Here is a 40,687-nt window from a genome sequence, read left to right on the forward strand (position 1 = left end):
CCGGCCCTCACCCTAGCCCTCTCCCGGAGGGAGCGGGGACTGAATGGGGGCTATTGAAGAACACTGTTGACCTGAACCTGTTGCGCTGAATCCGTAGTCGACTCGATCGGTTCCCTCTCCCTCCGGGAGAGGGCTAGGGTGAGGGGGCTGATTTAAAACCATTTTCGGAACATCCCTATGACTGACATCCCGCATTTCCCGTTATCCGCGGTGGTCGGCGCCGACGATTTGAAGCTTGCGCTGTGCTTGACCGCCATTGACCCGAAAATCGGCGGTGTGCTGATTGAAGGTCCGCGTGGCATGGCCAAGTCCACACTGGCCCGAGGCCTCGCCGATTTGCTCGCCAGCGGCCAGTTCGTCACCTTGCCCTTGGGCGCAACCGAAGAGCGCTTGATTGGCACCCTTGATCTGGACGCCGCGCTTGGCCAAGGCAAAGCACAGTTCTCACCCGGCGTACTGGCCAAGGCAGACGGCGGCGTGCTGTATGTCGATGAAGTCAACCTGCTGGCAGACCATCTGGTTGACCTGTTGCTGGATGTCGCCGCCAGCGGCACAAATCTGGTCGAGCGCGATGGCATTTCACATCGCCACTCGGCGCGCTTTGTATTGATTGGCACCATGAACCCTGAAGAAGGCGAGCTGCGCCCACAGTTGCTTGATCGTTTTGGCCTTAACGTCGCCATGATCGGGCAGCCGCCACCGTCAGAACGGGCCGCTATTATTCGCCGTCGTTTGCAGTTTGATGCCGACCCGCACGCGTTTTGCGCGCAATGGGCGCCTGAGCAACTCGCATTGGCCGAACGCTGCCAGCTGGCACGTGAACGCTTGCAAGGCATCGAGCTGGATGATCAATCGTTGGCGCTGATTACCGAGCGTTGCTTCGCCGCAGGCGTCGACGGTATGCGTGCCGATCTGGTCTGGCTGCGGGCAGCCCGCGCTCATGCCGCATGGCGTGGCGCACAGGCGATCAGCGAAGACGATATCGAGGCGGTCGCCGAGTTCGCCTTGCGGCATCGACGCCGCGAACACAACGGACCTGCACCGACACCCGAACAGCCGCACTCACCACCACCGGCTACCGGCACCTCGCAAGCATCCGGGCAAGGCCAGTGGGGCGAGATGCCAGCGCAAGCGCAGCACATGGGCGTCAGACGTGAAGTGCCGAGCTGGCCAAAAAAGCCGTAGGCATTCGTCCCCCATCCCATTCGGAGGCGGATGCCAAACCCCTGGCAAGTCAACGTATTCAGGGCAAACTGGGCGCCAGTCGCAGTGCCGCCAGTGGTACGGTCGACTGGGTACTAACCTTGCTGCGCGGTCGCCCGCGTCAAGCGGACGATCTGGCCTTCAAAACTCGTAAAAGCGCTGCGCAGGAATTGTGGGTGGTGGTAGTCGATGCCTCCGCTTCAACCCGTCGTCATCAGGCATTGAGCGATGCCAAGGGCCTGCTGGCGCAGTTGTTCGAGGACGCTTATCGCCAACGGGTTCGCGTGGCCGTGTTGCAAGCCAGCGGCAACAGCCCGCAGTGGCTGGTCAGCGGCGCCAAAGCCTCGAAAATGCTGGATGACTGGCTGACAACACTGGGCGCTGGTGGCGGTACGCCGTTACTGCAAGCGCTGGAAGATGTCGCGGGGTGGCTCAAGCTGCGCCGCAAGCAGTTACCGCAAGAGCAACAGCGTTTTGTGCTGCTCACTGATGGTCGCTTGAAAGCGTGGTCGACACTGCCGGTGGTGGAGTGTCCGGGGCTGTTGATCGATATCGAGCGCGGGCCGATACGGCTGGGTAAATCGCGGCAGATGGCGACAGAACTGGCGATTGATTACGTACACATTGATGAAACGGCGTCCTTATAGAAGCGGCGCACGTCCGCTTCTATAAGGACTAAGGCAGATCACGCCGGCATGACCCAAGGTTGCAGGGTGTAGCCTTCATTGCTCAGCTCGTTACGGGCTTGAGTCAACAAGTCTTCGAGTTGGGCGGCATCGGCGCAGGCACTGCGCGGAATTTGTTTGCGTCCGATACGGTTGCTGATGCGGTCAATGACCGTCAGGCTCAATTCGCCGTGACCGTCCTGGGCTGCCCAGGCGACGCATTGGAAGGGTTCAAAGGCGTGGCCGGCAATCAAAAGTGCTTCGTTGAAACGGAGCGGGGCGTTCATAGGGTGTGCTCTCAAGTGTGCCCATCAAGTGATTAACCGTCGGCTGGGCGTACCGTTCGGTTGGTTACTTGTACTGATGACTCCAGACCGTACCCAGGTCACACACTTTCTGATTTTTTTTAATGCGTCGTACAGGAAGCTGACGTGCGTCAATTTTTCCAGGGCGACTAAAAATTCATAAGTCTGGCTTTAACACACCTTCCAATTCGCTATAACGCTTATAAGTAATCGATCCTAGAAAGCGTCAATATTTTGCTACTGTTACGATTATGATTAGCAAGATGCTGTTTTAAATAATCTTTTATTTTTTGGCGCCAAGGAAACGACATGCTCGCTACGCCCTCTTCGCGCCGACTGTTAGTCGTTGATCCTCTTAATGAATGTCACAAAATAATGCCAGAGTTGCAAGCCATGGGGTGGGAGATGGAATTTGCCACCCTGGCCACTGCCAGTGAGCATTCTTGTGACGTGGGTTTAATCAGGCTTGAACCGTTGCACCTGATACGTCCCGAAGCGGTAAAAGAGATGATCAGACTCAGTGGCATCGAATGGATTGCCGTGCTTAGCCCTGATGATCTGGCAGTCAGCAATGTGGGCAACTTCGTTTATGAATGGTTTTATGATTTCCACACCTTGCCTTTTGATGTGCAGAGGTTGGCGGTAACCCTTGGTAGAACCAGCGGCATGGTGCACCTGCGCAACTTGAGCGCGCCCCCGGTCAACATCCCCGATCATCAGTTGCTCGGCGAAAGCCACGCGATGCAGGACCTGCGCACGCTGTTGGGCAAGTACGCCAGTGCGGAGTCACCGGTATTGATTCAAGGCGAAACAGGCACCGGCAAAAAAAGGGTGGCCTTGACCCTGCACCATCAGTCCCGGCGCCATGATCAGCCCTTTGTCGCAATCAACTGCGCGGTAGTGCCCCAGGACCTGCTTGAGACTCAGCTGTTTGGCCATGACGCCGGGCCGTTCAGCGGTGTGGAGCGCAAGATCGGGCTGATCGAGGCCGCCAACAGTGGCACCTTGTTTCTGGACGAGATCGATGAATTGACCCCGGAGCTGCAAGCCAGCTTGAGGCGTTTTTTGCTTGAAAAACAGATATGGCGGGTGGGCAGCAATCAGCCGATCCCAATCGATGTGCGGGTATTGGCAGCGACCTCTGTTGACCTGGAAGCAGAGATCAACAGTGATCGTTTCCGCGCCGACTTGTACTACCGGCTCAATGTGCTCCAGGTCAGCGTCCCGCCGCTGCGTGATCGGCACGGCGATGTGGAGATTCTGGCCAACCATTTTTCGCGCTTTCACAGTCTGGAGGTGGGCCGCCGCCCGCGCACTTTCAGTAAGGACGCGTTAATGGCGATGGGCATTCACGACTGGCCGGGTAATGTCAGAGAATTGGCCAATCGTGTGCGTCAGGGGCTGGCGCAGGCCCAGGGACGGCAGATTGAAGCTGCCGACCTGGGGTTGGCCTGTACCAAGCAATCCACAGAATCAATCGGCACACTCGCCGAATACAAAGACCGGGCCGAGCGTCAGGCATTGTGCGATGTTTTGCATCGTTACAGCCGTAACTTGAGCATGGCGGCCAAAGTGCTGGGCGTTTCACGACCTACCTTTTATCGCTTGCTGCACAAGCATCAGATTCGCTGACAGGCGCTCATCCACCTCTGAGCAATTGCTCGACTGCCGCGCAGGCGCTGAGTTGACGAGCCTGCCAATCCCCGGTGATCACTGAGACAGGTTGTTGATGGTGACTCAACCATTGATAGCTGTCGTTGAAGAACCGCTGTCGTTCAGCCAGTGAGGGCTGACAGCGCTGACCATCCGCTGTCCATTCCACTCCCTCGGGCGAGAGCAGCAAGTGCAGATCGTAATGACGCTTGAGCAGTTCCGGTTCAAGCCAGTCCGGGCAGTCGCCAAACAGGGTCTGACTCCACAAAATATTGCTCAGCAGGTGGGTGTCCAGAATCAGCAGTTCGGGTTGTTGGGCGCGGGCGTCATCTTCCCATTGCAGTTGCCCGCGAGCGATCGCCGGAATATCCGCAAGGCAGGTATCGCGCGGGTTCTGTTCGATAAAGTAGCGCACGTATTCGCCGACCAGAAGGCCGCCAAAGCGCTGCTGCAAGAGCGCCGACAGCCAACTTTTACCGCTCGATTCCGGCCCCGCCAGTACGACCACCTTCATGTGCGTAGCGCCGGGTCGCGCTGCCAGTCACGCCAGCCAGCAATGGCGATGGCGGTGAACAAACCGTAGAGGGCGGCCGTCAGGTACAGGTCCTGATACGCATAAAAGCCCATGTACAGCACGTCGAGTACGCACCACATTGCCCAGCATTGCAGGCGCTTTTGAGCCATCCAGAGCTGGGCCACCAGACTGAACGCGGTGAGTGTGGCATCCGGCCAAGGGAAGTCAGAATCTGTCCAGTGAGCCATTGCAGACCCCAGTCCAAGGCTGATCACCGCGCCTACCGCCAGCCCGAACAGCACTTGCCAATGGCTAAGCCGCGTGACGACATGACCTTGGTGCTGCGCACCTGCCCGTGTCCATTGCCACCAGCCATAGATTTGCAGCACGGCAAAAAAGACCTGCAACAGCATGCTCGAATACAACTTGATGTCGAAAAAAATCCAGCTGTAGAGCAGCACCATCACCAGCCCGATGGGCCAGCACCAGGGGTTTTGTTTGACTGTTAACCACACGGCAACAACGCCGAGTACGGCGGCAAACAGTTCGAGCCCTGACATGAGTGTTCCTTAGCTGAAGGAGGAGGGCGCAGAGTGTACCTGCTGTCGTTGCTCAGGCGTCAAGGCTGTAAGGGCTAACGACGACTTTTTAACGCAGGTACAGCAACACATAATCGTTTTTGTCAAAGCGAGCACTCAACGTCGGTGCGCTGTCGCCTGCCGGGGTGCCTTGCAGTTGCTCATAGTCCTTGCGATCCATCACCACCCAAACCGGTTTGCCCAGGTTTTGCAGTTCCGCGGCGGTCTGTGTAAACACCGGCATGAGGTCGCGGTTCAGGTTAACCATAAACTTGATCGCCTTGGCATCCTTGCCCATGCCATGCAGCACCAGTGGCGCGGGCGACTGGTCAATCATGGCCATGGCGTTATCGGTAAAGCTGCGGGTGTCGTAGAGGTCGCGTTCAACGGATTCGAACACCAGAATAAAGCTGGCCCACAGCGCCATGACCGCACAGGCCGCCAATCCGGCAGGTCGCCACTGGGGTTTAAACAGCAGTGCAACCGCCACAGCCTGTAAAACACCCAGTAGGGCGAACACCACGGGCAGTGAAGGCAAGGGCTGATCGACGCTTTTTTGCGCCACCATGAGGCCCACCATCAACAGCGCAGGGACGATTAGAAAAACCCCTTGCATGAGGCCCCTGAGCCCGGCAAATACGCGCCCCTGTACACCGGCGAACGGATAAGCCGCAATGATTGCCGCCATGGGTAGCATGGGCAGTAGATAACGGGCTTTTTTTGCCTGAGGTATCGACAGGCCAACCATCACCACCAAGCCTGCACCGAGGCAGTAAGTCACCAGTTTCAAGGCGGGCCCGGACAGTGCGCGTCTGTTCATCACAATTGCAATCAAACCAAGCACCGCCAGTGGATAGGCCAGTGCGTAGTTGCCCAGGGAACTGGTGAAGTAGTAGAGCGGGCTGCTTGCGCCTTCAGTGCCGTCCAGCCGCCCGGTGACTTGCATGCGGATGACTTCATGGGCGAACACCTCGCCGCCACTGACCCAGGCCAGCAGCAACAGCGCGACGATACACAACACCAACAACAGCGATGCTTGCAGACCGAGACTGATCAGGCGGCGCCATTGGCCGCTGAGCAGGTAGTAACTGCATAGCATGCCCGTGGGAATCACCAGCCCGATCGGGCCACGGATGGCAAACCCCAGTAGCAGCAATACCAGTAAACCGGCATGCCGACGCGGGGCGCTGAAGTGGTCGTGGGCGTAGGCCAGGTAAAACGCGGCCAGACTGACCGCCGCGAGCATCTGGTCCAGCGACACGGAACGGGTTTCAGTGACGAAGGTCATGCTCAACAACAGCAACGCTACGCTGGTCAGCGCCCATGTCCGGGACTGTGGTGCCACCAGGCGATACATCAAGGTCACAATCACTGCCCCGGCCATCGCAGTGGGCAGCCATGCGGTCAGACTGCTGACCTCACCGAACGGCAAGGACAGCAGCCAGATGAACAGCGTCGAGGTTGCGTTGTAATCCGCGTAGGGCTGGCCATAAGTGGTGGGGAAGAACCCCGGACCGTGACGCAGCATTTCCTTGGCGAACAACACAAAACGCGAATCAAAGCCGATGGCCGCCTGATGCGGGTCGCCCAGGATAAACAGCAGCAGTGCCAGTATCCCCAACAGCAGGGACTGGCGATGCACGCTGCGCAGAGCGTCAGCTGAAGTGATGACCTGCATGGCGTGCTGCTCCGGCTTACAAAACGCTGGCGGCCAACGGTGTAGAGCCTTGTGATACAGGCAGGTTGCACGATTCGCCACGGCCCATCGGGAAGTACTGCAAGCCGGCACGGGCGACACGTTCGCCGTCGTACAGGTTGCGCCCGTCGAAAATCACCGGGGTCTTGAGCCGCAGTTTGATCAGGTCAAAGTCCGGCGCCTTGAACTGCTGCCACTCGGTGCAGACGATCAGGGCATCGGCACCGTTGAGCGTCGATTCCGGCGTGCCCATCAAACTGAGGCGCAACTCGTCGCCATACAGGCGCTGGGTTTCCTGCATGGCTTCGGGGTCGAAGGCGCGAACCTCTGCGCCCGCATCCCACAATGCCTGCATCAGGACACGGCTCGGAGCGTCGCGCATGTCGTCTGTATTGGGTTTGAACGCCAATCCCCACAGGGCGAAGGTTTTGCCCTTGAGGTCGCCTTTGAAGAACGCATTGATCCGGTCAAACAGTTTGTGTTTTTGTCGTTCGTTTATGGCTTCGACCGCTTGCAACAAGTCGCTCGAGCAGTTGACTTGCTGAGCACTGTGAATCAGTGCACGCATGTCTTTGGGGAAGCACGAGCCGCCGTAGCCGCAGCCCGGATAAATAAAGTGATAACCGATGCGGGTGTCAGCACCAATGCCCAGCCGCACCGCTTCAATATCAGCGCCCAAGTGCTCGGCCAGCTCGGCGATTTGATTGATGAAGCTGATCTTGGTCGCCAGCATGCAGTTGGCGGCGTACTTGGTCAGTTCCGCGCTGCGCAAGTCCATAAAGATGATGCGGTCATGGTTGCGGTTGAATGGCGCATACAGGTCGCGCATGACGTCGCGCACTTCTTCGCGGGCGCAGCCAATGATGATCCGATCAGGACGGCGACAGTCGGTGACGGCTGAACCTTCCTTGAGGAATTCGGGGTTGGACACCACATCAAACTGCAACGAGCGACCGCTCAGGCTCAAGGCTTTATTGATATGGCCGGTGAGGGCATCACCGGTGCCGACCGGTACGGTGGATTTCTCCACCAGAATCAGCGGTTCTTCACGGTGACGGGCAACCGCGTCACCCACCGAGTACACCGCGCTGAGGTCGGCTGAACCATCTTCGCTGGGCGGCGTGCCGACGGCGATAAACAGCACCTGACCATGTTCTACCGCGAGCTTTTCATCGCTGGTGAAACGCAGGCGTTTGCTTTCAAGGTTATCGCGCACCAAGGTGGAAAGCCCCGGCTCGAAAATGCTGACGTGGCCTTGCTGCAACAACTCGACCTTGTTTTGATCAATGTCCATGCAAATCACATCGTGGCCGACTTCAGCCAGAACGGTCGCCTGCACCAGGCCCACATAACCACTACCGAATACACTGATTTTCATGCGCTGTTCCTGGAGCTTGGGGTACGTCGAAAGTTGATCGTTAGCACCCCCAGAATGACCAAGGTCACGCCGAGGGTTTTTGCAAGGGTGAAGCTTTCGTGAAACGCAGGCAGGCTGGCGGCCAGCAGATAGACCAGCGCGTAGCTGATGCTCAACAACGAATACGCGCGGCCCAACGGCAGGTCGCGCAGGGCCAACAACCAGCACAGCATCGACAGGGCGTAGGCCGCGATAGCGCCCACCACCCCCGCCAGGGCGCTCAAGGAGACTTCGCCCTGATTGATTGCCGCCAGCCATTGAGCCGGTTCGGGCAAGCGCGTCATGCTCCAGCGCATGCCCAGTTGAGCGCCGCTGACCAGTGCGACGCTGCCTGCGGCATAGGCCAAACCTCTTGTCGAACTCATGCCTGTTGCCCCAGCAGAACCACCCCGGCAATCACCAGGCCCACACCACACCAATGGCGCAGGTCGATGGTTTCCTTGAACAGGTAGCGCGCCACGAGGGTGATCAGTACAAAGTTCAGGCTGAGCATCGGGTACGCGATGCCGACTTCAAGGCGTTGTAACACCAGCAGCCACACCAGCAAGCCCAACCCAAGGCACAGCAAGGCCAGCCACAGCCAGGGGGAGCGCAGTTTATGCGCCACACCCGACTCGACCCCGCGCCAGCTTTCGACGGCAAACTTTTGCGCGATCTGGCCAGCGCAGGTCAGCAGGCAAGCCACCAGCAGCAACACAAGTGTCATGGCGCACGCTGCGGGAAAATCAAAATCACCATGTTGCCTTCGTCAAAGCGCTGGCCATCTTTGGGCAGCAAGTCCATTTCATGGCTTTCATCGCTGTCCTTGACGCGCATCACCACGCCCACCGGGCCTTCGCGGCGGGCATTGGCCATCCACGACTCAATCTCGTCCAGGCCCAGACTCTTGCCCTTGGCATCGTCATAGGTCAGCCCGTATTTGACTTCACCCTGGGTGTTGTAGAGCGTCACATCCGGACGGCGCAGGCGCCATGACAGGGCCGAAGCGGCGCCCAGGTCGTTACTGAGAAGATGTTTGGCCCCGGACAGCGCTTGCACATGTTCAAGGATGAACTGGTCTGGCATTTTGTTGTGCACCACGCTGCTGGGCATGGCCGCCGGCAGCAGCAAGACCAGTGCGCCCATCGCCACCGCAGGCGCGGCCCACATTTTCAGCGGTTTGGCGAATGTCAGCAGGCCGGTGACGATCCACGTCAACAGCACAATGACCAACAGGCTCATGTGAAAGGTTTCGTCTTCGTAGAAAGGCTTTTTGATCTCGAAATAAACCAGAGCCAACAATGCGATACCGCTAAACAGCACATTGAGCAGCCCGTTAAGGCGCAAGGACAGCGGTTTGGCTGTTTCCACCCGTTGCATCAAGGCATGGCCCAGCAGCAGCGCCAAGGGCAACAGACACGGCATGATGTAGGTCGGTAATTTACCTTTGCTCAGGCTGAACAGGGCCAGCGGCAGCAGCATCCACAGCAGCAGGAAGACCACTCCGCGATGACCCTTGTTGCGCCACGCATCCTTGAAGGTCGCGGGCAACAGCGCCGCCCACGGCAAGCTGGAGACCACCATCAGCGGCAGATAGAACCACCACGGACGGCCATGCTGGGCATCTTCACCGGCAAAGCGGCGGATATGCTCGTGCCAGAAGAAAAAGCGCCAATAGTCAGGTTCCTGCGCGTGAACCGCCAGTACCCACGGCAACGAAACGATCGCCGCCACCAGCATGGCCAGCAGGCCGTACTTGACCAGCTCGACAAAGCGTTTTTGCCAGATCATGTAGGGCAGGGCAATCAACACCGGCAGTAGAAAGGCCAGAAAGCCTTTGGTCATAAAGCCCATGCCGCAGGCAAAGCCCAGCACCGCCCAACTGATCAGACGACCGCGGGTGGTGGTGCTGTCCACGGCAAACCACAAGGCGGCCAGGCTCAGGTTGACCCACCAGGTGAACTGCGGATCGAGGTTGGAATACCCGGCTTGCCCGGCGATCAGGCCAAAGGTCATGTACACCAGCGCGCAGGCAAAGCTTTTGCGCGGGTCGTTCCACAAGCGGCGCGCCACCAGGTACGCCAGCATGACGCTGAGGCCGGTCGCAATGGCCGAAGCAATGCGCACGCCAAACAGGTTTTCACCAAAGATGGCCTGCCCAATGGCGATCATCCAGTAACCGGCAATCGGCTTCTCGAAGTAGCGTATATCCATAAAGTGTGGGGTGACCCAGTTGCCGTCGATCAGGATTTGCTGGCCGATTTGCGCATAGCGCGTTTCGTCCGGAATCCATAAACCGTGGGTGCCCAGCGGCAGCAGGTAAAACGCAATAAAAGCCAAAACCAATAGAGGTATTGCCCAGCGCTGAGTCATGGTTGCTGCACTCCCAGCCAACCTTCACGGCCATCGAGAACACCACGGCTCAATTGCCCGGCGGGCAAGCTGTCGAGCGCTGTCGGCAGCAAGTCGCGCAAGGGGTGAAAATGAATATCGCGGGCACGGGCCTGCGCCAGTAATTGACGGAAGTCGTTGGCCATTAGAATCCCTTCTACTTCAGCGTGGATGGTGTACGCATTCAGCTTTTGCGGGCTGAAGCGATCAAGAATGTAGGCGTTGAAGTCGGCGGCGCTTATGTGCGGCCCGACGACTTCATCGAACGTGGGTAAATCGACAGGAATTTGCGGCGCGCCCAGCCGGCCATCGGCCAGCCTTGGCCGAAACAGGCTGTGCCCGCGGCAATCACTGTTGTAGCGAAAACCAAAGGTTTCCTTGGCCTGGACTACGCGTTCATCGGCGCGCCAGCCGGCGGCGGCCGAGCATTCGACCGCCTGCCCGGTGATGTCGCTCAGGGTGTCGACACCGCGCCGTATCTGCTCAATCAACTGTGCTTCGCTCCAGCGCCCGGCATTGGCTTGCCAGCCGTGGTGATCCCAGGCATGCAACCCCACTTCGTGGCCTGCGGCGAGGGTCTGGCGCATCAAGTGCCCCAAATCCTTGCCAATCGGTTTGCCGGGCCAGGCTGTTCCGGCCAGCAAAATATCCCAGCCGTACAGGCTGGCCGCTTTGGAGCGCATCATTTTCCAGAAGAATTGGGGCTTGATCAGCCGCCATAAATGGCGGCCCATATTGTCTGGCCCCACGCTAAAGAAAAACGTGGCTTTGATCTGCGCTTCGTCGAGCAGGTCGAGCAGCTGGGGAACCCCTTCACGGGTGCCTCGGTAGGTGTCGACATCAATGCGTAGTCCAGCCTGCATCAGCGTTTTTCCGCGAGTTCAACCATAGCTTCACGCAGGAAGAAATCCAGGGTTTTGGCGATGGTCTCGCTGAGCTCGATGGTCGGCGTCCAGTCGATCAGGCGACGGGCGTTTTCCACGCTTGGCTTGCGGTGGCTAACGTCTTGATAGCCGGTGCCGTAGAACGACTGGCTTTCAACATCACGGAAACCGGCAAACGGCGGGAAGTTGTCACGCAGCGGGTGCGCTTCGAACTGACGCAGCAGTTCTTCGCCCAGTTGACGGATGCTGGCCTCGTTGTCGGGGTTGCCGATGTTGATGATCTGGCCGTCGCACTTGCCGCCCTTATTGTCGATGATCCGCGCCAGGGCTTCGATGCCGTCAGCCACATCGGTGAAGCAGCGTTTTTGTTCGCCGCCGTCGACCAGGCGGATTGGCGTGCCTTCCACCAGGTGCAGAATCAACTGGGTGATAGCGCGCGAGCTGCCGACCCGTGCCGAATCCAGACGGTCAAGGCGTGGCCCCATCCAGTTGAACGGCCGGAACAGGGTGAACTTCAGGCCTTTTTGCCCATATGCCCAGATCACACGGTCCAGCAGTTGCTTGGACACGGAGTAGATCCAGCGCTGTTTGTTGATCGGGCCAACAATCAGGTTGGATGTGTCTTCGTCGAAATTCTTGTCCTGGCACATGCCATACACTTCAGACGTGGACGGGAAAATCACACGCTTGTTGTACTTGACGCAGTAGCGCACCAGCTTGAGGTTCTCTTCGAAATCCAGCTCGAACACGCGCAACGGATTGCGGGTGTACTCAATAGGCGTGGCAATGGCCACCAGCGGCAGCACCACGTCGCATTTTTTGATGTGGTACTCGATCCACTCGGTGTGGATGCTGATATCACCTTCCACAAAGTGGAAGTTGGGGTGGCTGCGCAGGCGGTCAATGGCGTCGGAGCCAATGTCCAGACCGTACACTTCATAGCGGTCGTCTTGCAGCAGGCGCTCGGACAAATGGTTACCGATAAAGCCGTTCACGCCCAAAATCAGCACGCGGGTACGACGCGGCGCCCGTCCTGATTCACTGCCACGCAAACGTGAACCTTCAACCAGACCCAGTTCGCGTGCCAATTGCGGGCCGCTGAGGTACAGACCGTTGTCGTTGCGCTGACCGGCTGTGACCACCAGAGAATCCTGACCGCAGGCAATACGCAGTGGGTCGCAGCTGATCACGTGACCAGGCGCATGCCCACCATTGCCCGCGACCACTTCGGCGGCCCAGACAATCAGTTTGTGCTCGCCGACGGCGCAGAACGCGCCGGGGTAGGGCTGGGTCACGGCGCGAATCAGATTGAACAGCTCCTCGGCCGGGCGGGCCCATTGCAGCAAACCGTCTGCGGGGGTGCGACGACCGAAATAGGTGGCCTTGGACTCGTCTTGCGGGGTTTCTTTGAGTTGCCCTTCAGGCAGCAGTGGCAGGGTTTCGGCCAGCAGCTTTGCGGCGGTTTCGCGCAGTTTTGCGTGCAGGGTCAACGCGGTGTCCGAGCGTTCGATGCTGATGCGCTGCTGGGCCAGAATGGCGCCTGCATCGGCGCGTTTGACCATGCGGTGCAGGGTGACGCCTGTTTCGGTCTCGCCATTGACCAGCACCCAGTTCGCGGGTGCGCGGCCACGGTAGCGTGGCAGTAACGAGCCGTGCAGGTTGAACGCGCCTTTGCTGACGCTGTTGAGCAGCTCTTCACCTAACAGGTTGCGGTAGTAGAACGAGAAGATGTAATCCGCGTTCAGCTTGCGAATACGTTCGATCCACAGTGGGTGGTTGGCGTCTTCCGGTGCGTGAACCGGAATGCCTTTGCGGGCACACAGCTGGGCGACAGAACCGTAGAAGTTGTTTTCCTTGGGATCGTCGGCATGGGTAAACACCGCAGCAATTTCATAACCTGCATTGAGCAAGGCTTCGATGCCTGTGCAGCCAATATCGTGATAGGCAAAAACAACGGTTTTCAAACTCATGATTGAACCTGTGCGGTATTAGTAAAAGACGGGGTGTGCGTGTGTGCGGCAGGGGGTTGCGGTTCGGCGCGCACAATTTTTTCGATAAAGAAGCGCGGGCGAGCCCGAACGTCGCTGTACATGCGGCCCAGGTATTCACCCAAAAGCCCCATGCCGATGAATTGTCCGCCGGTGAAGACAAACAGCACCGCGAACAGGACGAAGGTGCCGTCACCGGCCCATGTCGCACCAAAGATCAAGCGCAAGACGATCAGCAGGATGGCAAACAGACCGCCCAGCAGCGCCATGCTGAAACCGATAATGCTCAGCAGGCGCAACGGTGTAGTGGTCATGCAGGTGATCAGGTCGAACATCAGGTTGATCAGGCGCATGGGGCTGTATTTGGAGTCGCCGTGTTCGCGCTCGGCGTGCTCTACCAGCACTTCAGTGGTGTGGCGGGCAAAGCTGTTGGCGAGGATCGGAATAAAGGTGCTGCGTTCGCGGCAGGCGAGCATGGCGTCGACGATAGAGCGGCGATAGGCGCGCAGCATGCAGCCGTAATCGCTCATGGCAACGCCAGTGGAACGCTGAACGGCGAGGTTGATCAAGCGTGACGGCCAGCGACGCCAGGCAGAGTCCTGACGGTTGTTGCGCACCGTGCCGACGACGTCGTAACCCAGCGCTGCCTGAGCCACCAGTCGCGGAATTTCTTCGGGGGGGTTTTGCAAGTCGGCGTCGAGGGTAATCACCACGTCGCCTTTGGAATGCTCAAAGCCAGCCATGATGGCGGCATGTTGGCCATAGTTGCGATTGAGGATGACGGCGACCACGGGGCTGCCTTCACGGGCAGCCGCGTCTTCAAGAATTTGCGCCGATGCATCGCGGCTACCGTCATCGACCAGAACGATTTCGTACGCTTGCGTCAACTGTGCGCAGGCCGCTTCAGTGCGACGCAACAGCTCAGGCAAACTCTCTTCTTCGTTGTAGACCGGAATGACGATCGATACACACTGGATGGGGTAGGGTTTCAAAGTTTTCGTTCCAGTCAATTTCAATGGCACAAGATGACTCATGTGAAAGTCGGCTTACTCAGTACGGCACAAAGCCACACCCGCACTGAGTAAAGCCTATAACTTACAAAGGTAAAGTTATCTACCTACGTTATCTACATGATTTCCCTACAGACTCTTGAAGCTTTTCGCCGAAGGAGTGGCCATACGTTAAACGTAGAAATGTGAAATGCCTATGAAAGTTGGATCAACAGACTGTGTTTTCCAAACACTAGACAGGTGCTATTCAGGAAAGGTTTTACGCGGCCAAACGGTTAAGTTTTTAATGCGGTGCACATTTAATCTGAAGGTTATTTCATACAGCGAAAGCGGCAACAGAAACAATGAGCAGGGTCAGTAAACCGGGATCTTTACTTGATAAATCGACAGCACCAACCTGCGGATATGTGACGTGTTTCACATCGGTTAGTGCTGTACAGACTCGTGAATGCAGATTTCGTAGCAGCTGACGAGCTCTGCGAGGCTGCGTTCGGCGGCGAAGCCGACGCAAATCGGATGATGCGGTCTCACAGGCACACCACGTCAGCCGGATTGATAGGGATTACGACGATTGCATCGTCGAACGCAGCCTCGCAGAGCTCGTCAGCTGCTACGGGAGATTTACACAGCCAATATTCAGTTCAAACCCAGCTTGCCGCGCAACGTCGACAAGTCTTCAGCCAGGGTATTGACCGGGCCAATCAGCGCTTTGCGGTCGTTGTCGCTGACGTTGTCGTAGGTTTTAAAGCCGCCGTCCTGGGTGCGGTACTTGGCCAGAATCTTGTCGACAGTGGCGAAATTTTTATCAACCTTGGCGGCAAAGGCTTTATCACCTTGTTCAATGGGCGCACGGAACAGATCAAAAATCTTTTTGGCGCCGTCAACATTGCCCTGGAAGTCATACAGATCAGTATGGCTATAACGATCTTCTTCACCGCTCACCTTGGTTGCAGCCACTTCTTCCATCAGCGCCGCAGCACCGCCAACCACTTTATCGGGCGGGAACGTCAGGCCAGCGACCCGGGTTTGCAGGTCGTTGACGTCTTTGTTCAAGCCGTCGGCCAACGCCTCCAGTCCTTGGGTGGAGTTTTCGGCATACAGGCTGTACTCAATGCGATGAAAACCGGTGAAATCATCGGCCTTGACGCCTTTTTCGTGGTCGTCGACCCGTGAGTCGATGGCGGCGTCCAGGTCGCTGAACAGTTCGGCAATCGGCTCGATGGACTCGTAGTACACGCGGGTGGGGGCATACAGCTTTTTAGCGGTGGCTATATCGCCTCTTTTGATGGCGTCGGTGAATTGCTGGGTGTTGCTGGCCAGCTCATCCAGTTGTTCAGTGACGTAAATCTTGTAATCAGAGACGGGTCCCACCAAGTCCAGTGGCGCAGTCGCTGCCATGGCCGAGAGCGGGAGGTGAAGCATGCCAAGCGTGAGCATCAGTGCGAGCGGCGTCTTGTTCATGGGACTTTTCCGGTAGGTGTCAGGGGATTACGCAAGTGCAGTGAGTAAAGAGCGCCCAATGAAATCTTGGGCGTCGCGCACGCCCGGCAAGGTGAAGAAATAACCCCCGCCTACTGGCTTGAGGTATTCCTCCAGCGGTTCACCATTGAGCCGGGTTTGTACGGCGATAAAGCCATTGTCCAGATCACTCTGGTAACAGATGAACAGCAGGCCCATGTCCAGTTGGCCATTTTTATTAACGCCGTTGGAGTAGTTGAATGGGCGGCGCAGGATCAAGCTGCGGGCGGTTTCAGGGGTGCGCGGGTTAGCCAGACGGATATGGGCATCCAGCTTGGTGAGCTTGCCGTGAGGGTCTTTGCTGTAATCAGGCACGTCGGTTTCACGCTGACCATCCATAGGCGCTCCGCTGGCTTTGTTGCGGCCAAAGATGCTTTGTTGCTCTTGCAGCGGCGTGCGATCCCAGCGCTCAACAAAATTGCGGATGATGCGCACCGCCTGATAGCTGCCATTGACTGCCCACTGCGGCTCGTCACTGCCGGGTTGTACCCAGACAATGCTGTTCATCAGCGCATGGTTAGTGGAGTCAGGGTTGGCAGAGCCGTCGCGAAAGCCCAGAAAGTTACGCGCGCTTTGTGCCGGTTCGCCGGGATGGGTGGGCGCTTGGGGAGGCACTGTGCCTTCTTGCTTCCAGCGCACCAGCAGCAAGTCGGGCAAGTTTTTTATGATGTCGCGCAGGGCATGAATATTGGTGTCGGCGGTATTGGCGCAAAATTGCAGATTCAGATCGCCGTGGCACTGTGCCGGTTCCAATGCGTCGTTGGGAAAGCCCTGCATGCGGCTTAAGCGTTTGGGTTTGAGCGGGCCAAGGCCGAAGCGCTCATCGAACAGGGATTCGCCCACCGACACGGTCACGGTCAGGTTATCCGGGGTGACCACCGGGCCAAGAATGCCGGAATCGACGGGTGGCAGTTTGGGATCGACTTGCGCCACGGCGCCACCTTTCATCAAAAACGCGATGCGCTCATTGAGGGTGCGAAACAGCCGCTCAAGATCTTGTTTGTCGCTGGCCAGCACATCGAATGCGACCAGCATCCCCGCCGCCGGGCGTGGGGTAATAATGCCGTTTTGGTGCTGACCATGGAAATCATGATGGTCCTGTGTTCTATCGCTGCTGGGCGCCTCTGTGACTTGGGCGTTTTGCCCGTTGCTGGCGGCTATAGCCGGGCAGCTCAAGGCGCCACCAGCCAGTGCGGCACCTGCTACGCCCATGCCGAGCAGAACACGACGGCGCTGCAGATTGAAATCGTCAGGGTTGTGGTGTGAATCACTCATGTGTGTCTCGTCTGCAATGACAGGCCTGAGAGGCCGAGGGCGGGATCGATTCCATCGAGTGCATCGGCCAGAGCCTTGGCCTTGGTACTGATTGCCTGACGCTGGGGCGCGCTAACGCTGTCGTAGGTGCTAAAACCCTGGGGTGTTTGCAGGGTGTTGAGTTGTTCTTCCAGCGACGTGGTGGCGTGATCAATGGTGAGCAACAGGTCTGCATTGTTTTTGGCAAGTAGCGGGCGCAGCAGGTCGACGACCTTGCGAGTGGTCTGCAGGTTGGCGGCAAACCCGATCAAATCGACATGGCTATAACGCTCTTCTTCACCGCTGTTGGCGCGGGTGTCAGCCAGGTTGTGCAACGTGCGGCTGACAATGCTGACCAATTGTTCGGGCGGCAGTGATTGCGCCATTAACTGCTGCTTTAGCTGGACCACATTGGCTCGCAACTGCTGCGCAACAGGCGTCAGGCCTTCAAGGTTGCGTTGATCAAACAGGCCGTATTCGAGCCGATGAAAACCCGTGAAGCCCGGATCTTGCTCGCGCTGTTCAAAATAGTCGGCCCGCGCATTGATGGCGTTGTCCAGTTCGGCCATACGTTGCGCAGCAGGGGCCAGACGTTGGTAGGCCTCGCGGGCAGGTATATACAGCGCTTGAGCTTCAGTCAGATCACCGGCAGCGATGGCGTGCGCCAAAGCATCCACGGCTTTGATCAAGGCAGTGCTTTGGCTGCTCAAGTACACCCGGAATTCGGACAGCGGCCCAATGAACGCCACCATGGAGGGCCGTGCCTTGGCGCTGGCTTCGGATTCGGCCGTCGGAGTGACGTGCAATGTACCGCGTGGATTGCTCAATAGGCCGCAGGTGATGGCGTAATCGCCGGGTGCCAGCGTGGCATTGATCACCTGGCTCAGGCCGGGCGCGATATTTTCACGCTCTTCGACCACCAGCACGCCGTCGAGTATTTCCCACTCCACGGCGCGTTCCGAGGCGTTGACAATTCGGAAGCTATTGAAGCCTGCCGGTACGCTCAACGCATTCGGTTCACAACTGTGCGGATGAATAGTGACCGTGACTTCATTGCTGTGGACCTTGCGCTTGGCGGCTGCCAGTTGCGAGGCGTAATAGAACAGCCCGCCAGCGGCGATCATCACGATCACCGAGCCGGCCACCGCCCAGCGCAAGGCGCGAGGAGGCGTACCGCTTGAAGAGGTAGACATGCAGAACCTTATGAGTGGGTCGCTGAAGGAGAGGGTGCAGCCTGTTGTGGGGCAGGCGAACGGAAAAACATCGTCAGCGTGAGCGCCAGATAAATCACATATGCACCGAGTACGCTGACCGTGGGTGCATCCTGATAGCCGAACATACCAGCCAGAACAGAGCCCAGCGGACCATCCATAGGCAAGGCAGAGCTGAGGTCGAACACGACGCCTTGCAGGTGATTCCAGATGCCGGCTTCGTGCAAGGCTTGCACCGAGTTGGCCAAAATACCGGCGGCGACCACCAGAATAAACAACCCGGTCCAGCGGAAGAACAAGCTCAGATTCAGACGCATGCTGCCGGTGTAAATGGCAAACCCGACACCTATCGCCAGAATCAAGCCGAGCAGGGCGCCCAGAGGCGCCGCAGGGCCTTCACTTTGTTGGAACACGGCGAGCAAAAAGAACACCGTTTACAGGCCTTCACGGGCCACGGCAAAAAACACCATGGCTATCAGAGCGGTGACCTGATGTTTGGATCCGGCGAGGGCGTGATCCAGAGAGGTGTGCAGCGAATGCTTGATAGAACGCGCCACTTTACGCATCCAGAACACCATGCTGCTGAGAATGCCGACAGCCACCAGGCCGACGATTCCCTCGAACAATTCCTGCTGCTTCTGCGGAAACTCGGCGCTCATCAATTCGAGGCCGCCACCCACCAACAATGACAAGGCGGCGGCCAGAAACACGCCAATCCACACCGCAGGCATCCACTGGCCGCGCCCTGTTTGCTTGAGGTAGCTGGCAATGATGCCGACGATAAGCGCGGCCTCAATGCCTTCGCGCAGCATGATCAGAAAAGGAACCAGCATGAGAGCGCACCGCGTTGCAAATTAGTTAGGAGGCTAATTTGTAACATATTGATACGCATTGCTAAACAGGAATTACTTGCATTAGCTGAACGTTGGCTGAATGAGAAGGTGAGTGGTGAGTGAAGGGGTTGTCTAGCGCCAATCAACACACCTGCGCGACCTGTTATTTATGACAGTAGACGGACCATTGAGCGAAGTGATCTGATCCTAATAGCTTGCCAACGGTATCTATATGAGCAACGTATGGAGGGGATTCCAGTTATACCGTGATCGGTGTTGCCAATACCTTGATCCCGCTGGATTTTTAACGAGTTACACACGGTCGTTTTTGTTGATGGGCGCGTTATTTGCCCTAAGGAGAAATTAATTTCGACGAGGGCTATCAGAATGAACATCTGAGACATTTTCAAATATTCGAATAGCTTATGAAAGGGTTCCACTGTACGACGAAAAGCATAACCCACATATTAATCATGGGCGGCTGATCATGAAAAATAACATTGGCAATGACGTAAAGCACACCCCAACTTCACTATTGGTTGAGGAGAGTTTTGATGCACTACAAACTGGAGAATATGGTCAATTACTAGAGCTTGATAGTATGACGCTTTCTCTCTCTACGGGGTCCGCCAGAATCGATGTTGTGGAAGTGCCACCTGATCAGACAGGATTATCAGGTAAGGCCGTGAAGGCTTTCTATGAAGACCATTTTGCTGAAGGTGCCGTGCTGACGATCACCTTTACCGCTCCAACGATACGCCGAGTTGTTTTTTCTTATTTAATGGGTCGTAGCAACCAGCGTTACTGCCAAGTTTACGACCAAGACGATAACATTGTGCACCGCGCAACGCTGTCAGAGGGTAATGACACGTTTGACTACGCAATACCGAGTCCAAAAACCATCTCTAAAATTGATCTTAACTTTGGGGGCGATATCCAGGGTCAATTTCCTGAGCGCTATTTGGATTCATTTACTCTTTATGAGTGATTGATGCACATAACGTCTTGGTTAAATCCCCTAGTGGTCTGAGCGGTTGATTCATTCGTTTGTGATCCCACGCGCTCAGCTTCGTTCTCTATTTCGGGGGGGTGATATTTCAAGTCAGTGTGTTTCACTTGAGCGGCTTGGTGTAGTGCCTGTAGTGTGCCTCGATAAATGTATAAGCGCTTGGGGATTAACACTATCTATGCGGGGTACTTCAGCAATTACTTGCGCTGATCCCCGTACACCCAAGCGCCTATATATATGTCGTACTAAACTTGATCTTCCTGAGGCTCTTCTGGCGCTTCTTTCAATTTCACAAGAGCTTCCAGCGAGGCTTCGGCTTTAAGTGCGCGCTCACTCAAGGCGGCGCTTATCTCCTGATGCTTGCTCTGAGTCTGCTTTAGCCCTTCGCTCTCCTGTACCGCCACGCGCAAGCGCTCTTGAAGCAGGGTGCGTTCGCTTTCCAGCTGGCTCAGTTGCTTGCTGAGCTGGTCATTCAAGTTGCCCAGCTTGTGCTGTTGGTCGTTGGCCTGATTCAGTTCTTTGCTCATGGCGCGGCTTTCACTGTGTACGCGCTCATTGTCGCGATGCAGCTGGGTAATTTCGTCTTGACGCACCAGTGCACTTTGCTGTGCCTGACGCAGTTCCATTTGTATCTGCTGAATCTGCCCTTCATGGCGGCTTTGGTCCTGCTCGCGCTGCTCTTTGACAGCGCTGCGATAGTGCTCAAGTGCGTCTCGGGCATGCAGGTGCTTGTCTTCGAGTGAGCGAATCTGCTCGTCGCGGTCTTGCAGGCGCAGCTCAAAGTCAGTGCAAGCCTGGTTGAGTGCCGCATTGCGGGTTTGCTCGGTTTGCAGCATGGAGCGGGTGGACGCCAGGTTCTCGGCTTCTTGAGCAAGCGCCGTGCGCTGAATGTCGAGCTGCTGCTCTTGCTGTGCTTGCGCGTGTTGCGCTTCGACCAGTTGCGCTTGCAGCTCTACTTTAAGTTGTTCGTAGTGCGCCTGCGCCCGATCAATCGGCTCTTGCGCCTGCTCTTGCAGGCGTCGAGCGAGGCGGGCGACTAATTCGCTCAGCTCGTCCCCAATCTGCTCCTGCGGCGCGCCCCGGCGTGTGTCCACTTCATCCAGCTCCTTGAGGTAGCGGTGGATGGTGGTTTTCGATCCGGTATTTCCCATTTCGATACGTACCGCATCAATGCTCGGGTGTTCACCCCGGGCCAGGATCGCCGTGCGTGCAATTTGCACCACTGCCTTGTTTACGCCGCCACGAGCCATGGCCCTCTCCTACGATTATGTACTGTGGTATGTATCATGTAATTACATACTATTATGCCTTTGTTTTTTTGTCATTATTTAAGATTATTAAGGCGGGATATACTGGTATTATCCCGTGCTAGAGCCTTAAACGTGCTTTTAAGGCCCGTTTTCAGTACACAAACCTAGAGAACTGCCCATGAGCGAGCTGGATCGCTACTTAAACGCCGCGACCCGCGATAACACCCGCCGCAGTTATCGGGCTGCCATTGAGCATTTCGAAGTGACTTGGGGCGGTTTTTTGCCCGCCACCAGTGACAGCGTGGCGCGTTATCTGGTGGCCCATGCCGGTCAGTTGTCGATCAACACCCTCAAGCTGCGCCTGTCGGCCCTCGCTCAATGGCATAACAGCCAAGGGTTTGCCGATCCCACCAAGGCACCCGTTGTGCGCAAGGTGTTCAAGGGCATTCGGGCGTTGCACCCGGCACAGGAGAAGCAGGCTCAACCCTTGCAACTGCAGCATCTGGAGCAGGTGATCGACTGGCTTGAAAGCGAAGCGCAAACCGCGCAAACCAACGCCGACCAACCGGGGCTGTTGCGCGCACGGCGTGACGCTGCGTTGATCTTGCTCGGCTTTTGGCGAGGGTTTCGTAGCGATGAGCTATGCCGGTTGCAGATTGAGCATGTGCAGGCGGTACCCGGGGCGGGCATTACCATGTATTTGCCGCGCAGCAAAAGCGACCGCGACAACCTCGGCAAAACTTTCCAGACCCCCGCATTACAGCGGCTCTGCCCGGTGCGCGCGTATATCGAGTGGCTAAATACCGCGGCGCTGGTGCGTGGCCCTGTGTTTCGCGGGATTGATCGCTGGGGCAATCTGGGGGAGGAGGGGTTGCACGCCAATAGCGTGATCCCGTTGCTGCGCCAAGCACTGGAGCGCGCCGGCATCGCGGCGGAGCATTACACCAGTCACTCGCTGCGTCGTGGTTTTGCAACATGGGCGCATCAAAGTGGATGGGACTTGAAGTCGCTGATGAATTACGTCGGCTGGAAAGACATCAAGTCAGCCATGCGCTATGTTGAAACGTCTCCCTTCACCGGGATGAGTATTACTGCGCAAAAACACATTGGAAGCTGATCGGCGTCAGGTTGAAAACCGTGAGGGTGGGCCATATTTAGTTTTCGGCTATTTATAGGTGTACCTGATAGCTAAAACCAATCGTCAGCATCAGCTTTACCAATGAGCCAGATCCACTTTGAGTTGTTAGGATTCACCCCATCAACTTTTCAACCCTGACGGAGAGTCAACGATGCCTATCATCAACAGCCAAGTAAAACCGTTCAAAGCTACCGCCTACAAAAACGGCAGCTTCGTAGAAGTGTCGGACGCTGACCTGAAAGGCAAGTGGTCGGTCGTGTTCTTCTACCCAGCCGACTTCACCTTCGTTTGCCCAACTGAACTGGAAGACCTGGCTGACAACTACGAAGAGTTCAAGAAACTCGGCGTTGAAATCTACAGCGTGTCGACTGACACCCACTTTGCTCACGCTGCCTGGCACAACACCTCGCCAGCCATCGGCAAAATCCAGTACACCATGATCGGCGACCCAACGCTGACCATCTCCCGCAACTTCGACGTGCTGATCGAAGAAGCAGGCCTGGCTGACCGCGGTACGTTCGTGATCAACCCAGAAGGCCAGATCAAAATCGTTGAGCTGAACGATGGTGGTGTTGGTCGTGACGCATCCGAGCTGCTGCGCAAAATCAAAGCCGCTCAATACGTTGCTGCTCACCCAGGCGAAGTGTGCCCAGCTAAATGGAAAGAAGGCGAGTCCACTCTCGCTCCATCGCTGGACCTGGTCGGCAAGATCTAAGTCCGTGATGAACCCTAGGGCGGTGATCCGCACCTGAGTTGTAAGCCGCATCGCCCTCAAAACGCCCGGGCGAGATTCGCTCGGGCGTTTTTTTTACACAGAATTCAGTATTAAGGAGATCGCCCGTATGTTGGACGCCAATCTAAAAGCACAGTTGAAGTCATACCTGGAGCGGGTCACCCAACCGATCGAGATCGTTGCTTCGCTCGACGACGGTGCGAAATCCCGTGAAATGCATGACTTGTTAAAAGAGATCGCCAGCCTTTCCAGCCTTATTACCTTGCTGGACAACGGTAACGATGCGCGCAAGCCTTCGTTCTCGCTGAACCGCCCGGGCGGCGATATCAGCCTGCGTTTTGCAGGCATCCCAATGGGCCACGAATTTACTTCGCTGGTGCTGGCCTTGCTGCAAGTCGGCGGCCACCCTTCGAAAGCCAGTCCTGAAGTGATTGAGCAAATCCGCTCGCTGAAGGGCGAGTTCAATTTCGAGACTTACTTCTCGCTGTCCTGCCAGAATTGCCCGGACGTAGTGCAGGCGCTGAACTTGATGGCGGTGCTGAACCCGAACATTCGCCACGTGGCGATTGACGGTGCGCTGTTCCAGGATGAAGTGAACGACCGCCAGGTTATGGCTGTGCCGAGCGTGTATTTGAATGGGGTTAACTTCGGCCAGGGTCGTATGGGACTGGAAGAAATCCTTGCCAAGCTGGACACCAGCGCCATCGAGCGTCAAGCCGAAAAAATCAATGCCAAAGAAGCCTTTGATGTGTTGGTGATCGGCGGTGGCCCTGCCGGCGCAGCTGCTGCAATTTATGCGGCGCGTAAAGGTATTCGCACCGGTGTTGCCGCTGAGCGTTTTGGTGGGCAGGTGCTGGACACAATGGCCATCGAGAACTTCATCTCTGTTCAGGAAACAGAAGGCCCGAAACTGGCCACTGCACTGGAAGAGCACGTCAAGCAATACGACGTCGACATCATGAACCTGCAACGTGCCGACCAGTTGTTACCGGGTAAGGCGGGCGAGCTGCACGAAGTCAAATTCGCCAGCGGTGCTTCGCTCAAAGCCAAAACCGTGATCCTGGCAACGGGCGCTCGCTGGCGCGAAATGAATGTACCGGGTGAGCAGGAATATCGTAGCCGAGGCGTGGCCTACTGCCCGCACTGTGATGGTCCGCTGTTCAAAGGCAAGCGTGTTGCTGTGATCGGTGGTGGTAACTCCGGTGTTGAAGCGGCCATTGACTTGGCGGGTATCGTTGCCCACGTCACGCTGCTTGAATTCGATACCAAGCTGCGGGCCGATGCGGTGTTGCAGCGCAAGTTGAACAGCTTGCCGAACGTGACCGTGATCACCAATGCCCAAACCATCGAAGTGACAGGTGACGGTCAGAAAGTTAATGGCCTTCGCTATAAAGACCGTGCGACAGAAGTTGTTCACAACGTAGAACTGGAAGGCATCTTTGTTCAGATTGGTTTGCTGCCTAATACCGACTGGCTCAAAGGCGCCATCGAGCTTTCGCCTCGCGGCGAGATCGTTGTCGACGCTCGTGGTGAAACGTCTATCCCCGGCATTTTTGCTGCCGGTGACGTGACCACCGTTCCGTACAAGCAGATCGTGATTGCGATCGGCGAGGGCGCCAAGGCTTCCCTGAGCGCGTTTGACCATCTGATCCGCACTTCTGCGCCGGATTGACAGGCCTGAAATGAAAAAACCCATGAGCGATCATGGGTTTTTTTTGCGTCCGATTTTTACATCGGTTGCGGCTGGATAATCTCAACCCAGTAACCGTCCGGGTCTTTCAGGAAAGCCAGCGACTTCATGCGGCCGTCGCTCAGGCGCTTTTGGAAGTCCACGCCCAGCGCTTCGAAACGCTCGCAGGCGGTCACGATATCCGGCACCGAAATGCAGATATGACCAAAGCCGCGCGGATCGGTGTTGCCGTTATGGTAGATCACACTGGCGTCGGTTTCTGAGCCGTGGTTGTGCGTCAGCTCCAGAATGCCGGGAATGGATTTCATCCAGACAGTGCGTGCAGCGTCATCGGCTGGAATTTGAGCCTTATCGACCAGTGCCAGGAAGTACAGGCTGAACTCGGCTTCAGGGAAGTCGCGTTTTTCCACCAGCGAAAAGCCGAGAACCCGGGTGTAGAAATCCAGAGACTTCTCGATGTTCTTGACGCGCAGCATGGTGTGGTTGAATACGAAATTTTGTGTTGCGCTGTCAGGAGCGGCCGTTACGCCGGGAATGTTGTTCAGTTCTTGCAGGCTCATGAACCCTCCGAAAATAGTGCGTGTTGAGTCGGTCGCTGCGATGAGCGTGAGGTGGGAATGATACGGAATGTGAAGGCCTGCGCCAAACCCGATTTAGGTGAAGGGGCGCATCGGCACAAGGCCGTTGAGTGCGGGAGGGGGGGGACGAATTTCAGGCAAAGAGAAGCCCGCCGAAGCGGGCATGGGGCGCTAATCCTTTAGCAGCCTCTATGGTGTGACTGATGGCGTGAAAAATATGTGAAAAATCTCGTTGTTGATCCAGCTTTGCGCCTAATGGAACACGTTAATCGATGAGCAGAAGTTTCTAACTCAACCCGTTCTAAAAAACCGGGTACACCTCGGAAAAAGATTATAAAAAAGCACCGCTCAAGAGCAGTGCTGGGGACAAGAATGCACATAGACCTGCCGGAGCCGGTTGCTCACTCCGGCAGGTCTATGACCGGCGTCGGTCAACGGCGCAGCCAGGAATCTACGGTTTCGGCGCCGTATTGTTCTTTCCAGGCTTTTAGGCCGCGGTGATTACCACCCTTAGTTTCGATAAGTTCGCCGGTGTGAGGGTTTTGATAAACCTTCAGCACTCGCGCTTTACGCTGTTTCGGAGCGGCTGCAACTTTTGAAGTCGATAGTTTTGGATCCAGGATTGTAATAATGTCTCTTAGGTTCTTGCCGTACGACTTCATCAGGTCCTGAAGTTTTTGCTCAAACTCGATTTCCTTCTTGAGCCCAGCATCATTTTTAAGGGCTTCCAGTTGAGCCAGTTGCTCCTGAAGCGCTTTTTCTGCAGCACGAAATTCAGCAAGTCTAGACAAAGTCATTACTCCACTCACAGGCCCGGTCAATGATGACCTGAGCAATTGATGGTTGAAAGATACGAAACTGTCTGGGACAGTGCCTAACTATAAGGCACTGCCGTTGCCAAGTTTCATTAGTACACAGTATTGATCATCTTCAAACAATCTGGAAAAAATTGTAGATCTTAATGGCTGAACTGCCAAGTCGTGCAGGCCTACAATTTTATAAAAAACTTAAACACCCATGCCGTGTAAGCTTTCGCAACCGTTTAAGTTAATTCAGGTTAGCGCGGTGGGCGTGCAACGCCTTGATAAAACCCTGGGCATCAAGGGGGCGGGAGAATAAATACCCTTGTAGAAAGTCAACGCCCTTGGCGGACAGATACTCACTTTGCTCAAGGGTTTCAATGCCTTCTGCAACAATACCCAAGTCCAATTTTGCGCACAGGTCAATAATACTGTCGAGAATATGTCCGGACAGCGCGTCTGCGCCAATCATGGCGACAAAACTTTGATCAATTTTAAGGTAGTCAACGTTGAGTTCACGCAAATAGTTCAAGCTGGAGTGGCCAGTTCCAAAGTCATCCAGAGCAATCATCACGCCCAGTCTGTGCAGGGCATCAAACAATGCGTGGGTTATTTGCGTGGGAACCACCAATTCACGTTCGGTAAGTTCCAATACAAGAATGACGCTTGCAGGGGGAAAAGCGTTTAGAAAACGGCGGCAATCCTCTATCAGCTCCAGATTATGGCAGTGAAGTGCCGTAATATTGAACGCTATATGGAAGCGCGGAGCCATGCTGCTGACATGGGGGGCCAGTAACTCGGCCGTCTGGCGCATCAATAAACGGGTCATGGGTACAATTAACCCGGAATGCTCAGCCAACGGAATAAATAAGTCAGGTCGCACCAGCCCCTCTGTGGGGTGCTGCCAACGCATCAATACTTCGGCTCCGGCCCATTGTTTGTTATCACCTTGTACAACCGGTTGGAAGTAAGGCACAAACTCCTCGGCCTCCAGGCCGCGCTGCAACTCACGCGACGGTGAAGTTGCGCGTTTTTTCAAGCGCATGACAGTGGCGGCTGAAATACCGCCCAGGAAGATCAGTAAACCCAAAAGAACCGGGCTTTGCTCAATCATTTGACGCGTGACTGTTCCGCTGCCAAACCCCGCCACAACCCGATAGGGATACTGTGTTGAGGCGACCTCAATCTGACTGACTGGAAAATCATCATGGGGAAGGTTACTCACTTTGCCATAACGATCAATCCAGTTATTTCCGACCTCTATCAGTAATTGAGTTTTCGGGTTTATCAATCCCAGGGCGTTGACCAAATGAAAACCGTACAGGCTGATCAATACCGAGCCATGATCTTGCTGGTGACGGTAAACCAGCAGGGGTTCATCGGGCGTAACAGGATTGCCGCTCATCAACCACAGCACACCTGCGGTATAGTGAGTCGGATCTACGGTTTCTTTAAAGCTGCCGAATAAAGAAGTGCAATAAATCTGGTTGTCCCACACCAGATTGACAGAGCGAACAAAAGGCCTGCGTGTGACTTGATCACGTAGCGCCAATTCAACCTGCGGACAGTCCTGACCTGCCAGCGGTAATACCACGTTGGCGGCAAGGGCGGCATTGTCCAACATCAAATCAAATTGACGGATCGCCTCTTCACCGGTTTGCCTGGCTTCGAGCGTTAACGTGCGATGGGTTTGCCACACCACAATAGCAATGCCAAGAACGATGGGTAACAAGCCACTCAGCACAACCAACGCGTAGCGCTCTGTCCAGTTGCGGTTCAGCTTGGTCATAAATGGCATTCAGGATCCTGTCGAATAAGTGAAGAGAGCTGATGGCATGACCCTAGGCTAGCATTGCTGATGGCGTCTTCACATGAGGTAAGACAAACCTGATTACGCCCTGTAGAATCGATTTACGCATACAAGAATAATGACTTCTGTACTCAGAAGCTCTTCCGCGTAAGAGATGTGTCGACATGAAGGCATTCGGGTTTCAACTGATTTACGGGGATTTTCTGGCGCGTAGTGTACGCGGGATCTCCTGTGCGCCTCCTGCCAGCATCAGCATTCTTAGCAAATAACCTTCTGTTAATTCTAAAAATGATCCTGATGAGGCACCAAAATGGCTGACTTATACGAAAACCCAATGGGCTTGATGGGCTTTGAATTCATCGAATTCGCATCCCCGACCGCCAATACCCTGGAACCTATTTTTCAAATCATGGGTTTCACCAAGGTTGCGACACATCGCTCCAAAGATGTGCACTTGTACCGTCAGGGCGAGATCAATCTGATTCTCAATAATGAACCTCACAGTGTCGCTTCTTACTTTGCCGCAGAGCACGGCCCGTCGGTGTGCGGCATGGCTTTCAGGGTGCGCAATGCACAACAGGCATATGCCCGGGCGCTGGAGTTGGGGGCACAGCCCATTGAAATCCCGACGGGCCCGATGGAACTGAATTTGCCCGCTATCAAGGGCATTGGTGGCGCACCGCTGTACTTGATTGACCGCTACGGTGAAGGCAGTTCGATCTATGACATCGACTTTGTATTTATAGAGGGTGTAGATCGCCATCCAGTGGGCGCCGGTCTGAAAATTATCGACCACCTGACCCACAACGTTTATCGCGGGCGCATGGCGTATTGGGCTAATTTCTACGAGAAGCTGTTCAACTTCCGCGAAATTCGTTACTTCGACATTAAAGGCGAGTACACCGGCCTGACGTCCAAGGCCATGACCGCTCCTGACGGCATGATTCGCATCCCGTTGAATGAAGAGTCGTCCAAAGGCGCAGGTCAGATCGAAGAGTTTCTGATGCAGTTCAACGGCGAAGGGATTCAACACGTCGCGTTCCTCAGCGATGACTTGATCAAAACCTGGGATGCGCTGAAAAAAATTGGCATGCGCTTTATGACTGCGCCGCCCGAAACCTACTACGAAATGCTCGAAGGTCGCCTGCCGGGTCATGGCGAACCGGTAGGTGAGCTTCAGGCCAGAGGTATTTTGCTGGATGGTTCATCTGACTCGGAAGACAAGCGGTTATTGCTGCAAATCTTCTCCGAAACCTTGATGGGGCCGGTGTTTTTTGAATTTATTCAGCGCAAGGGTGATGACGGTTTTGGTGAAGGCAACTTCAAGGCGCTGTTTGAATCCATCGAACGCGATCAGGTCCGCCGTGGTGTGCTGACGGCTGATTGATCCAATACCGCCGGACACTGTCCGGCGGTATCTTCACTTCAATGCAACCCGGTATTAAAACAATCCCGCCGCAATATTGATCGAAAACCCCAATACCGCCGTATTGAACAAAAACCCCAGCAGCGAATGACCCAGTACCGCTTTGCGCATTTCACGTGTAGCGATCATGACATCTGATGTTTGAACGGCCACGCTCAGGGTGAACGAGAAGTACAGGAAGTCCCAGTAATCAGGGTTCAGCTCACCTTCCGGAAACCTCAAGGCCGGTTCCGTGCCCTCATCGGTGTAGAACAGTTGCGCATAGTGAAGGGTGAACATCACCCCGATCATCAACCAGGAGCCCACCACTGTCAGACCGGCAAAGGCATAACGCAGCACTTGTTCGGCATGACTGAGCCGGGTGTTGTTATCCGATAACTCAAGAATGATCGCCACAAGGCTGGCAACCGCCGCAAAACAGACAAAGAGCAGCACCATGCTGCCATTTTCGTCTTCGATTTCAGCGGTGCGCTTCACGTCGCTGGTGTCGGCGCGCACCATCATCCAGAAGCTCAACAGCAAATAAAGCCAGACTGCGGCATTCCAGCCTAAAAGAAACTTTGTGGTCAGCGTGGCAGCGGGCGTGAATATCCCCACTGCCACACCCAGCACAGCGGCTATGGTCAAGCGAGGGTGTGTACGGGCTAGATGCGGCATCGATATTACTGTCCCTGTAAAGTGTGTGGCTCAACATTAGCACGTACAGCGCCCCTTAAAGCTGACGAGGTTTAGCCTTGACCAGCTTCATCACCACCACAAAAAATACCGGCACAAAGACGACCGCCAGCGTTGCCACGATCATGCCGCCTATCACGCCTGTGCCGATGGCTTGCTGGCTGGCCGAACTGGCGCCCGTGGCGAAGGCCAGAGGCACCACGCCAAGAATGAAGGCCAGTGAGGTCATCACGATAGGACGCAAGCGCAAGCGCGCAGCTTGTACTGTGGCGCTTACCAAATCATGCCCTTCGTCGTACAGGGTTTTGGCGAATTCGATGATCAGGATTGCGTTCTTTGCCGACAAACCAATGATGGTAATCAAGCCCACCTTGAAGAACACATCATTGGGCATGCCGCGAAAGGTCACAGCCAGTACCGCGCCAAGCACGCCCAGCGGGACGACGAGTAAAACCGCCGTGGGGATCGACCAGCTTTCATAGAGCGCTGCCAGGCACAGAAACACGATCAGCAACGACAAGCCCAGCAGCATGGGTGCTTGCGCCCCGGACAACTTCTCCTGCAAAGACAAACCAGTCCATTCCAGCCCCAAACCCGCAGGCAGTTGATCCACCAGACGCTGAACCTCAATCATCGCTTCGCCGGTGCTGTAACCGGGCGCCGACTCGCCGGAAATACTGATCGCCGGGTAGCCGTTGTAACGCGTCAGTTGCGCGGGGCCCTGAATCCAGCGGGCCTCGACAAAGGCCGACAGCGGTACCATTTTTCCGAGGTTGTTACGCACGTTGATCTTGAGCAGGTCTTCGACCTGGCTGCGCTGATCGCCTTCAGCCTGAACCACGACCCGCTGCATACGCCCCTGATTGGGGAAGTCGTTGACATAGGCCGAGCCCACGGCGGTCGACAGCACGCTGCCGATGTCGGCAAAGGAGATGCCCAAGGCATTGGCGCGTTGACGATCCACTTCAAGCTGCACTTGCGGACTTTCTGCCAGAGCGCTTTCGCGGACATTGGCCAGCAACGGGCTTTTCTCTGCCAACCCCAGCAGTTCGGTACGGGCCTGCATCAACGCGTCATAACCGACACTGCCACGGTCTTGCAGACGAAATTCAAACCCACTTGAGGTGCCCAGACCACTCACAGCCGGGGGCAGGATGGCGAAAGCAATCGCATCCTTGAGTTCGCCGAACGCTTGGTTGGCACGGTCAGCGATCGCAAACGCCGAATCGTTGCTGGCCCGCTGCGACCAGTCTTTAAGGGTGGTGAACGCCAGCGCTGCGTTTTGTCCATTACCTGAAAAGCTGAACCCCAGAATCATCGTGGTATTGCCCACGCCCGGCTCATTGGCGTTGTGCGCCTCGATGTGTTTAACCACGTCCACGGTGCGGTTTTGGCTGGCCCCCGGGGGCAGTTGAATATCGGTGATGATGTAACCCTGATCTTCGACCGGCAAAAAGGAGGAGGGCAGGCGCGCAAAGCACACCACCAGCACCACCAGCAAGGCGCCGTAAACCAACAGGTAGCGCCCACTGCGCTTGATCAGATGAATGACCCAATGCTCATAACGCTCGGACAACCGATCGAACTTTTTATTGAACCAGCCAAAGAATCCGCCCTTGGTGTGATGCTGGCCTTTGCCGATGGGCTTTAGCAGCGTGGCGCACAAGGCCGGAGTGAGCGAAAGCGCTAAAAATGCCGAGAACAGGATGGAGGTGGCCATCGACAACGAAAACTGCTGATAAATGACGCCCACTGAACCCGGCATGAAGTCCATCGGTATAAACACGGCGACCAGCACCAAGGTGATGCCGATGATGGCACCGCTGATCTGTGTCATCGCCTTTCGGGTCGCGTCGCGGGGCGACAGGCCTTCGCTGACCATGATTCGTTCGACGTTCTCCACCACGACGATGGCATCGTCCACCAAAATACCGATGGCCAGCACCATGCCGAACATGGTCAGTACGTTGATCGAAAACCCCAGCACCAACATCACCGCAAACGTACCCATGAGGGCCACCGGCACCACCAGCGTCGGAATTAGCGTGTAGCGCACGTTCTGCAAAAACAGAAACATCACGGCAAACACCAGCACCATCGCTTCCACCAGCGTGTAGACCACTTTGGTAATCGACACTTTGACAAAGGGCGTGGTGTCGTACGGGATGGTGTATTCAACCCCGGCGGGGAAGTAGCGGCTCAATTCGTCCATTTTTGCGCGAATCAGATTGCCGGTGCTCAAGGCGTTGGCTTCAGGGGCCAGCTTCACGCTGAAAGCGCTGGCTGATTTGCCGTTGAGGCGGGTGCCGTACTGGTATTCCTGACTGCCGATTTCGACCCGTGCCACATCGCTGATACGCACGGTCGAACCGTCAGGGTTGGCACGCAACACAATATCGCCGAACTCCTGAGGCGTCGAAAGCTGGCCTTTGACCAGCACTGTGGCGGTGATCTCCTGGGTTTTGCTGCCCGGTAAATCCCCGATGCTCCCCGCTGCAACCTGGGCGTTCTGGCTGGCAATCGCCTGGTTGACGTCCGCGGCGGTAAGGTTAAAACCTATCAGCTTTTGCGGGTCGATCCAGATGCGCATGGCCCGCTCAGCCCCGTAAAGCTGAGCCTTGCCGACGCCTTCAACGCGCTTGATTTCGTTCATGACATTGCGCGCCAGGTAATCACTGAGCGCCACTTCATCGAGCGTGCTGTCTTTGTCGGCGGTCAGCGTCACCAGCATCAAAAAGCCCGAGGAAATTTTCTCGACCTGCAAGCCTTGCTGGATCACGGCTTGTGGCAAGCGTGATTCAACCGCTTTTAGACGGTTTTGCACGTCTACCTGAGCCATTTCCGGATCAGTGCCGGGTTTGAACGTCGCGGTAATGCTTGCGCTGCCAAGGCTGCTCTGGGATTCAAAATACAGCAGGCCATCCGTGCCGTTGAGTTCTTGCTCAATCAGGCTGACCACACTTTCGTCCAGCGTTTGTGCCGAAGCACCGGGATAGATCGCGTACACCTCAACCTGCGGCGGCGCTACAACCGGGTATTTGGCGACAGGCAGTTGCGGGATGGCCAAAGCGCCCGCCAACAAGATAAACAGCGCCACGACCCAGGCGAAGATCGGACGGTCGATAAAAAACTGCGGCATGCTCACTGATCCGTGGAGTGTGCGAGAGGAAGAGTCGGGTTGTCGATGTGCACCTGTTCACCCGGTCGGGCATGTTGCAAACCCTCAATCACAATCTGGTCGCCGGGCTTGAGGCCCTCATTGACTATCCATCGATCATTCTGCACGCCGCCCAATTGCACGGGTTGTAGCTTGACCTTGTTTTCGGCGTCCAGAAGCAGCACTTGGGCAACGCCTGCGCCGTCACGCAGGATGGCGCGTTGCGGCACAGTGATCGCCTCTTTGTTAACCGCCTGTTCCAGGCGCACGCGCACGAAACTGCCGGGCAGCAAGTCATAGTCCGGATTGGGGAACTCGCTGCGTAAAATGATTTGCCCGGTGCTGGGGTCAACGCTCACGTCGGTAAACAGCAGCTTGCCCGGTAATGGATAAAGGCTGCCGTTATCACGAATCAAAGTCGCCTTGGCCTGATTGTTACCAATTTGCTGCAACTCGCCGGCACGAAACGCTGCGCGCAAGTTGTCGAGGTCGCGAGTGGACTGGGTCAGGTCAACGTGGATCGGGTTCAACTGCTGAATCCGCGCCAACGGCGTCACTTCGCCTTGGCCGACCAGAGCGCCTTCAGTGACCAATGCCCGGCCAATACGCCCCGAGATCGGTGCGGTCACGGTGGCATAACCGAGATTGAGCCTGGCCCGCTGCACGGCGGCCTGATTGGCGGCCACATCGGCGTTGCTTTGCTGGGCCTGCGCTTGCGCGTTGTCGTAATCCTGACGGCTGATGGCGTTAATGCCGATCAGTTCGGCGTAACGCTGCTCCTGGAGTTTGGACTGCTGCGCGATGGCTTTGGATTTGCTCAGGGCTGCCTGCGCGCTGTCGAGGTCTGCCTTGAACGGTGCCGGATCGATCAGAAACAGCACATCACCCTGTTTCACTTCAGCGCCTTCGCTGTACACACGCTTGAGGACTACACCGGCCACGCGGGCGCTGACTTGCGCCACACGCGGGGCAACCACCCGGCCGCTCAGTTCGTTATTGATCGAGAGCGGAGCAGCGGCGACCACCTCGGTACGCACCTTGGCCAAGGGCGCCTGGGTTTGCGCAACGGGACTTTTGTCACACGCCGTCAGGGCCAATGCCAGCGCCGAAAGGCAGAGGGGGGGCGAAAAGCTTTTTCAACAGGTGGGCCTTCTTATAAGTGCGATATGTATCAGTCAAGTATTCGGCATGCTAAGCGCAGCACGTACGAGGCGTTGTGAAGCTATGTAGGAGCTATGTGAAAAAGTGTGAAGGTTTTGCACCTATGTAGGCGGGGTTATATATCCTTCGGGTTTTCCCCCGGATGTAAGCATTTATTATGCCCACTATTTTGCTGGTCGAAGACGATGCCGCGCTGTCGGAGTTGATTGCCAGTTATCTGGAGCGAAATGGCTACCAGGTCAGCGTCATTGCCCGGGGGGATCAGGTGCGTGCTCGTGCCAAAAGCAATCCCCCGGATCTGGTCATTCTCGACTTGATGTTACCGGGGCTGGATGGCTTGCAGGTGTGCCGTTTGCTGCGCACTGACTCGCAGAGCCTACCTATTCTGATGCTGACCGCCCGCGACGATAGCCATGATCAGGTGCGGGGCTAGAGATGGGTGCCGACGATTATGTGACAAAACCTTGCGACCCACGTGTGCTGCTTGCCCGTGTACGGACATTGTTGCGCCGCAGCAGTCTGGCCGAACCCAGCGTGGCCAGTGACCGGATTGAAATCGGCAACCTGTTGATTGACCTTTGCGAGCGCGTGGTGACCTGGCGCGGCAAGGCGATTGAGTTGTCCAGCGGCGAATACAACCTGCTGGTGGTCCTGTCGCGGCACGCGGGCGAAGTGCTGAGTCGCGACCAGATTCTGCAACGCCTGCGCGGCATTGAGTTCAACGGCACTGACCGCTCCGTGGACGTGGCCATCTCGAAACTGAGGCGTAAATTCGACGATTGTGCTGGCGAAGCCCGCAAAATCAAAACAGTGTGGGGCAAGGGATACTTGTTCAGCCGTAGCGAATGGGAATGCTGAGTCCATGTTCAAGGTTCTGATCCGGTTGTACCTGATCACCATTTTCACGTTTGCGGCCGCCATCTATGTGGTGCCCGAGATCATTGTCACGCTGTTTCACGAGCGCTTCGTCAACTACAACGTCGACATGTCCAGAGGCATGCAAGCGCTGTTGGTCAAGCAGTTCAAAGAGCGGCCTGTGGAGCAGTGGCCAGCACTGGCCCATGAACTGGATGAGCAGTTCAAGCCGATGCGCGTCAATCTGTTGCCCATTACCGCACCCAAGTTCGATGCTAAAGAGCAGCAACAATTGGCGCAAGGCGAAGGGGTTTTGCGCATTGGCGAATGGGGCTGGCGGACGTTGGTGGTGTCACCGCTTAACCACGAACTGGCGCTGGAATGGGTCATGCCGCCCGATCCTTTCGATATGAATGTGTTGTATTGGAGCATCAACGTTCTGATTGGCGCCGCGCTACTGGCAGGTTTATTGTTGTGGCTACGTCCGCACTGGCGCGATCTGGAGCGCCTCAAGCTCACGGCCGCGCGTTTCGGCCAAGGCCAGTTAAGTGAGCGCACACAGATATCTCCGCGTTCCAACATCCACGGTCTGGCCAGTGTTTTCGACACCATGGCCCAAGAGGTGGAGTTGCTGCTCAACCAGCAACGTGAACTGCTCAATGCCGTGTCCCATGAATTGCGCACGCCTTTGACCCGGCTTGATTTCGGCCTGGCACTGGTCTTGTGCGACGACCTGCCTGAGGCCAGTCGTGAGCGTCTGCAATTAATGGTCGGGCATATTCGTGAACTGGACGAGCTGGTATTGGAGCTGCTGTCGTTCAGCCGCTTGCAAAACCCCAGACTGATGCCCGAACGCGTTGAAGTGGCACTGGACGAGTTTATCGACAGCATTTTGGGCAGCTTCGATGAAGCCCTTGAGTCACCGGACATTGTCCTTGATGTGCATTTGCTGGGCACCCAGCAACGCTGCGTGCTGGACCCGCGTCTGACGGCCCGTGCCTTGCAAAACTTGCTGCGCAACGCCATGCGCTACTGCGACAGGCGCATCCAATTGGGCGTCAATGTCACCGCGTCAGGTTCTGAACTGTGGGTCGACGACGACGGTATCGGCATTCCGGAGGCTGAGCGTGAACGTGTTTTCGAGCCGTTCTATCGACTGGATCGCAGTCGGGATCGGGCCACGGGTGGCTTTGGCCTGGGCTTGGCCATCAGCCGACGCGCCCTGGAGGCCCAGGGCGGGACGTTAATCGTGGAGCCTTCGCCCTTGGGCGGTGCCCGCTTCAAACTGTGGTTGCCAGCGTGAAGCGGGGCGGCTTCAGATTGAGCGGCGCAGGCGGCTCACATGCTTTAAACCTTCGATAATCAATACCACCACCGCAAGCCAGATAGGCCCGTAGGTCAGCCATTGGCCGTCTTCGAGGCTGTCGCCCAGCAACAGCGCGACGGCCACCAGCAATACCGGTTCGACGTAGCTGAGCAAGCCAAACAGGCTGAAGGGCAGCAGGCGGCTGGCCAGTATGTAAGCAAAGCCTGCAGCGGCACTGATCACACCCATCAAGGGTACAAGGGCATACAACGCCTGACGTTGTGCGCCGAGATCAATGTGCCCGCCCGCGAGGACGAACCACAGGGCCACGGGCACCATCAGCAGCATGTCCAGCCACAGCCCACCGAGGTTATCGATGCCGATCTTTTTGCGCAGTACGAAGTAGAGTGGGTAGCCGATTGCGACCACCAGCGTCGTCCATGAAAAACCGCCCGTGCGGTACAGCTCATTGGCCACCCCGACCACGGCCAACGCCGTGGCTAATTTCTGCAAGTGCGACAGGTGCTCACCGTAGACGATGCGCCCGGTGAGAATCATCGTCAGTGGCAGCAGGAAGTAGCCCAGAGACACATCCAGACCATGCCCGTTCAAAGGCCCCCACATAAACATCCAGAGTTGCAGACCGACCAGAAAACTGGTCAGCAACACACAAGGGATCAGTAGAGGTTTATCACGTAAGCGATTGAAAATTATAGGGACCCATTTCCAATCTCCGGACAGGCAAATGAATAGAGTCATAAAGGGCAGCGAAATAAGTATTCGCCAGCCGAAGATTTCCTGACCATCGAGGGGCCAGAGGAGGGAAGTGAAGTAGTACAGGACGCCGAACAAGCAGGAAGCCAAAATCGATAAAACAATACCTTTAGACACAACAACCTCAATGGATCTACAGCGTTACTCGTTTGAGTGGGCACGTAGCTTGAGGGGGTTGGTGGCCATTGGCAAACACCTTTTAAACCAGTCAGTTAGGACTGATTCTTGTTAATCAGGTTCAAACATTAAAAGCACAAGCAATTACTGGGCCAAAAGCGTTTAAAACATGCGTTCGTGTTTTCCAAAAAAAAAGATTAACGGTCGTTTGGTCAGCCTGTTGGGCCGGTGGGGATCGGCCATACGTCTCTTCAGCGTGAGATCTATCCAACCGTGATCATCACACACCATTGCTGGCTACTTTCCTCCCTTGTAGCCGCTAAGCATGATGAACACCACGATGCCCAGAATTCCCAACATGGCCGAGGACGTCAGCAGCAGCAGTTCATGCGCGGCTGAGAAAGCCTCTTTAGCCGCCTCGATCAGCGCGGTGCTTTGGGGCTCGACCAAGCGTTGGAAGACGGCATAACTGTCGCCAATCGAACGTGCCGCCCGCTCTGCCAGGGATTTATCCAGATCAACGGGCAGCAAAATCCTGTGGCTGTATACAGCGGACATGAATACCCCGAAAAAGGTGATCCCTAATCCGGTGCCCAGTTCATAAGCGGTGGCTTCCAGCGCACCTGCCGCCGCGCCTTTACTGGGCTCCACCGAGCCCATGATGGCAATGGACGAAGCCGTCAGGCCAATGCTGAGCGTCAGGCCCAGCAACGCCAGCATGGCTGGCACCCTGAAGCCGGGCGCATCGAAGTCCGCGAAGGCTAGAAATGCCAAGGCTACGGATGACACCACCAGCGATGCACTCGCAACCAGGCGCAAACCGCACAGGTTGGACAGATAGCCCGCAATGGGACCTCCGACGGCAGCGGCGGCCATGATTGGTATCATGAAAATGCCCGCTTGCAACGGTGTTCTGCCGAGCACGTATTGCAACTCTTGCGCCAGCGTCAGCTCGACTCCGGCCAGCGCGCCGATCGCCACCGTGGCCATAATCATCCCGGCCAGAATCGCTGGGTGAGAGAACAACGACAGATCGAGCATGGGCGTTGCCGAGCGCAGTTGCATGCGCACAAAGACGGTCAGCAGGCCAATCCCCAGTACCGCCACTGCCAGCGCCATTGCTAACGGTTGTGTTGCGCTGGCAATAGCTTTGATGCTGTACACCAGCGCCAACATGCCGGCGACTAGCAGCAGGGCCTGGCCCAATGCCCAGGAACCCGGCGTGGTCTGTGTCGCGCGCGGTAACAGGATGAACACCAGCGGCGCAACCACCAGCATGATCGGCACGTTAATTAAAAAGGCCGAGCCCCACCAGAAGTGCTCCAGCAGCACACCGCCAATCAATGGCCCCAGCGCAGCCCCTGCGGCGCCGACCGTCCCCCACAGGCCCAGGGCCATAGCCCGCTCTTTTTCATCCTCGAAGGTACAGCGAATGATGCCCAGCACACAGGGCATGATCATCGAACCGCCCAAGGCCAGAAGCACCCGTGCACCGATAAGCAAGGCCGGGGTCGGCGCGAAGGCGGCCAACAGTGAGGCGAAGCCGAATATGACCAACCCAATGAGCAGCACGCGGCGGTGGCCGATGCGGTCGGCAAGGGTGCCCATGGGCACCAGCAGACCCGCCATCAGCAGCGGGTAAATGTCGATGATCCACAGCACCTCGGTGGCCGAGGCATCGAGCGCCAGGGTCAGCGAAGGCACGGCGATGTGCAGGATGGTCATGTCGATGACCACCGGCAGGAAGGCCAGCATGACGGCCAACAGGACCAGCCAGCGGCGGGGAATGATAGTAGGCATGGATAGACTCTAGTGAGCGGCTATAACAGCGTAAATATTCCGACATCAGGCTCAAATTCGCCGAACTTTTAGGCCGATTGAGGCCTCACGACGACTCTGCGTGACGGGTTATCACACTGATCGACGGTGGCGCACCAGATGCTTGAAGCCTTCATACATCAACACCAGCACAGCTAACCAGATCGGCAGATACGTCATCCATTGCCCGGCGCTGATGCTTTCTCCCAGCAACAAAGCGACAAAGACCAGCAACACGGGTTCGACGTAGCTGAGCAAGCCAAACAGGCTGAAGGCAAGCATTCGGCTGGCCAGAATGTAGCTGATCAGGGCCAGGGCACTGATGCCGCCCAGCAGCGGAATCAACACATACAGAGCAGGGCGGTGGCTGGCCACATCAAAACCTTGCTCGCCGCTTTGTACAAACCACAAAGCGACGGGTATCAACAGCAGCATGTCGAGCCACAGGCCACCAAGGTTGTCGGTTGCGGCGCGTTTGCGCAGCACGAAGTACAAGGGATAGCCGATGGCGACCACGGCGGTGGTCCATGAAAACCCACCCACGCGATACACCTCGTTGGCGACGCCAAGTGTGGCCAGTGCTGCGGCAATTTTTTGCAGATGGGACAAGTGTTCGCCATACACCAGACGCCCGGTCAGCAGCATGGTCAGCGGCAGCAGGAAGTAGCCCAGCGAGACATCCAGGCTATGGCCATTAAGTGGCGCCCAAAGAAACAGCCAGAGTTGCAGGCCCACCAGCGCGCTGGACGCCAACAGGACAGCCCAGAGGCGCGGTTGTTGGCGCAGTCGCGCGACAATTTTGGGCACCAGCCGCCAATCGCCGGACACAAACATGAACAGGGTCATGCTGGGCAGGGTCAAGAGCATACGCCAGCCGAAGATCTCGGCACCGCTCAAGGGCCAGAGCAGGGACGTGAAGTAATACATGACACCGAACAGGCTCGATGCCAGAACCGATAAAACAATACCTTTGGACACAACAGCCTCGTCGCAACACGCTTTATGATTGTTAGGAAGTGTGTAGCTTGAGGCTCGGCGAGCTATAGGGCAAATCCGTTTGGGGTTGTTGTTAGCCACGCGGGGCAACGCCAAGCTCGATCTGTGCTTTGTGCTTTGTGCTTTGTGCTTTGTGCTTTGTGCTTTGTGCTTTGTGCTTCTAAAGCGATATCCCTGCTGCCACCGAAAAAGTGAAACCAACACTGAGGCCCCTCACAGGAGGCTGAACGCAGGTGCTGTTATGGGGGTGGCGAGG

At 56.4% G+C, this 40,687-nt stretch carries 33 protein-coding genes and 2 pseudogenes; 10 read left to right on the forward strand and 25 right to left on the reverse strand.

The window, feature by feature from the left end; translation table 11 throughout:
• The first annotated feature begins 177 nt into the window (after positions 1-177).
• Both GHN86_RS20165 and GHN86_RS20170 read left to right on the forward strand, forming a co-directional pair.
• Positions 178-1,185 (forward strand): ATP-binding protein, encoded by a 1,008-nt coding sequence (locus GHN86_RS20165; protein ID WP_153379438.1) that lies wholly within the window; start codon positions 178-180, stop codon positions 1,183-1,185.
• Between the two features lie 68 nt (positions 1,186-1,253).
• Positions 1,254-1,850 carry a VWA domain-containing protein gene (locus GHN86_RS20170; protein ID WP_397462911.1) on the forward strand — a complete coding sequence of 199 codons (597 nt, stop codon included), beginning with the start codon at positions 1,254-1,256 and terminating at the stop codon, positions 1,848-1,850.
• Between the two features lie 38 nt (positions 1,851-1,888).
• Here GHN86_RS20170 and GHN86_RS20175 read toward each other — a convergent pair whose 3' ends face one another.
• Positions 1,889-2,155 carry a hypothetical protein gene (locus tag GHN86_RS20175; RefSeq protein WP_122782126.1) on the reverse strand — a complete coding sequence of 89 codons (267 nt, stop codon included), beginning with the start codon at positions 2,153-2,155 and terminating at the stop codon, positions 1,889-1,891.
• 327 nt (positions 2,156-2,482) lie between these two features.
• On the opposite strand from GHN86_RS20175, the gene GHN86_RS20180 reads away from it, so the two are divergent.
• Positions 2,483-3,805 (forward strand): sigma-54-dependent transcriptional regulator, encoded by a 1,323-nt coding sequence (locus tag GHN86_RS20180; protein WP_153379434.1) that lies wholly within the window; start codon positions 2,483-2,485, stop codon positions 3,803-3,805.
• A 7-nt stretch (positions 3,806-3,812) separates the two neighbouring features.
• Here GHN86_RS20180 and GHN86_RS20185 read toward each other — a convergent pair whose 3' ends face one another.
• The 14 genes and pseudogenes from GHN86_RS20185 to efeU form a co-directional block, all read right to left on the reverse strand.
• On the reverse strand, positions 3,813-4,340 hold the full coding sequence (locus GHN86_RS20185) for an AAA family ATPase (RefSeq protein WP_153379432.1): 528 nt from the start codon (positions 4,338-4,340) through the stop codon (positions 3,813-3,815).
• Positions 4,337-4,900, reverse strand: a complete 564-nt coding sequence (pnuC, locus tag GHN86_RS20190) for a nicotinamide riboside transporter PnuC (RefSeq protein WP_153379429.1) — start codon at positions 4,898-4,900, stop codon at positions 4,337-4,339. Before pnuC ends, GHN86_RS20185 begins: the two co-directional genes overlap by 4 nt.
• A gap of 88 nt (positions 4,901-4,988) precedes the next feature.
• Positions 4,989-6,596 (reverse strand): ArnT family glycosyltransferase, encoded by a 1,608-nt coding sequence (locus tag GHN86_RS20195; RefSeq protein WP_153387196.1) that lies wholly within the window; start codon positions 6,594-6,596, stop codon positions 4,989-4,991.
• 16 nt (positions 6,597-6,612) lie between these two features.
• The gene (locus tag GHN86_RS20200) at positions 6,613-7,992 is read right to left on the reverse strand and encodes a UDP-glucose dehydrogenase family protein (RefSeq protein ID WP_153379425.1); all 1,380 of its coding nucleotides are present in this window, start codon (positions 7,990-7,992) and stop codon (positions 6,613-6,615) included.
• A complete protein-coding gene (arnF, locus tag GHN86_RS20205) occupies positions 7,989-8,396 on the reverse strand; it encodes a 4-amino-4-deoxy-L-arabinose-phosphoundecaprenol flippase subunit ArnF (protein WP_153379423.1) in 408 nt (135 codons plus the stop codon). The genes GHN86_RS20200 and arnF overlap by 4 nt, the downstream gene beginning before the upstream one ends.
• Complete coding sequence (arnE, locus tag GHN86_RS20210) at positions 8,393-8,737, reverse strand: 4-amino-4-deoxy-L-arabinose-phosphoundecaprenol flippase subunit ArnE (RefSeq protein WP_153379421.1); 345 nt, start codon at positions 8,735-8,737, stop codon at positions 8,393-8,395. The genes arnF and arnE overlap by 4 nt, the downstream gene beginning before the upstream one ends.
• On the reverse strand, positions 8,734-10,383 hold the full coding sequence (arnT, locus tag GHN86_RS20215; RefSeq protein WP_153379419.1) for a lipid IV(A) 4-amino-4-deoxy-L-arabinosyltransferase: 1,650 nt from the start codon (positions 10,381-10,383) through the stop codon (positions 8,734-8,736). Before arnT ends, arnE begins: the two co-directional genes overlap by 4 nt.
• Positions 10,380-11,264: a 4-deoxy-4-formamido-L-arabinose-phosphoundecaprenol deformylase gene (arnD, locus tag GHN86_RS20220; protein WP_153379417.1), complete on the reverse strand. Its 885-nt coding sequence runs from the start codon at positions 11,262-11,264 to the stop codon at positions 10,380-10,382. Before arnD ends, arnT begins: the two co-directional genes overlap by 4 nt.
• Positions 11,264-13,255, reverse strand: coding sequence for a bifunctional UDP-4-amino-4-deoxy-L-arabinose formyltransferase/UDP-glucuronic acid oxidase ArnA (arnA, locus tag GHN86_RS20225; RefSeq protein WP_153387198.1), 1,992 nt, complete (start codon positions 13,253-13,255; stop codon positions 11,264-11,266). The genes arnD and arnA overlap by 1 nt, the downstream gene beginning before the upstream one ends.
• Entirely contained in the window at positions 13,252-14,265 is a 1,014-nt protein-coding gene (gene arnC, locus GHN86_RS20230) for an undecaprenyl-phosphate 4-deoxy-4-formamido-L-arabinose transferase (protein ID WP_153379413.1), read from the reverse strand. The genes arnA and arnC overlap by 4 nt, the downstream gene beginning before the upstream one ends.
• Positions 14,266-14,919: 654 nt before the next feature.
• Positions 14,920-15,744, reverse strand: a complete 825-nt coding sequence (efeO, locus tag GHN86_RS20235; protein WP_153379411.1) for an iron uptake system protein EfeO — start codon at positions 15,742-15,744, stop codon at positions 14,920-14,922.
• A 27-nt stretch (positions 15,745-15,771) separates the two neighbouring features.
• Positions 15,772-17,076, reverse strand: a complete 1,305-nt coding sequence (gene efeB / locus GHN86_RS20240) for an iron uptake transporter deferrochelatase/peroxidase subunit (protein WP_153379409.1) — start codon at positions 17,074-17,076, stop codon at positions 15,772-15,774.
• Positions 17,073-18,287 carry an iron uptake system protein EfeO gene (efeO, locus tag GHN86_RS20245; protein ID WP_153387200.1) on the reverse strand — a complete coding sequence of 405 codons (1,215 nt, stop codon included), beginning with the start codon at positions 18,285-18,287 and terminating at the stop codon, positions 17,073-17,075. The genes efeB and efeO (GHN86_RS20245) overlap by 4 nt, the downstream gene beginning before the upstream one ends.
• 8 nt (positions 18,288-18,295) lie before the next feature.
• Positions 18,296-19,138: pseudogene (efeU, locus tag GHN86_RS20250) on the reverse strand (iron uptake transporter permease EfeU).
• Between the two features lie 487 nt (positions 19,139-19,625).
• Here efeU and GHN86_RS20255 point away from each other — a divergent pair.
• On the forward strand, positions 19,626-20,126 hold the full coding sequence (locus GHN86_RS20255) for a hypothetical protein (RefSeq protein WP_153379403.1): 501 nt from the start codon (positions 19,626-19,628) through the stop codon (positions 20,124-20,126).
• 266 nt (positions 20,127-20,392) lie between these two features.
• Here GHN86_RS20255 and GHN86_RS20260 read toward each other — a convergent pair whose 3' ends face one another.
• The gene (locus tag GHN86_RS20260; RefSeq protein ID WP_153379401.1) at positions 20,393-21,397 is read right to left on the reverse strand and encodes a DNA-binding protein; all 1,005 of its coding nucleotides are present in this window, start codon (positions 21,395-21,397) and stop codon (positions 20,393-20,395) included.
• A 178-nt stretch (positions 21,398-21,575) separates the two neighbouring features.
• Here GHN86_RS20260 and GHN86_RS20265 point away from each other — a divergent pair, with 178 nt between their 5' ends.
• From GHN86_RS20265 to ahpF, 3 genes are all read left to right on the forward strand, one after another.
• Positions 21,576-22,514 (forward strand): site-specific integrase, encoded by a 939-nt coding sequence (locus GHN86_RS20265; RefSeq protein WP_153379399.1) that lies wholly within the window; start codon positions 21,576-21,578, stop codon positions 22,512-22,514.
• 172 nt (positions 22,515-22,686) lie between these two features.
• Positions 22,687-23,250 carry an alkyl hydroperoxide reductase subunit C gene (gene ahpC / locus GHN86_RS20270; RefSeq protein ID WP_016780891.1) on the forward strand — a complete coding sequence of 188 codons (564 nt, stop codon included), beginning with the start codon at positions 22,687-22,689 and terminating at the stop codon, positions 23,248-23,250.
• Positions 23,251-23,377: 127 nt separating this feature from the next.
• Entirely contained in the window at positions 23,378-24,940 is a 1,563-nt protein-coding gene (ahpF, locus tag GHN86_RS20275; protein WP_153379397.1) for an alkyl hydroperoxide reductase subunit F, read from the forward strand.
• 56 nt (positions 24,941-24,996) lie between these two features.
• Here the strand turns inward: ahpF and gloA are convergent, their stop codons facing one another.
• The 3 genes from gloA to GHN86_RS20290 form a co-directional block, all read right to left on the reverse strand.
• A complete protein-coding gene (gloA, locus tag GHN86_RS20280; RefSeq protein WP_153379395.1) occupies positions 24,997-25,518 on the reverse strand; it encodes a lactoylglutathione lyase in 522 nt (173 codons plus the stop codon).
• Between the two features lie 449 nt (positions 25,519-25,967).
• Positions 25,968-26,327: a histone-like nucleoid-structuring protein, MvaT/MvaU family gene (locus GHN86_RS20285; protein WP_153379519.1), complete on the reverse strand. Its 360-nt coding sequence runs from the start codon at positions 26,325-26,327 to the stop codon at positions 25,968-25,970.
• Between the two features lie 256 nt (positions 26,328-26,583).
• Positions 26,584-28,134: an EAL domain-containing protein gene (locus GHN86_RS20290; RefSeq protein WP_153387202.1), complete on the reverse strand. Its 1,551-nt coding sequence runs from the start codon at positions 28,132-28,134 to the stop codon at positions 26,584-26,586.
• Between the two features lie 322 nt (positions 28,135-28,456).
• Here GHN86_RS20290 and hppD point away from each other — a divergent pair, with 322 nt between their 5' ends.
• A complete protein-coding gene (gene hppD, locus GHN86_RS20295; protein ID WP_153387204.1) occupies positions 28,457-29,533 on the forward strand; it encodes a 4-hydroxyphenylpyruvate dioxygenase in 1,077 nt (358 codons plus the stop codon).
• A gap of 54 nt (positions 29,534-29,587) precedes the next feature.
• Here the strand turns inward: hppD and GHN86_RS20300 are convergent, their stop codons facing one another.
• Genes GHN86_RS20300 through GHN86_RS20310 form a run of 3 tightly spaced genes read right to left on the reverse strand, consistent with a single transcriptional unit; the run spans position 29,588 to position 34,501 of the window.
• On the reverse strand, positions 29,588-30,229 hold the full coding sequence (locus tag GHN86_RS20300; RefSeq protein WP_153379389.1) for a DUF1345 domain-containing protein: 642 nt from the start codon (positions 30,227-30,229) through the stop codon (positions 29,588-29,590).
• Between the two features lie 55 nt (positions 30,230-30,284).
• A complete protein-coding gene (locus GHN86_RS20305) occupies positions 30,285-33,386 on the reverse strand; it encodes an efflux RND transporter permease subunit (RefSeq protein ID WP_153379387.1) in 3,102 nt (1,033 codons plus the stop codon).
• A 2-nt stretch (positions 33,387-33,388) separates the two neighbouring features.
• Positions 33,389-34,501, reverse strand: coding sequence for an efflux RND transporter periplasmic adaptor subunit (locus tag GHN86_RS20310; protein WP_228384958.1), 1,113 nt, complete (start codon positions 34,499-34,501; stop codon positions 33,389-33,391).
• A gap of 221 nt (positions 34,502-34,722) precedes the next feature.
• Between GHN86_RS20310 and GHN86_RS20315 the strand changes: the two are divergent.
• Together GHN86_RS20315 and GHN86_RS20320 are read left to right on the forward strand one after the other, a co-directional pair.
• Positions 34,723-35,423, forward strand: a pseudogene (locus GHN86_RS20315) (response regulator transcription factor).
• Between the two features lie 4 nt (positions 35,424-35,427).
• Positions 35,428-36,723 (forward strand): ATP-binding protein, encoded by a 1,296-nt coding sequence (locus GHN86_RS20320; protein ID WP_153379380.1) that lies wholly within the window; start codon positions 35,428-35,430, stop codon positions 36,721-36,723.
• Between the two features lie 12 nt (positions 36,724-36,735).
• Here the strand turns inward: GHN86_RS20320 and rarD (GHN86_RS20325) are convergent, their stop codons facing one another.
• From rarD (GHN86_RS20325) to rarD (GHN86_RS20335), 3 genes are all read right to left on the reverse strand, one after another.
• Positions 36,736-37,617, reverse strand: coding sequence for an EamA family transporter RarD (gene rarD, locus GHN86_RS20325; protein ID WP_323369364.1), 882 nt, complete (start codon positions 37,615-37,617; stop codon positions 36,736-36,738).
• 297 nt (positions 37,618-37,914) lie between these two features.
• On the reverse strand, positions 37,915-39,417 hold the full coding sequence (locus GHN86_RS20330) for an MFS transporter (RefSeq protein WP_153379378.1): 1,503 nt from the start codon (positions 39,415-39,417) through the stop codon (positions 37,915-37,917).
• A 111-nt stretch (positions 39,418-39,528) separates the two neighbouring features.
• Positions 39,529-40,413, reverse strand: a complete 885-nt coding sequence (rarD, locus tag GHN86_RS20335) for an EamA family transporter RarD (protein WP_323369999.1) — start codon at positions 40,411-40,413, stop codon at positions 39,529-39,531.
• Positions 40,414-40,687: the final 274 nt, after the last annotated feature.

The organism is Pseudomonas helleri, assembly GCF_009600315.1.
Classification (GTDB): Bacteria; Pseudomonadota; Gammaproteobacteria; order Pseudomonadales; family Pseudomonadaceae; genus Aquipseudomonas; species Aquipseudomonas helleri_A.

What these genes read in the sequence shown, in the direction of transcription:
- GHN86_RS20195 (WP_153387196.1), bottom strand. Translation starts at nt 6,596, where the DNA reads ATGCAGGTCATCACTTCAGCTGACGCTCTGCGCAGCGTGCATCGCCAG.
- GHN86_RS20265 (WP_153379399.1), top strand. Translation starts at nt 21,576, where the DNA reads ATGAGCGAGCTGGATCGCTACTTAAACGCCGCGACCCGCGATAACACC.
- pnuC (WP_153379429.1), bottom strand. Translation starts at nt 4,900, where the DNA reads ATGTCAGGGCTCGAACTGTTTGCCGCCGTACTCGGCGTTGTTGCCGTG.
- GHN86_RS20305 (WP_153379387.1), bottom strand. Translation starts at nt 33,386, where the DNA reads ATGCCGCAGTTTTTTATCGACCGTCCGATCTTCGCCTGGGTCGTGGCG.
- ahpF (WP_153379397.1), top strand. Translation starts at nt 23,378, where the DNA reads ATGTTGGACGCCAATCTAAAAGCACAGTTGAAGTCATACCTGGAGCGG.
- GHN86_RS20185 (WP_153379432.1), bottom strand. Translation starts at nt 4,340, where the DNA reads ATGAAGGTGGTCGTACTGGCGGGGCCGGAATCGAGCGGTAAAAGTTGG.
- GHN86_RS20320 (WP_153379380.1), top strand. Translation starts at nt 35,428, where the DNA reads ATGTTCAAGGTTCTGATCCGGTTGTACCTGATCACCATTTTCACGTTT.
- ahpC (WP_016780891.1), top strand. Translation starts at nt 22,687, where the DNA reads ATGCCTATCATCAACAGCCAAGTAAAACCGTTCAAAGCTACCGCCTAC.
- GHN86_RS20255 (WP_153379403.1), top strand. Translation starts at nt 19,626, where the DNA reads ATGAAAAATAACATTGGCAATGACGTAAAGCACACCCCAACTTCACTA.
- arnD (WP_153379417.1), bottom strand. Translation starts at nt 11,264, where the DNA reads ATGCAGGCTGGACTACGCATTGATGTCGACACCTACCGAGGCACCCGT.
- GHN86_RS20260 (WP_153379401.1), bottom strand. Translation starts at nt 21,397, where the DNA reads ATGGCTCGTGGCGGCGTAAACAAGGCAGTGGTGCAAATTGCACGCACG.
- GHN86_RS20200 (WP_153379425.1), bottom strand. Translation starts at nt 7,992, where the DNA reads ATGAAAATCAGTGTATTCGGTAGTGGTTATGTGGGCCTGGTGCAGGCG.
- efeO (WP_153379411.1), bottom strand. Translation starts at nt 15,744, where the DNA reads ATGAACAAGACGCCGCTCGCACTGATGCTCACGCTTGGCATGCTTCAC.
- efeB (WP_153379409.1), bottom strand. Translation starts at nt 17,076, where the DNA reads ATGAGTGATTCACACCACAACCCTGACGATTTCAATCTGCAGCGCCGT.
- arnA (WP_153387198.1), bottom strand. Translation starts at nt 13,255, where the DNA reads ATGAGTTTGAAAACCGTTGTTTTTGCCTATCACGATATTGGCTGCACA.
- hppD (WP_153387204.1), top strand. Translation starts at nt 28,457, where the DNA reads ATGGCTGACTTATACGAAAACCCAATGGGCTTGATGGGCTTTGAATTC.
- GHN86_RS20180 (WP_153379434.1), top strand. Translation starts at nt 2,483, where the DNA reads ATGCTCGCTACGCCCTCTTCGCGCCGACTGTTAGTCGTTGATCCTCTT.
- arnT (WP_153379419.1), bottom strand. Translation starts at nt 10,383, where the DNA reads ATGACTCAGCGCTGGGCAATACCTCTATTGGTTTTGGCTTTTATTGCG.
- arnE (WP_153379421.1), bottom strand. Translation starts at nt 8,737, where the DNA reads ATGACACTTGTGTTGCTGCTGGTGGCTTGCCTGCTGACCTGCGCTGGC.
- GHN86_RS20330 (WP_153379378.1), bottom strand. Translation starts at nt 39,417, where the DNA reads ATGCCTACTATCATTCCCCGCCGCTGGCTGGTCCTGTTGGCCGTCATG.
- GHN86_RS20165 (WP_153379438.1), top strand. Translation starts at nt 178, where the DNA reads ATGACTGACATCCCGCATTTCCCGTTATCCGCGGTGGTCGGCGCCGAC.
- efeO (WP_153387200.1), bottom strand. Translation starts at nt 18,287, where the DNA reads ATGTCTACCTCTTCAAGCGGTACGCCTCCTCGCGCCTTGCGCTGGGCG.
- gloA (WP_153379395.1), bottom strand. Translation starts at nt 25,518, where the DNA reads ATGAGCCTGCAAGAACTGAACAACATTCCCGGCGTAACGGCCGCTCCT.
- GHN86_RS20175 (WP_122782126.1), bottom strand. Translation starts at nt 2,155, where the DNA reads ATGAACGCCCCGCTCCGTTTCAACGAAGCACTTTTGATTGCCGGCCAC.
- GHN86_RS20290 (WP_153387202.1), bottom strand. Translation starts at nt 28,134, where the DNA reads ATGCCATTTATGACCAAGCTGAACCGCAACTGGACAGAGCGCTACGCG.
- GHN86_RS20300 (WP_153379389.1), bottom strand. Translation starts at nt 30,229, where the DNA reads ATGCCGCATCTAGCCCGTACACACCCTCGCTTGACCATAGCCGCTGTG.
- arnF (WP_153379423.1), bottom strand. Translation starts at nt 8,396, where the DNA reads ATGAGTTCGACAAGAGGTTTGGCCTATGCCGCAGGCAGCGTCGCACTG.